The organism is Pandoraea morbifera, assembly GCF_902459575.1.
GTDB lineage: Bacteria > Pseudomonadota > Gammaproteobacteria > Burkholderiales > Burkholderiaceae > Pandoraea > Pandoraea morbifera.
This window is the reverse complement of the sequence record NZ_CABPSD010000008.1, coordinates 171,150-228,326: the sequence shown is the minus strand read 5'-3', so window position 1 is coordinate 228,326 and position 57,177 is coordinate 171,150. Positions and strand designations below refer to the sequence as shown.

General features: G+C 66.6%; 51 protein-coding genes (2 of these 51 running past the window's edge). 36 read left to right on the top strand and 15 right to left on the bottom strand.

Translation table 11 applies throughout. From position 1 onward, the window contains the following. From PMO31116_RS15185 to PMO31116_RS15125, 13 genes are all read left to right on the top strand, one after another. Window positions 1-1,976: the 3' portion of an MCP four helix bundle domain-containing protein gene (locus PMO31116_RS15185; RefSeq protein WP_246185308.1), read on the top strand. 469 nt of this gene lie to the left of the window's left edge; only the last 1,976 of its 2,445 coding nucleotides appear in the window; its start codon lies off the left edge, out of view; it ends in the stop codon at window positions 1,974-1,976. Window positions 1,977-2,073: 97 nt separating this feature from the next. Next, on the top strand, window positions 2,074-2,802 hold the full coding sequence (locus PMO31116_RS15180) for a methyl-accepting chemotaxis protein (protein ID WP_150567477.1): 729 nt from the start codon (window positions 2,074-2,076) through the stop codon (window positions 2,800-2,802). Window positions 2,803-2,828: 26 nt separating this feature from the next. Then, window positions 2,829-3,383 (top strand): hypothetical protein, encoded by a 555-nt coding sequence (locus PMO31116_RS15175; RefSeq protein WP_150567440.1) that lies wholly within the window; start codon window positions 2,829-2,831, stop codon window positions 3,381-3,383. Window positions 3,384-3,423: 40 nt separating this feature from the next. Beyond that, the gene (locus PMO31116_RS15170; protein WP_025249713.1) at window positions 3,424-4,068 is read left to right on the top strand and encodes a chemotaxis protein CheX; all 645 of its coding nucleotides are present in this window, start codon (window positions 3,424-3,426) and stop codon (window positions 4,066-4,068) included. A 46-nt stretch (window positions 4,069-4,114) separates the two neighbouring features. Continuing rightward, a complete protein-coding gene (locus PMO31116_RS15165) occupies window positions 4,115-4,480 on the top strand; it encodes a response regulator (protein ID WP_025249712.1) in 366 nt (121 codons plus the stop codon). A 77-nt stretch (window positions 4,481-4,557) separates the two neighbouring features. Next, complete coding sequence (locus tag PMO31116_RS15160; RefSeq protein ID WP_150567439.1) at window positions 4,558-5,085, top strand: MarR family winged helix-turn-helix transcriptional regulator; 528 nt, start codon at window positions 4,558-4,560, stop codon at window positions 5,083-5,085. Between the two features lie 301 nt (window positions 5,086-5,386). Next, window positions 5,387-6,643, top strand: coding sequence for a 3-(3-hydroxy-phenyl)propionate transporter MhpT (mhpT, locus tag PMO31116_RS15155; protein ID WP_150567438.1), 1,257 nt, complete (start codon window positions 5,387-5,389; stop codon window positions 6,641-6,643). A 237-nt stretch (window positions 6,644-6,880) separates the two neighbouring features. Then, window positions 6,881-7,990 (top strand): porin, encoded by a 1,110-nt coding sequence (locus PMO31116_RS15150; RefSeq protein ID WP_150567476.1) that lies wholly within the window; start codon window positions 6,881-6,883, stop codon window positions 7,988-7,990. A gap of 139 nt (window positions 7,991-8,129) precedes the next feature. Further along, window positions 8,130-8,960 (top strand): p-hydroxycinnamoyl CoA hydratase/lyase, encoded by an 831-nt coding sequence (locus tag PMO31116_RS15145; RefSeq protein WP_150567437.1) that lies wholly within the window; start codon window positions 8,130-8,132, stop codon window positions 8,958-8,960. A gap of 53 nt (window positions 8,961-9,013) precedes the next feature. Continuing rightward, window positions 9,014-10,465 carry an aldehyde dehydrogenase gene (locus PMO31116_RS15140; protein ID WP_023873278.1) on the top strand — a complete coding sequence of 484 codons (1,452 nt, stop codon included), beginning with the start codon at window positions 9,014-9,016 and terminating at the stop codon, window positions 10,463-10,465. A gap of 83 nt (window positions 10,466-10,548) precedes the next feature. Then, window positions 10,549-12,423 carry a feruloyl-CoA synthase gene (locus PMO31116_RS15135; protein ID WP_150567436.1) on the top strand — a complete coding sequence of 625 codons (1,875 nt, stop codon included), beginning with the start codon at window positions 10,549-10,551 and terminating at the stop codon, window positions 12,421-12,423. A 1-nt stretch (window position 12,424) separates the two neighbouring features. Next, window positions 12,425-14,173: an acyl-CoA dehydrogenase family protein gene (locus PMO31116_RS15130; RefSeq protein ID WP_150567435.1), complete on the top strand. Its 1,749-nt coding sequence runs from the start codon at window positions 12,425-12,427 to the stop codon at window positions 14,171-14,173. Beyond that, window positions 14,170-15,078 (top strand): amidohydrolase family protein, encoded by a 909-nt coding sequence (locus tag PMO31116_RS15125; protein WP_150567434.1) that lies wholly within the window; start codon window positions 14,170-14,172, stop codon window positions 15,076-15,078. The genes PMO31116_RS15130 and PMO31116_RS15125 overlap by 4 nt, the downstream gene beginning before the upstream one ends. Window positions 15,079-15,097: 19 nt before the next feature. Here the strand turns inward: PMO31116_RS15125 and pcaQ are convergent, their stop codons facing one another. Further along, window positions 15,098-16,045, bottom strand: coding sequence for a pca operon transcription factor PcaQ (gene pcaQ / locus PMO31116_RS15120; RefSeq protein ID WP_150567433.1), 948 nt, complete (start codon window positions 16,043-16,045; stop codon window positions 15,098-15,100). Between the two features lie 131 nt (window positions 16,046-16,176). Between pcaQ and pcaH the strand changes: the two genes are divergently transcribed. The 5 genes from pcaH to pcaD all read left to right on the top strand — a co-directional run bounded on the left by pcaH (window position 16,177) and on the right by pcaD (window position 20,211). After that, on the top strand, window positions 16,177-16,887 hold the full coding sequence (pcaH, locus tag PMO31116_RS15115; RefSeq protein ID WP_150567432.1) for a protocatechuate 3,4-dioxygenase subunit beta: 711 nt from the start codon (window positions 16,177-16,179) through the stop codon (window positions 16,885-16,887). A gap of 3 nt (window positions 16,888-16,890) precedes the next feature. After that, on the top strand, window positions 16,891-17,481 hold the full coding sequence (gene pcaG / locus PMO31116_RS15110; protein WP_023597310.1) for a protocatechuate 3,4-dioxygenase subunit alpha: 591 nt from the start codon (window positions 16,891-16,893) through the stop codon (window positions 17,479-17,481). A 111-nt stretch (window positions 17,482-17,592) separates the two neighbouring features. Further along, window positions 17,593-18,969 carry a 3-carboxy-cis,cis-muconate cycloisomerase gene (locus tag PMO31116_RS15105; RefSeq protein ID WP_150567431.1) on the top strand — a complete coding sequence of 459 codons (1,377 nt, stop codon included), beginning with the start codon at window positions 17,593-17,595 and terminating at the stop codon, window positions 18,967-18,969. Then, window positions 18,966-19,391 (top strand): 4-carboxymuconolactone decarboxylase, encoded by a 426-nt coding sequence (gene pcaC, locus PMO31116_RS15100; RefSeq protein ID WP_023597308.1) that lies wholly within the window; start codon window positions 18,966-18,968, stop codon window positions 19,389-19,391. Before PMO31116_RS15105 ends, pcaC begins: the two co-directional genes overlap by 4 nt. 13 nt (window positions 19,392-19,404) lie before the next feature. After that, on the top strand, window positions 19,405-20,211 hold the full coding sequence (gene pcaD / locus PMO31116_RS15095; RefSeq protein WP_150567430.1) for a 3-oxoadipate enol-lactonase: 807 nt from the start codon (window positions 19,405-19,407) through the stop codon (window positions 20,209-20,211). Between the two features lie 86 nt (window positions 20,212-20,297). On the opposite strand, the gene PMO31116_RS15090 is transcribed toward pcaD, so the two are convergent. After that, a complete protein-coding gene (locus PMO31116_RS15090) occupies window positions 20,298-21,227 on the bottom strand; it encodes a helix-turn-helix domain-containing protein (RefSeq protein WP_174971365.1) in 930 nt (309 codons plus the stop codon). Window positions 21,228-21,506: 279 nt separating this feature from the next. On the opposite strand from PMO31116_RS15090, the gene pobA reads away from it, so the two are divergent. Further along, window positions 21,507-22,685, top strand: coding sequence for a 4-hydroxybenzoate 3-monooxygenase (gene pobA, locus PMO31116_RS15085; protein ID WP_150567428.1), 1,179 nt, complete (start codon window positions 21,507-21,509; stop codon window positions 22,683-22,685). Between the two features lie 284 nt (window positions 22,686-22,969). After that, window positions 22,970-24,346 carry an MFS transporter gene (locus tag PMO31116_RS15080; protein ID WP_150567427.1) on the top strand — a complete coding sequence of 459 codons (1,377 nt, stop codon included), beginning with the start codon at window positions 22,970-22,972 and terminating at the stop codon, window positions 24,344-24,346. Between the two features lie 84 nt (window positions 24,347-24,430). Here PMO31116_RS15080 and PMO31116_RS15075 read toward each other — a convergent pair whose 3' ends face one another. Both PMO31116_RS15075 and PMO31116_RS15070 read right to left on the bottom strand, forming a co-directional pair. Further along, window positions 24,431-26,185 carry a chloride channel protein gene (locus PMO31116_RS15075; RefSeq protein ID WP_150567475.1) on the bottom strand — a complete coding sequence of 585 codons (1,755 nt, stop codon included), beginning with the start codon at window positions 26,183-26,185 and terminating at the stop codon, window positions 24,431-24,433. A 52-nt stretch (window positions 26,186-26,237) separates the two neighbouring features. After that, the gene (locus PMO31116_RS15070; protein WP_150567426.1) at window positions 26,238-26,666 is read right to left on the bottom strand and encodes a MarR family winged helix-turn-helix transcriptional regulator; all 429 of its coding nucleotides are present in this window, start codon (window positions 26,664-26,666) and stop codon (window positions 26,238-26,240) included. Between the two features lie 225 nt (window positions 26,667-26,891). Here PMO31116_RS15070 and PMO31116_RS15065 point away from each other — a divergent pair, with 225 nt between their 5' ends. The 5 genes from PMO31116_RS15065 to ahpF all read left to right on the top strand — a co-directional run bounded on the left by PMO31116_RS15065 (window position 26,892) and on the right by ahpF (window position 31,648). Further along, window positions 26,892-27,134, top strand: a complete 243-nt coding sequence (locus PMO31116_RS15065) for a hypothetical protein (protein ID WP_150567425.1) — start codon at window positions 26,892-26,894, stop codon at window positions 27,132-27,134. 78 nt (window positions 27,135-27,212) lie between these two features. Beyond that, the gene (locus PMO31116_RS15060) at window positions 27,213-28,433 is read left to right on the top strand and encodes a helix-turn-helix domain-containing protein (protein WP_150567424.1); all 1,221 of its coding nucleotides are present in this window, start codon (window positions 27,213-27,215) and stop codon (window positions 28,431-28,433) included. A 44-nt stretch (window positions 28,434-28,477) separates the two neighbouring features. Further along, window positions 28,478-29,149: an NHL repeat-containing protein gene (locus PMO31116_RS15055; protein ID WP_150567423.1), complete on the top strand. Its 672-nt coding sequence runs from the start codon at window positions 28,478-28,480 to the stop codon at window positions 29,147-29,149. A gap of 146 nt (window positions 29,150-29,295) precedes the next feature. Then, entirely contained in the window at window positions 29,296-29,859 is a 564-nt protein-coding gene (gene ahpC / locus PMO31116_RS15050) for an alkyl hydroperoxide reductase subunit C (protein ID WP_150567422.1), read from the top strand. A 196-nt stretch (window positions 29,860-30,055) separates the two neighbouring features. Next, window positions 30,056-31,648 (top strand): alkyl hydroperoxide reductase subunit F, encoded by a 1,593-nt coding sequence (gene ahpF, locus PMO31116_RS15045; protein WP_150567421.1) that lies wholly within the window; start codon window positions 30,056-30,058, stop codon window positions 31,646-31,648. Between the two features lie 97 nt (window positions 31,649-31,745). On the opposite strand, the gene PMO31116_RS15040 is transcribed toward ahpF, so the two are convergent. Then, window positions 31,746-32,780 carry a LacI family DNA-binding transcriptional regulator gene (locus tag PMO31116_RS15040; RefSeq protein ID WP_246185307.1) on the bottom strand — a complete coding sequence of 345 codons (1,035 nt, stop codon included), beginning with the start codon at window positions 32,778-32,780 and terminating at the stop codon, window positions 31,746-31,748. 211 nt (window positions 32,781-32,991) lie between these two features. On the opposite strand from PMO31116_RS15040, the gene PMO31116_RS15035 reads away from it, so the two are divergent. The 6 genes from PMO31116_RS15035 to PMO31116_RS15010 all read left to right on the top strand — a co-directional run bounded on the left by PMO31116_RS15035 (window position 32,992) and on the right by PMO31116_RS15010 (window position 40,155). Beyond that, window positions 32,992-33,807, top strand: a complete 816-nt coding sequence (locus tag PMO31116_RS15035) for an SDR family NAD(P)-dependent oxidoreductase (RefSeq protein ID WP_150567420.1) — start codon at window positions 32,992-32,994, stop codon at window positions 33,805-33,807. 110 nt (window positions 33,808-33,917) lie between these two features. Further along, the gene (locus PMO31116_RS15030) at window positions 33,918-34,979 is read left to right on the top strand and encodes a TRAP transporter substrate-binding protein (protein WP_150567419.1); all 1,062 of its coding nucleotides are present in this window, start codon (window positions 33,918-33,920) and stop codon (window positions 34,977-34,979) included. 73 nt (window positions 34,980-35,052) lie between these two features. Then, window positions 35,053-36,888 carry a TRAP transporter large permease gene (locus PMO31116_RS15025; protein WP_246185315.1) on the top strand — a complete coding sequence of 612 codons (1,836 nt, stop codon included), beginning with the start codon at window positions 35,053-35,055 and terminating at the stop codon, window positions 36,886-36,888. A gap of 57 nt (window positions 36,889-36,945) precedes the next feature. After that, a complete protein-coding gene (locus tag PMO31116_RS15020; RefSeq protein WP_150567417.1) occupies window positions 36,946-37,500 on the top strand; it encodes a VOC family protein in 555 nt (184 codons plus the stop codon). Next, window positions 37,497-38,789, top strand: coding sequence for a ribulose-bisphosphate carboxylase large subunit family protein (locus tag PMO31116_RS15015; RefSeq protein ID WP_150567416.1), 1,293 nt, complete (start codon window positions 37,497-37,499; stop codon window positions 38,787-38,789). Before PMO31116_RS15020 ends, PMO31116_RS15015 begins: the two co-directional genes overlap by 4 nt. 16 nt (window positions 38,790-38,805) lie before the next feature. Further along, on the top strand, window positions 38,806-40,155 hold the full coding sequence (locus PMO31116_RS15010; protein WP_246185306.1) for a four-carbon acid sugar kinase family protein: 1,350 nt from the start codon (window positions 38,806-38,808) through the stop codon (window positions 40,153-40,155). A gap of 54 nt (window positions 40,156-40,209) precedes the next feature. Here PMO31116_RS15010 and PMO31116_RS15005 read toward each other — a convergent pair whose 3' ends face one another. Then, a complete protein-coding gene (locus PMO31116_RS15005; RefSeq protein ID WP_150567415.1) occupies window positions 40,210-40,974 on the bottom strand; it encodes an IclR family transcriptional regulator in 765 nt (254 codons plus the stop codon). Between the two features lie 236 nt (window positions 40,975-41,210). On the opposite strand from PMO31116_RS15005, the gene sauS reads away from it, so the two are divergent. The 3 genes from sauS (at window position 41,211) to PMO31116_RS14990 (ending at window position 45,882) form a co-directional block, all read left to right on the top strand. Beyond that, window positions 41,211-42,683, top strand: a complete 1,473-nt coding sequence (gene sauS, locus PMO31116_RS15000) for an acylating sulfoacetaldehyde dehydrogenase (RefSeq protein ID WP_150567414.1) — start codon at window positions 41,211-41,213, stop codon at window positions 42,681-42,683. Between the two features lie 95 nt (window positions 42,684-42,778). Continuing rightward, a complete protein-coding gene (locus PMO31116_RS14995) occupies window positions 42,779-44,380 on the top strand; it encodes an AMP-binding protein (protein WP_150567472.1) in 1,602 nt (533 codons plus the stop codon). 98 nt (window positions 44,381-44,478) lie between these two features. Further along, window positions 44,479-45,882: an MFS transporter gene (locus PMO31116_RS14990; RefSeq protein ID WP_150567413.1), complete on the top strand. Its 1,404-nt coding sequence runs from the start codon at window positions 44,479-44,481 to the stop codon at window positions 45,880-45,882. Here PMO31116_RS14990 and PMO31116_RS14985 read toward each other — a convergent pair. From PMO31116_RS14985 to PMO31116_RS14960, 6 genes are all read right to left on the bottom strand, one after another. Then, window positions 45,879-47,540: an ABC transporter permease gene (locus PMO31116_RS14985; RefSeq protein ID WP_150567412.1), complete on the bottom strand. Its 1,662-nt coding sequence runs from the start codon at window positions 47,538-47,540 to the stop codon at window positions 45,879-45,881. The two genes, PMO31116_RS14990 and PMO31116_RS14985, sit on opposite strands and share 4 nt — an antisense overlap. Before the next feature lie 2 nt (window positions 47,541-47,542). Continuing rightward, window positions 47,543-48,514, bottom strand: a complete 972-nt coding sequence (locus tag PMO31116_RS14980) for an ABC transporter substrate-binding protein (RefSeq protein ID WP_150567411.1) — start codon at window positions 48,512-48,514, stop codon at window positions 47,543-47,545. A 6-nt stretch (window positions 48,515-48,520) separates the two neighbouring features. Next, a complete protein-coding gene (locus tag PMO31116_RS14975) occupies window positions 48,521-49,222 on the bottom strand; it encodes an ABC transporter ATP-binding protein (RefSeq protein ID WP_150567410.1) in 702 nt (233 codons plus the stop codon). Continuing rightward, window positions 49,222-50,358, bottom strand: coding sequence for a porin (locus tag PMO31116_RS14970; RefSeq protein WP_150567409.1), 1,137 nt, complete (start codon window positions 50,356-50,358; stop codon window positions 49,222-49,224). Before PMO31116_RS14970 ends, PMO31116_RS14975 begins: the two co-directional genes overlap by 1 nt. Before the next feature lie 253 nt (window positions 50,359-50,611). Continuing rightward, window positions 50,612-51,919, bottom strand: coding sequence for an ATP-binding protein (locus tag PMO31116_RS14965; RefSeq protein ID WP_150567408.1), 1,308 nt, complete (start codon window positions 51,917-51,919; stop codon window positions 50,612-50,614). A gap of 3 nt (window positions 51,920-51,922) precedes the next feature. Continuing rightward, entirely contained in the window at window positions 51,923-52,627 is a 705-nt protein-coding gene (locus tag PMO31116_RS14960) for a response regulator (protein ID WP_150567407.1), read from the bottom strand. Window positions 52,628-52,873: 246 nt separating this feature from the next. Here PMO31116_RS14960 and PMO31116_RS14955 point away from each other — a divergent pair, with 246 nt between their 5' ends. Beyond that, window positions 52,874-53,752 (top strand): MipA/OmpV family protein, encoded by an 879-nt coding sequence (locus PMO31116_RS14955; protein ID WP_150567406.1) that lies wholly within the window; start codon window positions 52,874-52,876, stop codon window positions 53,750-53,752. Window positions 53,753-53,798: 46 nt separating this feature from the next. Continuing rightward, window positions 53,799-54,905, top strand: coding sequence for an SDR family oxidoreductase (locus PMO31116_RS14950; RefSeq protein ID WP_150567405.1), 1,107 nt, complete (start codon window positions 53,799-53,801; stop codon window positions 54,903-54,905). An 85-nt stretch (window positions 54,906-54,990) separates the two neighbouring features. Here PMO31116_RS14950 and PMO31116_RS14945 read toward each other — a convergent pair whose 3' ends face one another. From PMO31116_RS14945 to PMO31116_RS14935, 3 genes are all read right to left on the bottom strand, one after another. Next, window positions 54,991-55,899, bottom strand: coding sequence for a LysR family transcriptional regulator (locus PMO31116_RS14945; protein ID WP_150567404.1), 909 nt, complete (start codon window positions 55,897-55,899; stop codon window positions 54,991-54,993). Between the two features lie 79 nt (window positions 55,900-55,978). Continuing rightward, the gene (locus PMO31116_RS14940) at window positions 55,979-56,920 is read right to left on the bottom strand and encodes a carbohydrate kinase family protein (RefSeq protein WP_150567403.1); all 942 of its coding nucleotides are present in this window, start codon (window positions 56,918-56,920) and stop codon (window positions 55,979-55,981) included. A 104-nt stretch (window positions 56,921-57,024) separates the two neighbouring features. After that, window positions 57,025-57,177 carry the 3' end of a sulfite exporter TauE/SafE family protein gene (locus PMO31116_RS14935; RefSeq protein ID WP_246185305.1) on the bottom strand. The gene runs 678 nt beyond the window's last position, so only the last 153 of its 831 coding nucleotides appear in the window; its start codon lies off the right edge, out of view; the stop codon is at window positions 57,025-57,027.

Below are 57,177 nucleotides of genomic sequence, written 5' to 3'. Positions count from 1 at the left end.
TGGTCAATACGCTGCGGGTCGAGAAGAACCGTCAGAAAGACGCCGCCATCGCCACGCTCAACGACACGCTCTCGACGACCACCACCGCGATCGGCATCGTGACCGGGCTGGCCATCCTGCTGCTCACCGCCATCGGCGCGTTGCTGTACCGGCAGATCACGCGTCCGCTCTCGCGCATGCAGGCCATGATGAGCGAGATCGCCAACAGCCAGGACTTCACTCGTCGCGTGCCTGTCGGCCGCATGGACGAAATCGGTCATTCGATCGTCGCCTTCAATGGCATGATCGAGAAGATTCAGGAACGCTCCGCGCAGCTCAAGCAGAAGACGGCTGACATTCAGGCCATGTTGCAGAACATGCAGCAGGGCATTCTGACGGTCGTCGACGGCGCGAGGGTTCATGGTGAGTACTCCGCCTATCTCGAAGCGATCTTCGAGACGCAGGACATCGCGGGTCGCGGCGTGATGGATCTGGTCTTCGGCGACAGCGATCTGGGCGCGGACGCGCTCTCGCAGGTCGAAGCGGCTGTCGACGCCTGCATCGGGCAGGACGCCATGAACTTCGCGTTCAACGAACACCTGCTCGTTGGCGAGATCGGCAAGCGCATGCCCGACGGCCGTGTGAAGCAGCTCGATCTCACATGGTCGGCGATTACCGACGAAAACGACCTGATCCTGCGCCTGATGCTGTGCGTGCGCGACGTGACCGAGCTGCGCGAGCTCGCGGCCGAAGCCAACGAACAGAAGCAGCGTCTGGAGATGATCGGCGAGATTCTCGCCGTGAGCCAGGAGAAGTTCCATCACTTCATCGAGAGTTCGACCGGCTTCATCCGTGAGAACGAACGCATCATCCGCAAGCATTCCCAGCCCGACAGCGCGGCCATCGCGGAACTGTTCCGCAACATGCACACCATCAAGGGCAACGCGCGCACGTACAACCTCCAGTACCTGACTAACGTCGTGCACGAGACCGAACAGCGCTATCACGAGCTGCGCCAGCCCGACGTCGCGCGCCTGTGGGACCAGGACGGCCTGATGCGCGAACTCGAACGCGTGCGCGAGGCGGTCGACACCTACGCGCAGATCAACGAGATGAGCCTCGGCCGCAAAGGCCCGGGCCGTGCCGCCGACGAGCAGTCGATGGTGGTCGACCGCGCGCATATCCGCGCCAGCCTGCGCATGCTGGAGGCGGCCGATCCGAACGATCTGCACCAGCTGGTCGCCATGCGCGACGCGGTGCACCAGACGCTGCGTCTGCTCGGCACCGAGGGCGTGGGCGAGGCGCTGGGCGGGGTGCTCGATTCGCTGCCGTCGCTTGCCGCCGAGCTGGGCAAGCCGGCCCCCGTCGTGCGTATCGACGACAACGGCTATCGTCTGCGCGCGCCCGCCGTGCGCATCCTGCGCGACGTATTCATGCACTTGCTGCGCAATTCGATGGACCACGGGCTGGAGAGCGCCGAGGAGCGGCGCGCAAAAGGCAAGCCGGCGGCGGGCACCATCGACGTCGAAGTGGGCCTCGACCACAACATGCTTCAGGTCACGCTCGCCGACGACGGTCGCGGGCTGGCGCTGCACCGCATTCGCGCCATCGCGGTGCAACGGGGCTGGATCACATCCGAGACATACGTCAGCGACGAGCAGATCGCGCAGTTCATTTTCCGGCCGGGATTCTCGACGGCCGCGCAAGTCACCGAAGTGTCCGGCCGCGGCGTGGGCATGGACGCCGTGCAGGACTTCGTGCGTCGCGAGCACGGGCGCATCGAACTGCGCTTTACCGACGATCGCAAGGGGGCGGAGTTCCGCCAGTTCCAGACGGTGGTATGTCTGCCCGACAACCTGGTCGTCGACGGCTTTGACCTGAACAGTGTCGCGGCCGATGCCGTCGACCTGCCGACGCCGGACGCGCCCGCAATGCCGGTGCGTTCGTCCGCAGAGGCGGCATCGCGAGGCGATCTGCCGCAACCCGGCAAGGTCTGACGCCGGCGCCACGGAACGCATCGACGGGCACTGTGGCGCGGACCTCGCCGGTCCATCGCCGACGGGCCGCAAGGCAGATTTCGGAGACGAAGTGAGTATGCAAGCAGTGCAATGGGTGTTGACGGGAGCCCTCGCGGGAATCGCGGGCGCGGGCATGGTGGCTCTGGTTGTTCACCGTTGGCGCATGGCGCAGGCGACCGCACACTGGCGCGCGCTGGCGAAAACGCACGACGAAGCGCTGGCGCAGGCGCTCGAGCGTGAACGCGTGGCGGTCGTCGACCGGGACGAAAGGATCCAGGCGTACGACGATGCGATGGCGGCGCACCAGTCGTCGCTCGCACAGGCCGAACTGGATTTGCAGGCAGCGCGCAAGTCCGAGGCCGCCGTGCTCGAAGCCAAGGCGATGTGGCAGGGCGAAGCCGAACGTATTGCCGGCGAGGCGGCCCGCCTGCGCGGGCTGGCCGCCACCTTCGAGCGCTGGCACGAGCAGATGATCTCGCTCATGACGCAGAACCAGGATATGCACGCGAAGAACCACGAACTCGCGTCGATCGTGCGGCACGTGCTCATCGTGTCGCTCAACGCGTCCATCGAGGCGGCGCGCGCGGGCGCGGCGGGACGCGGCTTCGGCATCGTCGCGAGCGAAGTGCGCGCACTGGCCACGCGCTCCGAGGAGCTGTCCAAGAGCTACCGCGACAGTCTGCACCGTAACGACGTGACGACCACGGCGACGTTTCAGGACATTCAGGCCGGCGGCAAGATGATCGCGGCGTCGCTGTCGAGCGTCGAGGCGCTGGCGCAGCAGTTGCACGCCCGTCTTCACTAGTCAATCCCAAGCAGGCAGGTTCCGTTGTGATCAGCGCTCACGCACGCGACAGTTTCGAACGCATTCTGCACAGGGCCGTGCACACCCGGCTCGCCCGATCGCCCGACGCCGTGTGCGAGATCGTGCCCTTTACATCCGACACGTCGGTGCACGGCGCCGATCTGGCGGCGCGGCACGCCAATGTGGTCGTGCTCACGATCTCGTCCATCGGCTTTCGCATGCTGCTTGTGCTGCATTTCGACGAGGACGACGCCACGCTCGCCTACTTCGCCCGGAACGAGCAGGACAAGCCATTCCGCGAAGTCTTTCTCGAGATCGGCAACCTGTGCTGCGGTGCGATCAACCAGGCGTTGCTCGAACACTTTCCCGATCTGGGCATGTCCACACCCTACGTACTGAGCGGGAACTGCGTGCCGCACCTCATGCAGCTCAGGCCGAATCATCTGGCCTCGTGGGCGATCACGCTCGATGGCGACGTGCGGCTCGCGGCCACGCTGTGCGTCTGCGCGCACGCGCCGCTGGACTTCCACGCGGACGTGAGCGAGGCGCAGGACAGCAGCGGCGAACTCGAATTGTTTTGAAGCGGCAACGCGCTCCGTCAAGCGCTGGGAAATTACGACCATGAACCGAAGTACCCCCCGAGAGTCGGTGAGCCAGTTCCTGATTCTCGACGACAACGTCGAACACGAATACCCTGAAGCGCTCGTGCGCGGCATGATCGATATCACCGAAGGCGTGTTTCGCGGCCTGTTCGGCGACGACATCGCGCTCACGTGCGAGTCGCCCAGCGTGGTGCGCGATCGCATCATCTTCGGCGAGGTCTTCAGCCTGATTCCGCTCGAGAGCGCCTGGTGCCGCGGCTACATGATGATGCAGGCCGAGCAGGTGCCGTTCATGCAACTGCTCGAGCATACGGGCCGCTGCGAAGGCCAGGCCGGCTTTCGCGAGCTCAACGGCATGCTCGGCGAGATGACCAACCTCATCTGGGGCGCGTTCAAGAATCGCTATCTGGGCGAGGCGTCGGCCGCCGACCGCGCGCAGGTGCAGGTGCCGCTACTCATCAATCACAAACAGAAGTACATCTCGTTCGGTACCGACAACCCCCAGCTGTGTTTCGTCTATCGCATCGCCGACCCGGTCGATGCGCGAATCGTCACGCTGCATCAGCATTTCGTCTTCAGCCTGAACTGGTCGCCCGAAGCGTTCCGCGAAGCGACGCCAGCGACGGCCGCACCCGTCGAGACCGGGGCGCTGGAACTGTTCTGAGATCCCGGCTCGGAAACTTCATCTCTCACACACAAAGGACATCATCATGTCGAAGATTCTCGTGGTCGACGATTCGAGCACCGTGCGCGACGAAGTCGCCGGTTTCCTGCGCAAGAACGGACTGGACGTGGACACGGCCGTCGACGGCAAGGACGGCCTCGCGAAGCTCAAGGGGAGCCCGGGCGTGAAACTGATCATCAGCGACGTGAACATGCCCAACATGGACGGCCTGACGATGGTCGAGAAGATTCGCGGCGAACTGGCGAATCACGCCGTCAATGTCGTGATGCTCACCACCGAGAGCAGCCCGGCGATGAAGGAGCGCGGCAAGGCCGCCGGCGTGAAGGGCTGGATCGTCAAGCCGTTCAAGGGCGACGCGGTGCTCGAGACGTTCCGCAAGCTGGCCGGCTGACCGACCGGGCGGCGACGGCGTTACACTGTGGGCTTTTCCGCACTGCGCGACCTTTCGCGTATTCTCGCCCACCCATCATGAGCGTCGTCCCTCAGAAAAAGAAGCCCGCCCACGACCCCGTCGCCCCGGTATCCGGCAACGAGCCTGTCGATGCGGCGACGGGAACCGCGGAAGCGCGGCCTCGCCGCTCCAAGCTGCGCCTGACGTACGTCATCGCCAGTCTCGACCGCCTGCTGCGCCGCCACATGTCCGAGGCGCTCGCGCCGCTGGGCCTCACACTGGCGCAATTTACCGCGCTGTCGGTGCTCGACGCCCGAGGCAAACTCTCGAACGCACAACTCGCCCAGCGCTCGTTCATCACACCGCAATCGGCCAACGAGGTCGTGAGCGTGATGGCGGCGCGCCAGTGGATCACGCGTGAGCCCGATCCCAACCACGGGCGTATCGTGCTTCTGCAACTGACCGACGAAGGCCGCCGCGTGCTCGCCCAGTGCGAGGCGGTGGCCCGCGACATCGACGCCCGCATGCGCGCCGATGTGAGCCGCGAAGACGCCGCCGCCGTGCAGCGCCACCTCGAACTGTTCGTTCGCAACCTGCGCGACTGACTCCGGGTTTGTCCCGACCTGCCGATTGCTTGTATTGTCAGGTAGCTTGATATTAAATGGAGTCCGTCGCCGCATGCGCGTGCGACCGAATTCCATCGACACGGCAAGACGAAAGCGACGAACCGGGTGTACGGCATCGTCGTGTGCACCGCACTCGCGTCGTTAATATCAGGTTACCTGATTAAATGATCTGTGCCAGTGCATACCTGGGGGCTTTGCTTGCGGCGTGGATGGGCTTCGTATCAGGCGCCGCCTTCTCGGGCGGTGACCGAAGACCATCAAGAAGATCACAGGAGACACCATGGAATCGAATCGGGATGGCGGCGCGCGAGCGTTGCCCATCGGCGCGGACGGCACGGCGAGCGGCACCAGCCCGGTCGTCATGACGCTGGCGTTGTGCTTCGCGGTGGCGTTGCTCGAAGGCCTCGACCTGCAGTCGGTCGGCGTGGCGGCGCGCGGCATGTCGAAGGAGTTCGGCCTGAGCGTTGCGCAAATGGGCATCGCGTTTTCGGCCGGCACGTTCGGGCTGCTGCCGGGCGCCATGGTGGGCGGCCGTCTGGCCGACAGCATCGGCCGCAAACGGGTGTTGATGCTCTCGGCGGCATTGTTCGGCTTGCTGTCGATCGCGACGGCGTTCGTGTCGGATTTCTGGATGCTGGTGATCGTGCGCGTGCTCACGGGCATTGGCCTTGGCGGGGCCATGCCGAACCTGATCGCGCTGTCCTCGGAAGCCGTCGCGCCGCGTAAGCGCGGCACCGCGGTGAGCATCATGTACTGCGGCATTCCGCTTGGCGGCGGCATCGCGGCCACGATCGGCATGCTCGCCGTGAGCGATGCCGACTGGCGTCACATTTTCTACGTCGGCGGCGTCGGCCCGCTGCTGCTGTTGCCCCTGCTGGCCTGGTGCCTGCCCGAGTCGCGTGCCTTCAAGGCGGCGACGGCGCGGGGCGAGCGCGTCACCCCCGCGCCGATGATGTCGGTGCTGTTCTCCGAAGGGCGTGGCCTGTCGACGGTGCAACTCTGGCTGTCCTACTTCTGCACGCTGATCGTGCTGTACTTCCTGCTCAACTGGCTGCCGTCGCTCATGGGGTCGCGCGGTCTGGCGCGCGGCGAGATCGGCTGGGTGCAGATTCTCTTCAACGTCGGCAGCGCCGTGGGCGTGCTCGCGCTGGGCTACCTGATGGATCGGGCGCGCATGTCGCTCGTCATCGGTGGCATGTATCTGGGCATGATTGCGTCGCTCGTCGGACTGGCGGCCGCGCATGGCTTCGGTGTGTTGGCCACGGCTGCATTTTTCGCGGGCATGTTCATCATCGGCGGGCAGTCCGTGCTCTATGCGCTCGCGGCGGCCTACTACCCGACCGCAATGCGCGGCACCGGCGTGGGCGCCGCGGTGGCCATCGGCCGCATCGGTTCGGTCGTGGGCCCGCTGGCCGCCGGCATGCTGCTCGCCGTGGGAAGCAGCGCGGCCGTCGTGATCGGCGCGAGCATCCCGGTGACGATCGTGGCCGCGCTGGCCGCACTCACGCTGATCCGTCGTCCCCGCGCGGCTGACTGAACCGTTTTACCGGTTGGCCTCGCTTGCACGCGACGGACGGCGTTTCGGCTGCCCCGTCGCGTTTTTTCTTGTGTATCTCGCGGGCGCATCCGTATGCGCCGCGGGCTTTCGGCTCAACACGCTTTCCATCGCCTGACTTGCCTCACCTGATTCGCCGCTTTGCCCCGTTTAAACGATAACGACATCAATAATCTGGAGACTCGCATGGCAATTCCCTTCCGCACCCACGCGCTCGCAATGTTGGGCGCCGCCACCGTACTCGCCGCGCCCGGCATCGCCAACGCGCAATCGAACGTCACGCTGTACGGCATCGTCGACACCGGCATCGAATACGTCTCTCACGCAAGCGCCAATGGCGCCGTCTTTCGCATGCCCGGCGTCACGGGCGAGTTGCCCTCGCGTTGGGGCCTGCGCGGCACCGAGGATCTTGGCGGCGGGCTTGCCGCGATCTTCCAGCTGGAGAGCGGTTTCAACCTGCGCGGCGGCGATCAGGGGCAGGGCGGCCGGTTGTTCGGGCGTCAGGCCTTCGTGGGCCTGAAGGGCCCGTACGGCACGCTCGCTTTCGGGCGGCAGTACTCGATGACCTTCTACGCGCTGCTGGGCTCCGACGTGCTCGGTCCGGACATCTACGGCATGGGGTCGTTCGACGCGTACATTCCCAACGCGCGGACCGACAACTCGGTCACGTACCAGGTGGCATGGCAGGGGCTGAGCTTCGGCGCGGGGTATTCCTTCGGACGTGATTCGGGCGGTACGGGCAACTCGCCCGGCCAGGGCACGTGCGCCGGACAGGTGCCGGGGCAGTCCGTGCAGTGCCGCGACTGGTCGGTAATGCTCAAGTACGACGCCAGCAACTTCGGCGTGGCCGCGTCGTACGAGGAGCAACGCGGCGGCACCAACGCGGCGGCCAACTTCTTCGACGGACAGCCGACCGTCGCCTTTGCCAGCAGCGGCGACAAGGACACGCGCACGACCCTTGGCGCGTACTACAAGTACGGCGCCTTCAAGGTTGGCGGCGGCTGGCTGGGCCGCCGTGTCTCGACGTCTGCGGTCAACACGCATTCGAACCTGTTCTACCTGGGCGCGGCATACAACATCACCCCGGCCTGGCTCGTGGACGGCCAGGTCTATCGCATCATCAACAGCGATCACGACACGCGCGGCACGATGACCACGCTGCGCGCCACGTATTCGCTGTCGGTGCGCACCGCCGTCTATGCGCAGGCCGCCTATCTGTTCAACAGCGCGCGCGCGGCCTACTCGGTCAGCGGCGGCGGAGGCGGTACCACCCCGCCCGCGGGTGAAGGGCAGGCCGGGGTAATGCTCGGCATGCGTCACACGTTCTGAAAGTGCGCTAAGGGTTTCCACTGAAAACACAGTGCTTGCAATGTAAGGTTACCTGATATTAAATGTGTGTGTCGGCAACACCGCGCGCCACTCCCGGCGCGCGGCGCAGGTTGCCCCGCACACTTGGGAATTTCGCAAAATGAATGCATACGAAGGACGCTGGAAAACGGTCGACGTGAAAGTCGAGGGCGGTATTGGCTGGGTGATCTTCAACCGTCCGGACAAGCGCAACGCCATGAGCCCGACGCTCAACACCGAGATGAACCAGGTGCTCGACGCCATCGAACTCGACGCCGATGTGAAAGTCGTCGTGCTCACCGGCGCGGGTGCCGCCTGGACGGCGGGCATGGATTTGAAGGAGTACTTCCGCGAGATCGACGGCGGTCCGGAAATCGTGCAGGAGCGTGTGCGTCGCGACGCATCGGACTGGCAGTGGCGCCGTCTTCGCATGTATTCGAAGCCCACGATCGCCATGGTCAACGGGTGGTGCTTCGGCGGCGGTTTCTCGCCGCTGGTGGCGTGCGATCTGGCGATTGCCGCCGACGAAGCCGTGTTCGGTCTGTCCGAGATCAACTGGGGCATTCCGCCGGGCAACCTGGTGAGCAAGGCGATGGCGGATACTGTCGGCCATCGCCGGGCGCTGCACTACATCATGACCGGCGACACGTTTACCGGCGTGCAGGCCGCGGAAATGGGCCTCGTCAACCAGAGCGTGCCGCTCGCCCAATTGCGCGAGGCCACCCTGGCGCTGGCCGCCAAGCTGCTCGAGAAGAATCCGGTGGTGTTGCGCGCGGCGAAGCATGGCTTCAAGCGTGCGCGCGAACTCACATGGGAGCAGAGCGAAGACTACCTGTACGCCAAGCTTGATCAGGCGCAACTGCGCGACCCGGAGCACGGCCGCGAGCAGGGACTCAAGCAGTTCCTCGACGACAAGTCGATCAAGCCGGGCCTGCAGGCTTACAAGCGCTGAGGCGCGACAGACACCGACTCACGCGATGCAACGAACGAGAGAGGATTGACGCGATGCATGACGTACAGATGCTGATTGGCGGCCAGTGGCGCGGCGCGCAGGGGGGCGCGACGTTCGAGCGGATCGATCCGGTGACGGGCGCCGTGGCGTCGCGTGCGCCGGCGGCGACGCTCGCCGACGCCGATGCCGCCGCCGACGCCGCGCAGGCGGCGTTCCCGGCGTGGGCGGCGCTCTCGCCGACCGCACGTCGTCAGCGCCTGCTCGCGGCAGCCGAACGCATGGACGCCCGCGCGGCGGACTTCATCGCCATCGGTGCAGCCGAGACGGGGGCGATGGCCAACTGGTATGGCTTCAATGTCATGCTGGCGGCCAACATGTTGCGAGAAGCCGCCGCGATGACCACGCAGATCGACGGCAGCGTCATTCCGAGCGATGTGCCCGGCAGTCTCGCGATGGCCGTGCGCTCGCCGGTCGGCGTGGTGCTTGGGATCGCGCCCTGGAACGCGCCGGTCATTCTCGCGACGCGTGCGCTGGCCATGCCGCTGGCGTGCGGCAACACGGTCGTGCTCAAGGCGTCGGAGCAATGTCCCGGCGTGCACGCGCTGATCGGCGCCTGCCTGCACGAGGCTGGCCTCGGTGACGGCGTGGTCAATGTCGTGACGAATGCGCCCGAGGATGCCGGCGAGATCGTGGCGCGGCTGATCGCGCACCCGGCCGTGCGACGCGTGAACTTCACCGGCTCCACGCATGTGGGGCGCATCATCGCCCGTGTGGCGGCCGAGCATCTGAAGCCCGCGCTGCTGGAGCTGGGGGGCAAGGCGCCCGTGCTCGTGCTCGACGACGCCGATCTGGACGCCGCGGTCGATGGCATTGCGTTCGGTGCGTTTTTCAACCAGGGGCAGATTTGCATGTCGACGGAGCGCGTGATCGTCGACGCCCGCGTGGCCGACGCCTTCGTCGAGAAGCTCACCGCCAAGGCGGCAACGCTGCACGCGGGCGCGCCGACGTCGCCCGAGAGCGTGCTTGGCGCGATGGTGAGTGCGCAGGCAGCGTCGCGCGTGGCGGCGCTCGTCGAGGATGCCCGTGAGCATGGCGCCCGGCTGCCGCTCGGCTGCCGTGTCGAGGGGGCGATCATGCAGGCGACCATCGTCGACGGCGTGACACCCGCAATGCGCCTGTATCGCGAAGAGTCGTTCGGCCCGGTGGTCACGATCCAGCGCGTTCAGGGCGACGACGAAGCGGTGGCGCTCGCCAACGACAGCGAGTTCGGATTGTCGGCGGCGATCTTCAGCCGCGACGTGTCGCGTGCGCTGCAACTGGCGCGACGCATCGAATCCGGCATCTGTCACATCAACGGCCCGACCGTGCACGACGAAGCCCAGATGCCGTTCGGCGGAGTGAAGGCGAGCGGATACGGTCGCTTCGGCAGCAAGGCGTCCATTGGCGAGTTCACGGAGCTGCGCTGGATCACCGTGCAGACGACCCCGCGCCACTACCCGATCTGAACTTCCCGAAGGGATGAGGATGTGCCCGCCGGCGAACGCGACCGAGAACGCGTCGCGGCGGGTTCGAAGCAGGAGACAGTGTTTTGAACCAAGGCAACAACACGGCGGCCAGCCCGGACATCGCCGCGCACCGCTATCGGCCGGTCAGCATCGGCAATCCCGGTGTCGAGGTGCGTCGCGACGGCGAGTTCTGGTATCTGCGCTCGCGTGAAGCGCTGGGCGACTTTCCCGAGCGATTGACCGATCGGCTCGTGTCGGGCGCGGCCCGGCATCCTGACCGGTGGCTGATCGCACGGCGCGGTCCCGACGGCGCGTGGATCGGCATCACATACGCGCAGATGCTGTTGCGCGCGCGCGCCATCGGTCAGGCGTTGCGCGATCGCGGGTTGTCGGCGCAGCGTCCCATCGCGATCCTGTCCGGCAACGATCTCGAACATTTTCAGTTGGCCCTCGGCGCGATGTATGCGGGCGTGCCGTTCGCGCCGATTTCGCCGGCGTATTCCATCGTGTCGACGGACTTCGGCAAGCTGCGCCACACGCTGGGTGTGCTGCGCCCGGGCCTCGTCTACGCAACCGATGCGAACGCCTACGGCAAGGCGATGGACGCAGTGCTGGGCGAGGATGTGATTCGCGTCACGGCGTGCGGTGACGGCGGCACGCTGGGTTTCGACGCGCTGCTCGAGGCGGTGCCGCGCGATATCGACGCCGCGCATGCCCGGGTCAACGGCGACACCGTGGCCAAGATCCTCTTTACGTCCGGCTCGACGCGTTCGCCGAAGGCGGTGCCGACCACGCAGCGCATGCTGTGCAGCAATCAGCAGATGCTGCTGCAAACCTTCCCGACCTTCGGCGAGGCCCCGCCGGTGCTGGTGGACTGGCTGCCGTGGAATCACACCTATGGCGGCAGTCATAACGTCGGTATCGCGCTGTACAACGGCGGCACGCTCTACATCGACGACGGCAAGCCCGTCGCCGGGAAGTTCGAGGAGACGCTGCGCAACCTGCGCGAGATTTCGCCGACCGTCTACTTCAACGTGCCGAAGGGATGGGAAGACCTTGCCATCGCCCTCGAGCGCGACGCCGCGTTGCGCGAGCGCTTCTTCGCGCGGGTGAACCTGTATTTCTTTGGCGGGGCGGGACTGTCGCAGGCGGCGTGGGACCGGCTGGAGCGCGTGACGGAGCAGCATTGCGGCGAGCGCATTCGCATCATGTCGGGGCTGGGCATGACCGAGACGTCGCCGAGCTGCATGTTCACGACCGGGCCGATCATGCGCGCGGGGTACATCGGCTTGCCGGCGCCGGGCTGCGAGGTCAAGCTCGCCCCCGTGGGCGGCAAGCTCGAAGTGCGGTTTCGCGGGCCGAACGTCATGGCCGGGTACTGGCGACATGAATCCACCGATCCGGTATTCGACGAAGAGGGCTACTACCGCACCGGCGACGCGGCGACGTTCGTCGACCCGGCGCACCCGGAGATCGGCCTGCAATTCGACGGACGCATCACCGAGGACTTCAAGCTCAGTTCCGGCACGTTCGTGAGCGTCGGTCCGTTGCGCGCCCGTGTGATTTCGGAAGGTGCGCCTTACGTCCAGGACGCGGTGGTCACCGGCATCAATCGCGACGACATCGGCCTGATGATCTTTCCCCGCGTGGAGGATTGCCGACGCCTGAGCGGCCTGCCCAACGATGCGCCGCTGGCCGACGTACTCGCCGCGCCGCCCGTGCGGGACGCCTTCACGACACTGCTGGCAACGCTCAACGCGTCGGCGGGCGGCAGCGCCACCTACGTGGCCCGCCTGATGTTGCTCGACACGCCGCCGTCGCTCGATCGCGGCGAAGTGACCGACAAGGGCTCGATCAATCAGCGCGCGGTGCAGGATCATCGCGCGGCCGCGGTCGAGGCATTGCACGCGGCGTGTGAGGGCACGCCCCACATCATCCTCGCGCCCGCGAGACGCTGACATGCACGAACCGAAACTGCAAAGCGCGGCGCACGACATTGCGTTCGTGCTGGACACGCTCGGCGTGGGCGAGGCGCTCACGCGCCTGGCGCCCTACCGGGAGCTCGATACGGCAACGTTGGTGCAGGTCGTCGACGAGGCGGCGCGCTTCGCGCGCGAGGTACTCGCGCCACTGAACGCCGTAGGCGATCGGGAGGGTTGCTCGTGGCGCGACGGTGAGGTGCGAACGCCTGCCGGCTTCACCGACGCCTACCGCCAGTACCGCGATGCCGGCTGGCCGTCGCTGCCGTGCGATCCGTCACTTGGCGGGCAGGGCCTGCCGGTGGTCGCGCAAGTGGCCGTGCAGGAACTCACGGCGGGCGCCAACCTCGCCTGGACGATGTATCCCGGCATCCTTCATGGTGCCTACGAGTGTGTCCACCGTTTCGGTAGCGAGGCATTGCGCGAGACGTGGCTCGGACCGTTGGTGAGCGGAGACTGGCTCGCGACCATGGCCCTCACCGAGCCGGGAGCGGGCAGCGATCTGGGCCAGATCCGCACGCGCGCCGAATGGGTCGACGAAGCGTCGGGCACGGTGCGCGTGACCGGCGAGAAGATATTCATCTCGGGCGGCGAACAGGATCTCACGCCGAACATCGTGCACCTTGTGCTCGCCCGGACGCCGCAAGCCCCGGCCGGAAGCGGCGGTCTGTCGCTGTTCCTCGTGCCCAAGGTGCTGGCCGGCGGCGAGCGCAATGCCGTGCACTGCACCGGCATCGAGCACAAGATGGGCATTCGCGGCAGCGCCACATGCTCGATGGCCTTCGAGGGGGCGATCGGGTATCTGGTCGGCCAGCCGCATCGCGGACTCGAAGCCATGTTCGCGATGATGAATTCGGCGCGGCTGCATGTGGGGGCTTCGGGCGTCGGGCTGGCGCAGCAAGCATGCGAAATGGCCGAGCGTCACGCGAACGAGCGGGTGCAGTCGCGCGTGCCCGGCGCGCCGGCCGGTGCCCCCATTGCCCGGCATCCCGCGGTATGGCGTCTGCTCGAAGGGCAACGTGTAGCCGTCGAAGGCGCACGATTGCTGTTGTATCGCGCCGCGCTGGCCATCGACGAGTCGCATCACGCCGATTCGGCGACAGCGCGGGCGCAGGCGGATGCGCTGGCGGCGCTGCTCACGCCGGTGGTCAAGGCGATGTCGACCGAACAGGCTTTCCACGGGGCGAGCGCTGCGTTGCAGGTATTCGGCGGCTATGGCTATGTCGAGGAGACGGGCATCGCCCAGTACCTGCGCGACGCCCGTATTCCCATGATCTACGAGGGCACCAACGAGATCCAGGCCATCGACCTGATGCTGCGCAAGATCGCGCGCGACGATGGCGCGGTGCTGTGTCAATGGCTCGCCTGGGCGCGCGCGCAGGCTGCCCAGGCGCGCACGCTCCCCGGTCTCGACGGGTTCGGCGCCGCCATGGCCGTGCTCGACGAAGGCGTGACGGTGCTGCCTCAGATCGTCGCTCTCACACATTCCTCGCCGCGCGCGGCGCTGTGTGTGGCCGGCGAGATGATGCGCGTGGTTCACGGGTTGTCGCTGGCGGGCTTGTGGGCGCAGGCAGCGCTCGCGGAGCATCGGGTGGCAGCATCCGGCCAATCGGGGCACGGCGGCAAACGTCGCGCCGCGCGCCATTGGCTGAAGTTCGAACTGCCGGAGACGCGCCGGGCGCTGGCGATCGTCGCGGCGCAGATCCTCGATCCGGAGACGGCCGAATGAATCTCGACAAACTCGTCGCCATCGATACGCACGTGCACGCCGAAGTGTCGTGCTGCCAGCCGCCGGACCTGTTCGGCAAGGCCTTCGACGATGCCGCCGACAAGTATTTCGGCACCGTGCTCAAGCAGAACCGCCGGCCCACCATTCCCGAGACGATCGCGCATTACCGGGAGCGCAACATCGGCTTCGTGATGTTTACCGTCGATTGCGAGGCAAACATCGGGCGCCGCCGCATTCCGAACGAAGAGATCGCGGGCTATGCCCAGGAGAATGCGGACATCATGATCGCGTTCGCGAGCATCGATCCGCACAAGGGTCGCATGGGCGTGCGCGAAGCGCGACGGCTCGTCGAGGAATTCGGCGTGCGCGGCTTCAAGTTCCATCCGACCATGCAGGGGTTTTTCGCCAATGACCGCATGGCGTACCCGATGTACGAGCTGATCGCGGAGTATCGCCTCACGGCCGTGTTCCACAGCGGACATTCGGGCATCGGATCCGGCATGCCGGGCGGGGGCGGTTTACGGCTCAAGTTCTCCGAACCGATCCACCTGGACGATGTGGCGACCGACTTCCCCGAGATGAACATCGTGATCGCGCATCCGTCCTGGCCGTGGCAGTCTCAGGCCCTGTCGATCGCGCTGCACAAGCCGAACGTCTACATCGACCTGTCGGGCTGGTCACCGAAGTATTTCTCGCCGGAACTGATCCAGTACGCCAACTCGTTGCTGCGGGAGAAGATGCTGTTCGGTTCCGACTTTCCGCTCATCGCGCCCGATCGCTGGCTGCGCGACTTCGAGACCGCCGGCTTTCGCGACGAGGTCAGGCCGCTGCTGCTCAAGGACAACGCGGTGCGCATGCTCGGGCTGTCGACGCCAGGACATGCGGCGGCCGGGTCTCATGGATGAGGGCTCGCGCGTGAGCGCTTCAGCGCAGCCCCGGCACGCCGTAGCGCACGCGCGCCGCTTCGCGCATGGCGCTGATGAGCGTCTGCTCGGGCGGGGTCGGCACGGTGTCGTTGCGCCACAGAATGCCGATGGATTCCTCGGTCCCTTTCGTGGCGAAGGGCAGCGCGCACAGCGTGCCTTCGGCGAGATCGTCCTGCACGGTGATCTCGGAGGCGATCCACACCACGTCGTCGCGCAACGTCATGGCACGGGCGAGCGACATCGAAAGCAACTCGGAATAGTCGTCGAGCGTGCCCACGCCATGCGCTCGCAAGAAGCTGTCGGCCGTATGACGCAGGATCGTGCCATGCGGCGGCAGGATCACGTGATGGTCCGCGAGATCGGCCATCGACACACGACGCTGCTGGACGAGCGGATGCGCCGGGCGCACCACCACGCACAACGGCGTGGCGCAAAGGTGCTCGAACGTGAGCCCCGCCATGCCCTCGGGGTCCGACATCCGGCCCAGCGCGAGCGTCATTTCGCCGGACTTGAGCCGGGTGAGCAATTGCTGGTTCGCACCGGTATGCACCTGCACCACGATGCCGGGCCATTCCCGCCGGAACGTCTCGAGCACGGCGGGCATCATGGCGGCGGCCAGCGTGGGCAGCACGGCAAGGGAGATCACGCCGCCGGTCTGGCCGACGGCACGCGAGAGCACGTCGATGCCCTGGCGCAGCGCGCTCACGCTCGCCCCGGCATGCCGCAGGAACAACTCGGCTTGCGCGGTGGGCCGGGCGCCGTTGCGCCCGCGCTCGAACAGGCGCACGCCAAGCAGGCCCTCGAGTTCGGCAATCGTCTTGCTCACGGCGGGTTGCGTGATGGACAGGGCCTCGGCGGCGCGCTGAAGGCTGCCGTGCTGCGCCACGGCCAGCAGGCATTGCAGATGGCGCAGCTTGATGCGCCCATCGAGTAGATGTCTTTCCATGCCGGAAAGTTATGAAAAGCCTAAGAAAATGTCAATAAATATATCCTTTGATTATGGATATAGTGTCGAAAACCGACCGGTGACAGGCCACGGCGCCTGCCCGGACAGACAACACGAAATGGAGTGAGACCATGTCGAACACGACAACCGTCCTGCGCCCGCGCGACTGGGATTCGCATCCCAGGCTCATCGACAGCGGATACAAGTCCACGGCGTTGCGCGGCCCCAAGCAGTTGCTCATCCCCGTCAAGCAGAACCTCGCCGATCTGCGCTCGCCGGTCTACGGAAACGGCATCATCGGCGCGCTCGACGGTGATCTCACGCGTAATGCGGTGCGCAACGGCGAGCCCCTCGGCGAGCGGATGATCGTCACGGGCCGCGTGCTCGACGAGGGCGGCCGCCCGGTGCCCAACACGCTCGTGGAGCTGTGGCAGGCCAACGCGTGCGGCCGCTACGTGCACAAGGTGGACCAGCACGACGCGCCGCTCGACCCGAACTTCCTCGGCGCCGGCCGCGCGCTGACCGATGCGCAAGGCCGCTACAAGTTTCTGACCATCAAGCCGGGCGCCTATCCGTGGAAGAACCACCACAATGCATGGCGTCCGCAGCATCTTCACTTTTCGGTGTTCGGCCACTACTTCGCGACTCGCCTGGTGACGCAGATGTATTTCCCGGGCGACCCGCTGCTGGCCTACGACCCGATCTTCCAGGCCACGCCGGCGCACGCCCGCGACCGTTTGATCGCGCGCTTCTCGATGGATATCACGGAGCCCGAGTACGCGCTGGGTTATGAATTCGACATCGTGCTGCGCGGTGCCGACCAAACGCCGATGGAGTCCTGAGTCATGTCCGATTACCAGCAAACGCCGTCGCAAACCGTCGGCCCGTATTTCGCCTACGGCCTGTCGCCGGAGCAGTACCTGTACGACTTCAAGAGCGCCTTCACGCCCGTGGTGGCCGGCGATCGCGCCGAGGGCGAGCGCATCCGCCTGATCGGCTGCGTATACGATGGCGCGGGCAATCCGATCAACGATGCCCTGATCGAAGTGGTGCAGGCCGACGCGCACGGCAACTACGTGCGCACCGCCGAAGACATCGAGCGCACCGGCTTTGCGGGCGCCGGCCGATGCGGCACCGGCACCGATGCGGAGAATCGCTTCGTCATCGAGACGGTCAAGCCGGGCGCCGCCGCGCCGGGCGAGGCACCGCGCATCGACGTGATCCTGACGATGCGGGGCTTGCTCAATCATCTGTTTACGCGTATCTATTTCGACGACGAGGCATCGGCCAACGCGGCCGACCCCGTGCTGCAGCAAGTGCCGGCCGAGCGGCGCCACACGTTGATCGCCCGCCGCGAGGTGACCGGTGGCCGTGTGTCGTATCGGTTCGACATCCGCATGCAGGGCGACGAGGAGACGGTGTTCCTCGACCTCTGATGTCGGTCATGCAAGGCTGAAACTGGCGCGGCCTCGGGCTGCCGGCACGATGGTGCCGGCGGCCCGAGGTCGTATCTGCATTTTTGCAACGCACCAACCATCGATTCTCCGATGACGGAACTGCTTGACTCCTTGCTGCGCGGCTCCGCCGTGACGGCGCGTTTTTCGCGCGACGCCACGCTTCAGGGCATGCTCGACTTCGAAATGGCGCTTGCCGCCGCCGAAGCCGAAACCGGAGTAATTCCGGGCGCAGCCATCGCTCCGATTGCCGCCGCCGCGCGCGCCGACGACCTCGATTGGCCCGCGCTGCGCGATGCCGCGGCCCGCGCGGGCAACCTTGCCATCCCCCTGGTCAAGCAACTCACCGCCCTCGTTGCCGCGCGCGACGCCGAAGCCGCGCGCTTCGTGCACTGGGGGGCCACCAGCCAGGACGCCATCGACACCGGCCTCGTGCTGCAAGTGCGCGGCGCGCTCGACGATCTCGGCGCCGACCTCGACGGCCTGCTCGCCCAGCTGGCCGAGCAGGTCCGGCAGCACCGCGCCACCGTCATGGTCGGACGCACCTGGCTGCAGCATGCCTTGCCGATCACGTTCGGCCTCAAGCTCGCCGGCACGCTCGACGCGTTGCTGCGCGCGCGGGCAGAATTGGCCGAGGTGCGCGAGCAAGCCCTGTGTGTGCAGTTTGGCGGTGCGGCGGGTACGCTGGCGTCGCTCGGCGAGCATGGGCCCGCGGTGGCCGCGGCGCTTGCCCGGCATCTCGGCCTGCGCAACGCCGCGACGCCCTGGCACGGCCAGCGCGACCGCATTGTGCGCGTGGGCAGCTGGGCCGCGTCGCTCACCGGCTCACTGGGCAAGTTCGCGCGTGACACGGCGATGCTCACGCAGACCGAAGTCGGCGAGATCGCGGAGGCGTCGGGACCGGGACGCGGCGGCTCGTCCACCATGCCGCACAAACGCAACCCGGTCGGCTGCGCGGCGATACTCACCGCCGCGGCGCGCACGCCGCAACTCGCCGCCACGCTGTTCTCCGCCATGCAGCAGGACCATGAGCGTGGTCTTGGCACCTGGCACGCCGAATGGGAAGCATTGCCCGAACTGCTGATGTTGTGCGGTGGGGCCTTGGCGACGGCACGCACGCTCGTGGCGGACTGGACCGTCGACACCGCGCGCATGCGCGAGAACGTGGACATCACGCGCGGGCTGATCATGGCCGAGGCCGTGACCATGGCGCTGGGCGAGTCCATGGGCCGGCTCGAAGCGCACCGCCGCGTGGAGGCCTGCTGCCGCGAAGCCATCGCGCGGCAGCGTCATCTGCTCGACGTGCTGCGCGACGACACCGAGATCGCCCGCACCCTTTCCGGCGAGACGCTCGAACGTCTGGCCGATCCGCAACATTATCTGGGCGCCGCAGACACGTTCGTGAGCCGTGTGCTCGCGCTGGCCGATGCGGCGCTCGCGCTCAACCTTTCCGGCAGGAAATCCCAATGAACGATCAGGAACGCTACGACAACGGCATGCAGGTGCGCCGTGCCGTGCTCGGCGATGCGCACGTGGACCGCTCGCTCAGCCACATCAACGACTTCAACGACGACTTCCAGAATTTCATCACGCGCTTTGCCTGGGGAGACGTATGGACACGTCCCGGCCTCACGCGCCACATGCGCAGCATGGTCACTCTCTCGCTGCTCATCGCGCTCAACCGTGGCGATGAATTTCGCATGCATGTGCGTGCCGCATTCAACAACGGCGTGACGCGAGAGGAGATGAAGGAACTGTTCCTGCATGCCGCGCTGTATTGCGGTCTGCCCGCGGCGAACCAGGCGATCCACGACGCAGAGAAAGTCTTCGCGGAGATGGAAGCCGCCAACCCCGGTTCGACCACGCGCGCGCGCGATGGCGCTCAGGGCTGAGGAGGCGGACCGCATGACGATGGAACGTTTGATCGAAGTCGACGGCGCCACGCTGCGTGTGGCGATCGATGGCGACGAGAGCGCACCCGCGCTGGTGCTGTCGAACTCGCTGGGCACCACACTCGACATGTGGGCACCGCAGGTGCCCGCGCTCGCCCGGGAATTCCGGGTGATTCGTTACGACACGCGCGGCCACGGCGGATCGTCGGTGACGCCGGGTCCGTACACGATTGGCCAGCTCGGCCGCGACGTGCTGGCACTGCTCGATGCGCTGAAGATCGAGCGCGCGAGTCTGGCGGGCGTGTCGATGGGCGGGATGACGGGCATGTGGCTGGGCATTCATGCACCGCACCGCCTGGCGCGTCTGGCGATCGTGTGCTCGTCCGCGCACATCGGCGGCGAGGACGGCTGGAACGCGCGCATTCGTGCTGTGCAATCCGATGGCATGACGGCCGTCGTCGATGCGGTGGTGTCGCGCTGGTTCACGCCGGCGTTCGCAGAGCGCGAACCGGCGCTCGTCGAGCGCATGAAAGCGATGTTCCGCTCGCTCTCGGCGACGGGGTATGCGGCGGCGTGCGCGGCCGTGCGCGACATGAACCAGCTCGACGAGATCGCGGCGATCGAGGCGCCCACGCTGGTCGTCACCGGTGAGGGCGATCTCGCTACGCCGCCGGCCATGTCGACGGCCATCGTGGAGCGCATTCGCGGCGCACGCCAGGTCATCGTGCCCGGCGCGCATCTGTCGAACATCGAATGTGCGAGCGCCGTGACCGAGGCGCTGCTGACTTTCCTGCGGGGGAAGACGCCGGTCGGCGCATGAACGGCGCCGCGCCGATGAGGGCGTGAGAGCGCGGGGCGGGGCGCGCGACGGCGTTGCCCCGCCAACCCGCCAACGCGCCACAGAGGTTATGGTTCGTCGCCCAGATGGGCGTGTTGCGCGTCGCGCCGGAAAGCCGAAGGCGTCACGCCGACATGCCGCTTGAATACGCGGCAGAAGTAGGCCGGGTCCTGAAAACCGAGCTCGTATGCCACGTGCGACACGGGCGCGGGGATATAGATGAGCTTGCGCCGGGCCTCGAGCATCAGGCGATCCTGCACCAGATCGAACGCCGACTTGCCCGCGATGCGGCGGCACAGCCGATTGAGCTTGCTCTCGGTCACGTGCAGTCGTTCGGCATATGTGGGCACCGACCAGGCTTCGGTGTAATGCGATTCCACGAGCGCGCGAAAGCGTGCGAAAAGATCCAGTTCGGTACGCCCCGCGCGGGTGGCCGAATCGTGGTGCGCATGCAGCCGTGCGAGCAGCAGCAGCACGCTGCGGGTGAGCCAACCGACCATTTCCCCGTGCCCCAGTTGCGGTCGCGAGAATTCGTCCATGATCAAGCCGAGCAGGGTGTAGAGACGATCGCGCGTCTGGGGGGCGTCGCCGAGCGTGAAGAGCCAGGGCTTGCGCAGCAGCGCGGCCATGTCGGCGTCCGCGCCGATGGACGTATCGAACGGCACGCTCTGTGCCATGGTCAGCACGAAGCCGTGCGCGCCGCGCGAGAAGCGGAAGTTGTGCACCGCCGAAGGGTGCACCGTAATGACGGCCGGTCCCTCGACGACCCAGGTGGACTCGTCGACGTTGGCTTCGACCGTGCCCTCGAATATCGCGAGTACCTGAAACAGCCCCAGATGGCGGTGCGTGTCGATGTGCCAGTCGTAGAGTCGGCTGCGCGTTTCGATCCATTCGATATGGACGAAATCCGCACTGTCGGTTTCCGCCATCTCGCCATACAGCGAAAATTCGGGGATCGTCTCGCGCGCCGCGCGCAGCCGGGATGACGCGCCTGACATACTGGTTTTCCCTCGGGCGAAGTTGTCGAAAAAGTACAAGAAAGTCGTCGATTCATCCATTCAATGCGACGCGCGTGCTCCATAAGATATGACGCATTCGCTCCTCGTGACAAGGTATGAGAGCCGCTTTCGACATGCTCGTTTACGCGCAGTCCTAAGGGGAGGCAGCGTGCGAAAGGCAGCCAAGAAATGCAATCCGCACGCTTGCCGTATTTCATGCCGCGACCTGCCCGGCAGGCGCTACCCGCACGAGGACGTAGCCATTACAGGAGACAACTCATGCGCACTCATTACCCCGTCGTCATCGTGGGGGCCGGTCCCGCCGGTCTGCTGCTTTCCCATTTGCTTCACCTGCAAGGCATTGCGTCGGTCGTGCTCGAATCGCGCTCGCGCGAGGCGGTCGAATCGACGATTCGCGCCGGTGTGCTGGAGCAAGGCACGATGGACATCCTCAACGAAACGGGCGTCGGCGAGCGCATGCGTCGCGAGGGCGCGGTGCATCATGGCGTGGAGCTCGCCTTCGGCGGCGAGCGTCATCGCATTGCGCTCACCGAACTGACGGGGCGTGCCATCACCGTCTACGCTCAACACGAAGTCATCAAGGACCTGATCGCGGCGCGCGAAGCGGTGCAGGGCGAGATGCTGTTCGACGTCTCCGACGTGTCCGTCCACGACATCGACAGCGCGCAGCCGAGCGTACAGTTCACGGCGAACGGCCAGACGCATCGCCTGACGTGCGACTTCGTTGCCGGTTGCGACGGCTTTCACGGCGTGTGCCGCCCCGCGATGCCCACGTCGGTGCGCAAGGAGTACCAGCGTGTGTATCCGTTCGGGTGGTTCGGCGTGCTGGTGCAGGCGCCGCCGTCGTCGGACGAACTGATCTACGCGGCGCACGAACGCGGCTTCGCGCTCATCAGCACGCGCTCGCCCACGGTACAGCGCATGTACTTCCAATGCGACCCGAGCGAGCGGGCCGAGGATTGGACCGACGAGCGGATCTGGCACGAACTGCAAACGCGCACGCAGACGACCGACGGCTGGCGCCTGACCGAAGGCCCGATCTTTCAGAAGAACGTGGTCGCCATGCGCAGCTTTGTCGCCACGCCCATGCAGCACGGCCGCCTGTTCCTGGCCGGCGACGCCGCACACATCGTGCCGCCGACGGGCGCGAAGGGCATGAACCTCGCCGTGGCCGACGTCTGGCGTCTGGCCCGCGCGCTCGATGACTTCTTCCATCGTGACAGCGAGGCCGGGTTGCGGGGATACTCCGAGGCGGCGCTCAAGCGAATCTGGCGCGCTGAGCACTTCTCCTACTGGATGACGCGCATGCTGCACCGGCTCGACGACGCGACGCCGTTCGAGCAGCAGATGCAACGCGCCGAACTGGAATACGTGGTGAGTTCGCGCGCGGCGTCACTCATGCTGGCCGAGAACTACGTCGGATTGCCGTTGGCCTGATCGCGCCAGGCCGCAAAAGGGCTGGCGTAGTGGGTGGGCGGCTGCCTGGCCACCGTAGCTGCCGCGGCCGGCGCCGCCGTCCATAACCCCCTGTTATGGATGGCCTGACGAAAGATCATTTCGGGGAGCGGTCGAACGTCGTACAGTAGCGTCGGAATTCGAGACGCCGCCGGGCAGGCAACGCGCGCTACCCCCGACCCAAGGCACGCACACGGGCGACGCCGGATTCCAATAACAATAATGGGATGACAAGCGGGGCGGCCACGCCCCCAGGAGACAGTTTCATGACGCAACCGCGCACGGTGGATGTGCCCGCCTATATCAACGCACAACGCTTTTCCGGCTATCAGTGGCTGGTGCTGATCCTGTGTTTCTTCATCGTCGCCATCGACGGCTTCGATACCGCTGCCATCGGCTACATTGCGCCGGCGCTCGTGCAGCAGTGGCACATCGACAAGGGCTCGCTCGGACCGGTGCTCTCGGCGGCGCTGTTCGGCCTGGCGGGCGGGGCGATCTTCGCCGGGCCGCTCGCCGACCGGCTCGGCCGCAAGACGATGCTGGTGCTCTCCGTGGTCTTCTTCGGCGTGGCGAGTCTTGCCACGGCGTTCGCGCAGGATCTCGAAACACTCACGGTACTGCGCTTTCTGACCGGCCTCGGGCTGGGCGCCGCCATGCCCAACGCCGTGACGTTGATTTCCGAATACGCGCCCCAGCCACGCCGCGCGGTGATCGTCAACACGATGTTCTGCGGGTTCCCGCTCGGCGCCTCGGTCGGCGGCTTCGTCGCCTCGTGGCTGATTCCGCATTTTGGCTGGCACAGTGTGCTGGTGCTCGGCGGCGTGCTGCCGCTGGTGCTGTCGGTCCTGTTGGTGCTCTGCCTGCCGGAGTCGGTGAAGTTCCTCGTGGTGCAGGGCAAGCCGATCGATCGCGTACGCCGCATTCTGTCGCGCATTTCGGGGGAGTCGCTCGACGATGTGGGCGTGTTCACGGTGAACGAAGCGGCGCCGAAGCATGCCGGCTCGGCCATCGGTGTCGTGCTCTCGAAGCAATACGGCTTCGGCTCGCTGATGCTGTGGGTCACCTACTTCATGGGCCTCGTGATCTTCTATCTGCTCACGAGCTGGATGCCGATCCTGTTCAAGGACGCAGGCTTCACCATCGAACGCGCGGCGCTGATCACCGCGCTATTCCCGCTGGGCGGCGGCATCGGCACGATTCTGTCCGGTTGGTTCATGGATCGGTTCAACGCGCAGAAGGTGGTGGCGGCCGGATACGCGCTCACGGCAGTGCTGGTGTACGCGGTGGGGCAGGCGATGGGCAATATCGGACTGCTGGTCGCGCTGATCTTCCTGGCCGGTACGGCGATGAACGGCGCACAGTCGTCGATGCCGTCACTGGCAGCCATGTTCTACCCGACGCACGGCCGCGCCACGGGCGTGGCGTGGATGCTGGGCATCGGACGCTTCGGCGGCATCGCCGGCGCGTTGCTCGGCGCCGAACTGATGCGTCGTCATCTGGGCTTCGCCTCGACGTTCTCGCTGCTCGCGATTCCGGCCCTGATCGCCACCGTCGCGCTGCTTGCCAAGAACGCCTGGGAACGTGCCAATGGCCTGAGCGCGGCCGCCGCGGCCGATGCCCGCAATTCCGCCGCGATGCACTGACTGTCGGCGGCGGCCGCCGCCCCATGCGGCAGTACCGAACGCGGCGCCAGGTGCGCCGCTTTTTTTTCGCCGGCGCAACGGCGGTCAGTTGCGCCGGCGTCCGAGATGAATCATGCGCTCGCGGACTTCCTCCTCGGAGCGCCAGTGCTCGGCCGGCTTGACGAGGTCGCTGCGGCTGATGATGCCGATCAGCTTGCGCGACGTGGCGTCGCTTACCACCGGCAGTCGCTCCAGATGATGTGCGGCGAAGCGCGCCGAGACGATGCGCCCGGTTTCCGACGGCAGTGCCACGAGCGGCGGATTCACCCCGTAAAGTTGCCCCAGCGTTTGCAGCCCTTGCGTTTGCGCGCGCGTGAGCGCCTGGCGATCCACCATGCCGAGCACGCTGTGCGCGGCGTCGATGACCGGGTACGCGCGATGACGCTGTCCGGCGCCGAACGCCGTGCGAGCCGCCTCGTCGATCGACATGGCGGCATCGAGCGATTCCGGTTCGCGCGTCATCAACTCGCCCACGTGCAGGCGTTCGAGTGGGTCGACGCCGTACTCGCGGTGAATATGGCGCCCGCGCCGCGCGATCTTCTCGGTCATGATCGAGCGCGGCATGATCCAGATCGTCACACCGTAGGAGATGCCGCAGGTCAGCAGCAGCGGCAGCAGGGCATTGGCGTCGTGCGTGAGGCCCAGTGCGAACACGATCGCCGTGAGGGGCGCGCCAAGCACCCCGGCCAGCGTGGCGGCCATGCACACCAGCGCCCACAGCGAGACGTCGCCGCCGGGCAGTACCGGGGCGAGCAGCGTGCCCAACCCGGCGCCGATCATGAGCAACGGCGCAAGAACACCGCCCGATGTGCACGAGCCGAGTGCAATCGCCCAGATGATGGCTTTCACGAGCAGCAGGGCGAGCGCGGCATGCATCGTGAAGTGACCGTTGAGCAGGTCGGCGATCACGTCGTATCCCACGCCAAGCGCGCGCGGCTGGAAGTAGCCGCCGATGCCGACCGCGAGACCGCCGATGGCCGGCCACCACATCCAGTGCACCGGCAGTTTGTGAAAGGCGTCTTCGATGGCGTAGAGCGCACGCGACATACCGGCGGACAGCATGCCGGCGCAAACGCCGGCGATCACGCACGAGAGCAGCGCGATCGGAGCGACGGCCGGCGTCGTCAGCGGAAAGAGCGGACCGGCGTCGAGCAGCAGCGGTCGGGCGAAGCCCGCGACCGCGCAGGCCGTGATGACCGGCAGCAGGCTGCGCGGTCGCCATTCGAACAGCAGCAGTTCCACGGCGAGCAACACGGCCGCGACCGGCGTGCCGAACACTGCCGTCATGCCGGCGGTCGCACCCGCAACGAGCAGCGTCTTGCGCTCGGCGGCGCTCAGGTGAAAGTGCTGTGCGATGAGCGAACCCAGGGCGCCGCCCGTCATGATGATCGGGCCTTCCGCGCCGAACGGCCCGCCGCTGCCGATCACGATGCCCGACGACAACGGCTTGAGGACGGCCACGCGCGGCGACATCTTGCTCTTGCCGAACAGAATGGCTTCGATGGCTTCCGGAATGCCGTGGCCGCGGATCTTGTCGGTGCCGAAGCGCGCCATGGCGCCCACGATCAAACCGCCGATCACCGGTAGCGCGATCACTGCCGCACCGAGCGTGTGATTGGCCGGGGAGTGCGGCGCGAAGGACAGCGTCTGGTAAAAGAAGAGGTTCGTGAAGCCCTGAATCAGGTTGAGCAACAGCCACGCGGCGGGCACGCCGCAAAAGCCGATGACGGCGGCCAGCGCAATGAGGCGTGGCAGGCCGGGCGAACGCGAAAAGTCGCGGGCATGCTCGGGCGCGGCCATCGGGGCGTGGTGCGAAGACGTGTGAGGAACGGATGCCATGACAAATGCCGGATTACAGATGAACGCCACGAATGTGGAAGATGTCCGCGAACGTGCTCAACTCGTTGCGGTGCTGCGCTGCCAGATTTGCCAGGCACGCCTCGCCCGAGGCGCTGAGATGCACCTCCACCACGCGACGATCGCTCTCGTTCTGGCGACGCGTGACCAGGCCGGCCTTCTCGCAACGCGCCACGAGCGCCACCACACTGTGATGCACCGCTTGCAAGCGCTCGGCCAATTCACTGATGGACGCCCAATCGCGCCCCGGTATACCTTTCACATGCAGTAGCAAAAGGTATTGCTGTGGGGTAATTCCCTCTTCGCGCGCGGCCGTCTCGCTGAAATTCAGAAAGCGTCGCAGACGGTAGCGAAACTCGGAAAGTGCCTCGAAATCGCTCTTTGTCAGGGCATCGGCGGTGATCTGTGGATTCTCAGAAGGCATAAATCGAAGGACGAGAGAAGGGGATGTGTCCGAAAACGCAAAAATATATCATATCGCGATATATTGGGCCGACTTAGGGATACCGGGGATGACAAACGGGGCGGCGTGCGTGCAGAATCGCGAAAAAACGAGACTCAGCAGTGACTGGAACTCGAACCCCGCCGAGACGCTGAACGACCGGATTCGGTGTCCTGAGCGCGGGGCGACCTCTGACAGGGAGGAGACATGGCTTCCACGGTCCGACGCCGCTGGCGTACGGGTACGTTGTTGTTGCTGTCGGTGGCACTCGGCTCGACCGTTGCCGCCTATCACTACGCCACCGGCTTCGAACTGGGCGGCGGCGTTTTCCAGCAGATCGGGTTCGGACGTCAGGGCACGTCGTCCGCGCCGGCATCGCGCGCACGTGGAGCACCGTCTTCCTGTTCGGGAGGCGACTGTCGCGACGAAGCATCGCCTCCGGCCCATTGAGTTTGCGCCGCCCGCGCTCGCGACTTGCGGCGCTTGTCGTGTTCCGTCTTGCCCTCACGCGCAAGGTAAGATCCCGCGATGGACTCCCTCATCGCCGCTTCCGCCCGCGCGTTGGCCGCGGGCGATCCGCTTGGCGCGCTGCGCCGCGTTGCCCTTCGTGACGACCCGCCGGCGCTCGCGCTGCGGGGCATCGCGATGGCGCAACTCGGCGAGTATCCTCGTGCGCGTGAGTTGCTCAAGCGTGCCGCGCGACGCTTCGGCGCGCATGACGCCCTGGCGCGCGCGAGGTGCGTCGTCGCCGATGCCGAAGTCGCGCTCGCGACGCGAGACCTCGACGGCACGACGCGAGCGCTGCAGGCGGCGGCCGTCACACTCGACGCCCACGCCGATGTTCCCAACGCAATGCTCGCGCGACTGCTCGTCGCGCGTCGCCTGTTGTTGTTAGGCAAACTCGACGCAGCAGCGCAAGCACTTCGGGATGCGGCTTCGCCAGACGTACCCGCTCGCCACGCCGCCGTTCATGCGCTGTGCGTCGCGGAGCTTGCGCTGCGAACGCTGCGCATTGACGACGCGCGCCGCGCGCTTGCGAATGCCCAGAGCGCCGCGGTCGCCGCGGACGTGCCCGCGCTCTCGGCCGAGGTCCAAAGCCTTCGCGACATGCTCTCTCGCCCCGCGGCACGGCGATGGACGGCCGGGCGCGAAAGCGCGCTGGATCTCGACGGCGTGGCCGCGCTGCTGCATGGGGATTCACTTGTCGTGGACGCCTGCCGCCGCGGTGTCGGCATTGGCAATCTGTGGCGCCCGCTCGCGCGCCGCCCGGTCCTGTTCGCGCTCGCGTTGCCGCTGGCGCGAGCCTGGCCGGGCGATGTTGCGCGTGAAACCCTGATCGCCGAGGCGTTCCGCCTGCAACGTCCAGACGACACGCACCGCGCGCGCCTGCGCGTGGAGATCGGCCGCCTGCGCGCGCTGCTCAAAGACATTGCCGAGATCGATGCGACGCCGGCCGGCTTTGTGCTGCGCACCCCTGCTGGGAGCGGCGTATCGGTGCTGATGCCGCCTATCGATGGTGAGCGTGCGTCGCTGATCGCGTTGCTCGCCGATGGCGCTGCCTGGTCGACGTCGGCGCTCGCGCTCGCCCTTGGCGCGAGTCAGCGCACGGTGCAGCGCGCGCTCGGCGAGCTACAGGCGCAGGGGCGCGTGCGCTGCGTGGGACGCGCGCGTGCGCGTCGCTGGATGGCGCCGCCCCTCACGGAATTCGCGACGACATTGTTACTCCCTGCCGGATGGTCGTTTGGCTAGAGTGAACCTGCACGCCAAACGTGGCGTACCAACAGGAGCCTGACATGAAGCATCAATCTCAACGAATTCCCCGCCAAGCGGCAGTCAGCGATGCCAGCATCATCTCGGAGTACGGACCGTTTCCGGGCGTCGACCGGATTCATGGCGTGACCTTCGACGGCGTGCAGGTCTGGGCGGCCACCGGCGAGACCCTGCTCGCCTTCGACCCGGCCAGTGGCAAGGTGCGGCGTACGCTCGATGCCCCGAGCGACGCTGGCACCGCGTTCGACGGCAAATATCTCTATCAGATCGCCGAAGCGCGCATCGACAAGATCGATCCGTCGACCGGTCGCGTGGTGCATACGATCGCCCTCACGCACGGCAGTGGCAGCAATTCGGGACTGACGTGGGCCGAGGGCAGCCTCTGGCTGGGCCAGTATCGCGACCGCCGCATCTTGCAGATCGACCCGCAGGACGGACGCGTGCTGCGGACCATCGAGTCCGATCGCTTCGTCACCGGTGTGACCTGGGTGGACGACGAACTCTGGCACGGCACGTGGGAGAACGACGAGAGCGAACTACGTCAGGTCGACCCGGTCGACGGCGAAGTGCTCACGCGCGTGCAGATGCCCGAGGGCATTGGCGTGAGCGGACTCGAATACGACGGTCACGGCCTCTTCTACTGCGGCGGCGGACACAGCGGCAAGGTGCGTGCCGTGCGCTACCCCAAGGCCTGAACGTCGCGCCGACCGCGTGTCGCTCAAGGCAGGCTATCGACCTCGATAGCCTGCACCAATTGAATAGATTTTAATAATCAATTTCAATAAATCGATAGCTATCGGCATACTGGCAACACTTTCCACCCAGTCAGAGAGACACCGATATGCCGATCATCAACACCCAGATCAAGCCGTTCAAAGCCCAGGCCTACCAAAATGGCGACTTCATCACCGTGACCGACGAGACCCTCAAGGGCAAGTGGTCGGTGGTGGTGTTCTACCCGGCGGACTTCACGTTCGTGTGCCCGACCGAGCTGGGCGATCTGGCCGACCATTACGAGGAATTCAAGAAGCTGGGCGTCGAGATCTACAGCGTCTCGACCGACACCCACTTCACGCACAAGGCCTGGCACGACACGTCTGACACGATTGGCAAGATTCAGTACCCGATGCTGGCTGACCCGACGCTCGCCATCTCGCGCAACTTCGACGTGCTGATCGAGGAGGAAGGTCTGGCGCTGCGTGGCACGTTCGTGATCAATCCGGAAGGCGAGATCAAGCTGTGCGAAATTCACGACAACGGCATCGGTCGCGACGCCAAGGAACTGCTGCGCAAGGTGCAGGCCGCGCAATACGTTGCCGCGCACCCGGGCGAAGTCTGCCCCGCGAAATGGACGCCGGGTGCCGAGACGCTGAGCCCGTCGCTCGACCTGATCGGCAAGATCTAAGTACCGCGCAAGGCCGCAGCAAGCGCCGCGCCGGTCACGTCGCGGCGTCTCGCCGGTGCGTCGGTTCCCTAAACCCGTCGCACCGGCACCCGAATTCCGAGTTACCGATGCTTCCTGCGCCAGCCATGTGGCCGACGCGGCGGATCTCGCTCACCCTCGCTCAATCCATTCACGCTATCGAGACGGAAAACACGCCATGTTGGACGCGAACCTCAAAGCCCAATTGCAAACGTACCTTCAGAAAGTCACGCGGCCGATCGAGATCGCCGTGTGGCTCGACGACAGCCCGAAATCGGCCGAGATGAAGGCGCTGGTCGACGAGATCGCACCGCTCAGCGCGCAGATCCGCGTGGTGCGGCGCGACGACGCGCAGGAGCGTCGTCCGTCGTTCGCCATCGGCACGCCGGGCGAGGCGCCCCGTATTCGCTTCGCCGGACTGCCGATGGGGCACGAATTCACCTCGCTCGTGCTGGTGCTGCTGCAAGTCGGCGGGCACCCGGTGAAGCTCGACGATGACACCATCGCCCAGATTCGCGCGCTCGACGGCGACTTCCGCTTCGAGACATATATCTCGCTGTCTTGCCAGAACTGCCCGGAAGTCGTGCAGGCGCTCAATGTCATGGCGCTCATCAATCCGCGCATCCAGCAGATAACGATCGACGGTGCGCTGTTCCAGGGCGAAGTCGAGGCGCGTCAGGTGATGGCAGTGCCGACCGTGTTTCTCAACGGCGAGTCGTTCACGCAGGGCCGCACCAGTGTGAAGGAATTGCTGGCGAAGCTCGACACCGGGGCGACGGCCCGCGCCGCCAAGGCGCTCGAGAACAAGCCGGTCTATGACATGCTGATCGTCGGCGGTGGCCCGGCAGGCGCGGCCGCCGCGATCTACGCGGCCCGCAAGGGCATCGCGACGGGCGTGGTGGCGGAGCGGTTCGGCGGTCAGGTGCTCGACACCATGGCCATCGAGAACTTCGTCTCGGTGACGCACACCGAAGGCCCGAAGTTCGCCGTGGCGCTCGAGCAGCACGTCAAGACGTACGACGTCGACGTCATTGACACGCAACGCGCCGAAGCGCTGATTCCGGGCAGCATCCACGAGGTGCATCTGGCCAGCGGCGCGGTACTCAAGGCGCGCGCGGTGGTGCTGGCTACCGGCGCGCGCTGGCGGGAAATCGGCGTGCCGGGCGAGCGCGAATACCGTAATCGCGGTGTGGCGTACTGCCCGCACTGCGACGGCCCGCTCTTCAAGGGCAAGCGCGTTGCGGTCGTGGGTGGCGGCAACTCGGGCGTGGAGGCGGCCATCGATCTCGCGGGCATCGTCAGGGAAGTCACGCTGATCGAATATGGCGCGCAACTGCGTGCGGATGAAGTGCTCCAGCGCAAGCTGCGCAGTCTGCCCAACGTGCGCGTGCTCACGAACGCTCAGACGACCGAAATCACCGGCGACACGCAAAAGGTCAACGCACTCGTGTATCGCGATCGCGTCTCGGGTGAGACGTCGACGATTGCGCTCGAGGGTGTGTTCGTGCAGATCGGCCTGGTACCGAACACCGAGTGGCTCAAGGGCACCGTGGCGCTGTCGCGCCATGGCGAAATCGAGGTTGATGCGAAGGGGGCGACGTCGGTGCCTGGCGTGTTCGCGGCGGGCGACGTGACGACCGTGCCGTTCAAGCAGATCGTCATCGCCGTGGGCGAGGGCGCCAAGGCATCGCTCGGCGCCTTCGAACACCTGATGCTCAGCTCGGTGGAGGACGACGCCGCACAGGCGCCGCGCGAGGCCGTCGCCGCCTGAGGCCCGACAACGTCTCGCCATGCCTCGTGCGATGGGTTTGCGCAAGACACGACGCCGTGTCGCGGAATCGCGAGAGCGAACCGCGCACGGCGTTTTTCTATGGCAGGTTCTCGCGAAAAATCACCTGGCTGCGATTGGCCTCCACACCCGCCGTGAGTTCGCGCTTTTCGCGAAGATTGGCGAAGATGCGCACGCAATTCATGATGGCGCTTTGCGGACTTTGCGTAATCACGGCATCCATGGAGCCGTCGATGAGCAATGCTCGGGTGTCGGGGGTGAGCCCGTGGCCGATGAAGACGACCTTGTGCTGCTTGCCCGTTGCCTTGAGCGCCTGTCCGATGCCCTGCGCCCCACCCCCGATGTTGTAGATCGCCGCGAGATCCGGATGTTGTTCGAGCAGCGCGCGCGCCTGACGATAGTTGACTGCTTCGTCGTCGTAGCCTTCGCGCAGGCCGACGACCTGCATGTGCGGGTACTGCTCGGCAAACAACTGCAGGAAACCGGCTTCGCGCTCGACGTGCGCCTTGTAGCTCAGTGAGCCGGCGATGAGGGCGACCTTCGCGGCGCGCTCCGGGCCCACGAAGCGGGCAATGAGGTAGGCCGCCGTTCTGCCGGCCGAGCCGTTGTCGAGTCCCACGTAGGCGATGCGTCGCGAATGCGACAGATCGGACACCAGCGTCACGGTGGCGACCCCTTCGTCGGCGAGCACGCCTACCGCCTCGCGAACGCTCGGATGCTCCAGCGGCATGAACGCCACCCCGTGACATCCCCGCCCACGGCGCAGCAGCGTCGAGGCCAGTGCCTGGGGATCGAACCCCTGGATGAACTGCACGCGGCAGTTGACGTTGTACGGCGCCCACTGCGTTTGCGAGCATTGCACCCATTCGCCGAGCATGCGCAGGAACTTGCTGCTGCGCCCGGGAAGCACGAACAACACTTGCGTGGGCGGCGTGGCGCGCACGGCTTCGAGTTCGGGCTCCGGCAAGTATCGGAGTTCGCCTGCCGCAAGGAGCACGCGCTGCACGGTCGTTTGTCGCACACCCGAGCGCCGGTGCAGCACGCGGTCGACCGTCGCCGTGGAAACCCCGGCCAGCCGCGCGATATCCGCCAGATTGGGCATGTTGCGTCGCATCGTCTTCCTGTCTCCCGTGTCGTCCGGCGCCGTGACGCGGCGCGCTCTTCCACAGCATACTTCATCAAAACCCATCAAATCGCATCAGAAAAACGGGTTGGCGAATCGGTGCGGCCGCCCCTATCGTACGACCTCGGATGCGCTGTCCGTCTACCGGGCAAGCGGCAGGAACGAACGCAGAAACCAACACAAAAGCAAAGGAGACAGGGCCATGGCAGCAACGGGAGCGAGCGCGTCGCGACGGCTGGAAGGCCGCGTTGCGCTGGTCTTCGGCGCGGGATCGGCGGGCGACGGTTGGGGCAACGGCAAGGCGGCCGCCGTGGCATACGCGCGGCAGGGCGCCAGGGTGGTGGCCGTGGATCAGGATCGGGCGGCGGCCGAAGTGACTCGCCAGATCATCGCCGACGAGGGCAACGACGCCATTGCGCTGGCGGCCGATGTCACGTGCTGGGACCAGGTCCGTCAGACCGTGGCGGCCACCGTAGAAGCGTATGGCCGGATCGACGTGCTGCACAACAACGTCGGCATCACGTCGCAGGGCGGGCCGGTGGAAACCTCCGAGGCGGTGTGGGACCGGGTCATGGCGGTGAACGTCAAGAGCATGTTCCTGACCTGCAAGGCGGTGCTGCCGGGCATGCAGGCACAGGGCAGCGGCGCCATCGTCAATATCGGCGCGCTGGGCGGCGTGCGCTGGACCGGTTACGCCTACTGCGCTTATGCCGCGTCGAAAGGGGCCGTCAACTCGCTCACGCAAAGCGTGGCGCTGCAATATGCATCGCAGGGCATCCGGGCGAACTGCATTTTGCCCGGTGTGATGGATACGCCACACATCTACCGGCAAATCTCGGGCTTCTACGCGAGCGAGCAGGAGATGGTGGAAGCCCGCCATCGCCTGTCGCCGACCGGACGCATGGGCGACGGGTGGGACGTTGCCCATGCGGCGGTGTTCCTGGCCTCGGACGAGGCGCGCTATATCAACGGTGTGGAGCTGCTCGTCGACGGCGGCATGCACGTTCGCTGCAATTGACACGGCGCACCCGGCCATCGGTGTGCCGGGGTGTCACGGAGGGTCGTGCCGACGCGGTGTTCCGCCGCTCGCACGGTTGCGCCATAACCACAATATCAGGAGACATGCGGATGACCAGCTCAACTTCTCAGGGCCGACGCAACGTATTGCGCGCACTTTCCGCCTTGCCGGCATTGGGTGCCGCGGGCGTGGCAGGCGTGACCGGCGTGACCGGCGTATGGCCGCGATCGGCGCGCGCCGCCGCGCCGGAATTCGTCTTCAAGTACGGCAACAATCTGCCCGTCAGCCATCCGTTGAACATTCGTGCGCAGGAAGTGGCCGCGCGTATCGCCGCGGAAAGCCGCGGTCGCATGGAGTTGCGCGTGTTCCCCAACAACCAGCTGGGCGGCGACACCGACATGCTCGCGCAGGTGCGCAACGGCGGTATCGACATCTTCAACGCCGGCACCATGGTGATTGCGACGCTCGCGCCCATCAGCGCGATCACGGCCGTGGGCTTCGCGTTCTCGAACTACGACCAGGTGTGGCATGCGGTCGACGGCCCGCTCGGCAACAGCATTCGCGAGGCCTTCGCCAAGACGGGCCTCTACACGTTCGAGAAGATGTGGGACAACGGCTTCCGTCAGATCACCACCGGCAACAAGCCCATCGCCAAGGCGGCCGACCTCTCCGGCATGAAGATCCGCGTGCCGGTCAGCCCGATGGGCATCTCGCTGTTCAAGTCGCTGCAAGCCTCGCCGACGAGCCTGCAGTTCAGCGAAGTCTATTCGGCCCTGCAGACACGCGTGGTCGACGCGCAGGAGAATCCGCTGGCCATCGTGCAGACGGCGAAACTGTATGAGGTGCAGAAGTACTGCTCGCTCACGAATCACAGCTGGGACGGTTATCACCTCGTGGTCAACGGCCGGTCGTGGCGCGCGCTGCCCGAAGATCTCAAGGTAATCGTGGCGCGCGCGTTCAACGAGGCGGCCATCAAGCAGCGCGAGGACGTCTACAAGCTCAACACGGGGCTGCAGAGCGAACTGGCGAGCAAGGGGCTGGCATTCAACGCGGCGCCGCCGGAGACGTTCCGCGCGCAATTGCAGAAGTCGGGCTACTACGCCGAATGGCAGAAAAAATTCGGCGCTCAGGCCTGGGCGCTGCTCGAAGCCACGGCCGGCAAGGTGGCCTGAGATGACGCCCGGCCCGGTGCATTCGCCGCATGGCGCGTCTTCCGCGCAGACGCCGGTGCTCGACGCGAGTCCCATGGACCGGCGCGGTGTCGTGGCCGCGATCGACCGGGCCATCGGCTGGCTCACGGAGATTCCGGCTGCGCTGCTCGTTCTTGCCGACATTGTCGTCATGCTCGCGGGCGTGGTGGCGCGATATGTCTTTCACGCACCGCTCGTCTGGAGCGACGAGCTCGCCGGCATCCTGTTTCTCTGGATGTCGATGCTCGGCGCGGTGGTCGCACTGCGCCGGGGCGAGCACATGCGCATGACCGCATTCGTGGGCAAGGCGTCGCCGTCCACGCGAGCGTTTCTCGACGTGCTGGCGATCGCCGCCGCGCTGGCGTTTCTGGTGTTCATCGCGCATCCGGCGTACGAGTATGCATCCGAGGAATCGTTCGTGATCACGCCGGCGATGGAGATCAGCAACGCCTGGCGCGCCGCGGCGTTGCCCGTCGGGGTCGCGCTGATGGTGCTCGCGGGCGGGGTGCGTCTGCTTCGCACCGCAACACCGGTGCGCGCGTTGCAGGCCATCGCCGTCGTCGCGGCAGTGTGCGCGGCCTTCTGGCTGCTCGGTCCGGTGCTCGAACCGCTCGGGCGCTGGAATCTCGTCATTTTCTTCGCGGGGGTCGTCGGTGCGTGCGTGTTTGCCGGCGTGCCGATCGCCTTTTCGTTTGCACTGGCGACGTTCGGCTTTCTCGCGCTCACGACGCGCACGCCGCTGGTGGTGCTGGTCGGCCGGATGGACGAGGGCATGTCGCATCTGATCCTGCTTGCGGTGCCACTGTTCGTCTTTCTCGGCCTGCTCATCGAGATGACCGGCATGGCGCGGGCGATGGTGCGCTTTCTCGCGAGTCTGCTCGGTCACGTGCGCGGCGGTCTGAGCTACGTCCTCATCGGCGGCATGTACCTGGTATCAGGCATTTCCGGCTCGAAGGCGGCCGACATGGCGGCCATCGCGCCGGTGTTGTTCCCGGAGATGAAGAAGCGCGGCGCGGACCCGGGCGATCTCGTGGCGCTGCTGTCCACGACGGGGGCGCAGACGGAGACGATTCCGCCCTCGATCGTGCTGATCACCATCGGCTCGGTCACGGGCGTGTCGATCTCGGCACTCTTCACCGGCGGCCTGCTGCCCGGCGTGGTCCTGGGCATCGCCCTGTGCTGCGTGGTGTGGTGGCGCTATCGCCGCGAAGACCTGTCCGGCGTTGCGAAAGCGAACCGCAAGGAAATGCTCCGAGCCTTCACGTACGCCGTGCCGGCGTTGGCGCTGCCGTTCGTGATTCGCGCCGCGGTCGTCGAGGGCATTGCGACGGCCACCGAGGTCTCGACCATCGGTATCGCTTACTCCGTGCTGGCCGGCCTGCTGATCTATCGCCAGTTCGACGCGCGTCGCCTGATGCCCATGCTTGTCGAGACGGCCGCCCTGTCGGGCGCGATCATCTTCATCATCGGCGCGGCCACCGGCATGGCCTGGGGCCTCACGCAATCGGGGTTCGCGCAGGACCTTGCCGCGGCCATGGAGCGGGTGCCGGGGGGCGGCGCGGGATTCATCGCCGTCTCCGTGGTCGCCTTCGTCATTCTTGGCAGCGTGCTCGAAGGCATTCCGGCGATCGTGCTGTTCGGACCGCTGATGTTCCCGATCGCGCGGGCGGTCGGGGTCCATGAAGTTCACTACGCCATGATCGTGGTGCTCTCGATGGGTTTGGGATTGTTCGCGCCGCCGTTCGGCGTGGGGTACTACGCGGCCTGCGCCATTGGGAAGGTCGATCCCGCCAAGGGCATGCGCGCGATCTGGGGCTATCTCGCAGCGCTGATCGTCGGATTGATCGCGGTGGCGGCGTTCCCGTGGATCTCGACAGGTTTTCTTCGGTAACGAAGACGGCGGCGCGCGTCCGGCGTCGCCATACGACATAGAACGACAGGAAGATCCATGAGCAGATTCTTTGGCGAAATTCGCCAGGTGGCATACCTCGTGCCCGACATCGAGGCGGCAATGCGCTATTGGTCCGGCGTGCTAGGCGTTGGGCCGTGGTACTACAACCCGCGGGTGCCGATTCGCAACTATACCTATCGCGGGGCGCACTTCGAGCCGCACAATGCGGTAGCGCTCGCTAATGCGGGCGGCCTTCAAATCGAATTGCTCGAGATTCGCAACGACGTGCCCTCGATGTATCGCGACTTCCTCAATGCCGGTCGCAGCGGCGCCCAGCACGTCGCCTACTGGACGGAGAACTTCGACGCGGACCTCGCGCGTGCGCGTGCAGCCGGCTTCGAGATTTGCATGAGCGGCGAGGTCGGCGATAACGGGCGCTTCGTCTATTTCGAGGACCGTAGCGAGGCGCCGGGATGTCATCCGGGCACCACGATCGAATTGTCCGAGGTCGCGGGGCCGAAGGGCAGGCTCTTCACGATGATTCGCGAGGCGGCCGCCCAGTGGGATGGCACCGACCCGGTGCGTGCGTTTCCCGATCTGTCGAAGCTATGAACCGGACGCTGAGTGCGACATACCTGATCGAGACGCCGCTCGATCCGGAGCAGGTCGCCGAAGTCATGGCCGGCGAACAGTCCTGCGGCACCTTCACCCGGGTGGCGGGCGAGACCGATGCGCTGCGCGCCCGTGCCCGCGCCACGGTCGAGTCCGTCGAGCGGGTGGGTGAGGTCTCGCGCGCGTCGTTGCCGAACGCCTTTCTCGATCGTCTGGCTGCTAAGGATGCGCGGGCAGGCAATGGGCCGTGGCATCGCGCACGGGTGCGCATCGCGTTTCCGTGCGACAACGTCGGCGCGAATCTGCCCACGCTGGCCGCCACGCTCGCGGGCAACCTTTACGACCTGGGGGAAGTGACGGGCATGCGCCTGGAGCGCGTTGCGATGCCGTCGGCCTATCGTCGGCAATTCGATTTCCCGCGCTACGGCATCGACGGCACGCGCCGGGCCACGCGCGTGGCACAGGGGGCACTCGTCGGCACGATCCTCAAGCCCAACGTCGGCATGCGCGCCGACGAGACGGCCGCGCTCGTCTCCCGCCTGTGCGACGCGGGGGTCGACTTCATCAAGGACGACGAGGTGTGCGCCAACCCCGTGCATGCACCTTTGGCCGAGCGCGTGCCGGCAGTGATGGCGGCGGTGCGCGCGCATCGTGAGCGCACCGGCAAGCAGGTGATGGTGGCCTTCAACATCACGGACGAGACCGACGAGATGATGCGTCACGCCGACCTCGTGCAGCGCGAGGGCGGCAATTGCGTGATGGTCAGTCTGAACTGGTGCGGCTTTTCCGCCGTGACGACGTTGCGTCGGCATACGCCGCTGGCGATCCACGGCCATCGGAACGGCTACGGCGCCATGTCGCGCGATCCGGTGCTGGGCATCGGCTTCCAGGCGTATCAGGCGCTTTGGCGGCTTGCGGGCGTGGATCACATGCACGTGCACGGTCTGCAAGGCAAGTTCGCGCAGCCCGATGACGAGGTCGTCGAATCGGCGCGCGATTGCTATGCCCCGCTTTGCGCGGATGGGGGCGACAGCCCGGACGATCGCGTCATGCCCGCATTTTCTTCCGGTCAGTGGGCCGGAACGGTGCCTGCGACCTGGCAGGCGTTGGGGCGCGACGACCTGCTCTTCATGGCGGGGGGCGGCATTCTCGCGCACCCCGATGGGGCGGGCGCCGGCGTGCAAAGCCTGCGCGACGCGTGGCAGGCGATGCGCACCGGGCAGTCGCTCGATGAAGCGGCGCGCCACGCGCCCGCGCTGGCCGCCGCCATGCGCTTCTTCGGGCACTGAAGCACGCAACACTTCTATGACTTCAAGGGCTGATACGATGCTTCGCCCGCACCTTCTGTATTACGGCGACGACTTCACCGGGGCCACGGACACGCTGGCGACGGCCGCGCGAGCGGGGCTGCGTAGCCTGTTGTTGCTGGCGGCGCCTGATTCGACCCGGCTCGAGGCCATGGCGGCCGACGATGCCCTGCGCGGTCTCGACTGCCTCGGCATTGCGGGTGTGTCGCGCTCACTCGCGCCTCAGGCCATGCGCGAGGAGCTGGCACCCGTTGCGGCGCTCGCGCGTCGCTTGCAGCCCGCGGTGTTGCACTACAAGACGTGCTCGACTTTCGACAGCGCGCCTGGCGTGGGCAACATCGGCGAGGCGGTGCGAGCGCTGGCACCGTCGATGCCGGGCGAGTGGACGGCCGTGCTGGGTGGGCAACCCAACCTCGGACGGTACTGTCTGTTCGGCAATCTCTTCGCGGCGGCCGGTACCGGCGGCGAGGTATTCCGAATCGACCGCCATCCGACCATGAGCCGGCACCCGGTGACACCGATGCTCGAGGCGGATTTGCGACGGCATCTGGGCGCGCAGGGATTGACCGATATCGGCCTCGTGCCATGGACGACGCCCCCCGCGTTCTTGTCGGGGTGCCTGGACGCACTTCGACGGGACGGGGCGCGCACGGTGCTATGGGACGTGGCCGTGCCCGCCGACCTGCCACGCATCGGCGAGGTGCTCTGGCGCCACGCGCAGCGCGCCGCGCTGCTCGCGGTCGGGCCGAGCAGCGTGATCGAGGCGCTCGCGAGCGCCATGGCGTTGCGCGCCGCGCCCGAGGAGACGCGCGTGGCGCCGGCGCGCGGCCCCGTATTCGTGCTGGCCGGCAGCCTGTCGCCGGTTACGGCGGCCCAAGTGCGCGCGGCCCGCTCGTTCGACGTATGTCGCATCGATGCGGCTCGACTGGTCGAGCCCGACGGACAATACCGCGAAGCGATGGCGGCGGAGCTGTCGCGGCGTCTGCGCGCGGGACGCCACACGCTGGCATGCACGGTGGCGCAGGACTCGCAGGCCTCGACGTCGTCGCATGCCTCGCCGAGCGGCGTGTCGGCGCTGGCGCTCGCGCGCGCCGGCGGGGATCTGCTGCGGCAGGTGTTGGAAGGCGCCGAAGTCTCGCGCATGGCCATCGCGGGCGGCGACACGTCGAGCCATGGCATGCGGGCGCTCGATGCGTGGGGCATCACTTACGCGGGCACGCTGGCGCACGGTGCCCCGCTATGTCGGCTGCACAGCGACATGCCTGCGCTCGATGGCATGGAGGTGCTGCTCAAAGGCGGGCAAATGGGCGACGAAGACCTCTTCGAACGTCTGGTGAGCGGCACCTGAACGACGATCGTTCGCAAGTTCCGCAATTTCCCCCGTTCGCGGTCCGGTGGGCGGTCAGTGCCGGAACGTCCTGGCGGTCTCCTCCGCGGCGATGCGCAGCTCCGGCTCGAAGGCCAGCAAGTCGTCGAGCGTGAGACGGCCGATGGGCGCCTGCACGGCAATGGCGGCGCAGGCGCGATTGCGGCTGAGCATCACCGGCACGGCAATCGCGATCAGGCCTTGCAGGTGCTCCTGGTTGTTGATGCCCATCTTGCGGCGTCGCGTGCGTTCGAGCTCGGTGCGCAGTGCCGTCCGGTCGGTGACGGTGCGCTCCGAGAAGCGGCGCAGCGGCAACGTGTCGATCAGATGGTCGCGCCGCTCTTTCGGCAGGAAGCTGAGCAACAGCTTGCCGCTCGCGGAGCAGTGCAGCGGGACGTGAGAGCCCGGTTGCAGGTGCATGCGCAGCGGCCATTCCGTCTCCACCCGATCCACGTAGATCACGTCGTTGCCCGAGAGCATGGTGAGGTTGCACGTCTCGCCGATGCTCGCGACCAACTGTTGCAGCAGACCGTGGCGCGCCGCGGCCGGGCCGGTCTGCATCAACACGTTGATCGCCAGTGCGCGCACGCGCGGCGAACACTCGTAGCGACGGTCGCTCGCATTGCGGGTGATCAGCCATGCGTCCTTGAGCTGGGTGAGGATGCGATGCACCGTCTGCTTGGGCAGACCCAGCGCGTTCACGAGGTCGGTCATCGAGAGCGGGCCGCCGGCCACGGCGAGCGTCTCGAGAACGCGAAACGCGCGCACCGCGGCCGCGTTCGATTGGTTCGATGCCGTCATGTCGTCTCCTTTGCGCGTCGCCCGCGCCGTGATCCGGGTCGAGGTTGCGCGCGCCGTTTCCCGTGATTCTGCATCGGTTTGATTACTTTTGCGGACTTTATCGGTCCCGAATATCGGGACAGCCTGTACACCTTCATGATGTGTCCCGTTTGTCCGGGAATTTGAGACCTGTGGCGCCGCCGGGTTGGCTAGATTGAGTACGCGAGCTCAATCGATAAAAACCCAGGAGGCATCACATGAATTCACGGGCTTTCGGCGCGACCCTCGCGCAGTCGAACGCCGATGCGTCGTCGCCGGCGGGCACCGCCGCCGACGAGATCGAGACCCAGGTGGGCGCGATCGTCGCTCGCGCCCGCGCCGCGCAGCGCGACTTCGCCCGGGGCGGGCAGCAGGCGCTCGATACGGCCGCAGCGGCCGCCGCGTGGGCAATCATGGCGCCGACGCGCAACCGGCAACTTGCAGAGCTTGCCGTGCACGACACGGGACTCGGCAACGTCGACGACAAAATCCAGAAGAACTTCCGCAAGACGCTCGGCTTGCTGCGCGATCTGCACGAGCGCAAGACGCATGGCGTGATCGCCGAGGACGCCCGGCGCGGGATCGTGGAGATCGCTCGCCCGGTCGGCGTCGTGGCGGCCATCACGCCGTCGACCAATCCCGCCGCAACGCCGGCGAACAAGATCGTCAATTCTCTCAAGTGCGGCAATGCGGTGATCGTCGCCCCTTCGCCCAAGGGGTATGGCGCTTGTGCGTTGTTGCTGCGGTTCATTCACGCGGAGCTCGCAAAGGCGGGCATGTCGCCGGACCTCGTGCAGATGCTGCCCGAGCCGGTGACCAAGGCCGCCACCGCGGCGCTGATGCGGCAGGCCGATCTCGTGGTCGCGACCGGTTCGCAGGCGAACGTGCGCATGGCCTACACGAGCGGCACGCCCGCCTTCGGCGTGGGCGCCGGCAATGTGGCGTCGATCGTTTCGGCGAGCGCCGACCTGCGCGACGCCGCCGAGAAGATCGCGCGGTCGAAGACCTTCGACAATGCCACGAGCTGCTCCTCGGAAAACAGCGTGGTGATCGACACTGTCGTGTACGACGCCATGCTCGACGCGCTACGTGCCGCAGGCGGCGTGCTCCTCGATGCGTCGCAAAAGCGTGCGCTCGAGGCCACGATGTGGCACGACGGCAAGCTCAGCGGCCGCTGCACGGCCAAGACCGCCGACGTGATCGCGCAGCTCGCGGGGCTCGACACCGTGGCCTCGCAACGCCCGTCGTTCCTGATGGTGGAGGAGACCGGCACCGGCCCGGCGTATCCGTTCTCCGGCGAGAAGCTCTCGCCGGTGCTCACCGTGTACCGGGCGCGCGATTTCGCCGACGCCGTGGCGCTCGTCGAGCGCATCTACGCCTACATGGGAGCGGGGCACTCCGTGGGCCTGCACGGCACCGATCCGGCTCAGGCGGTGCATTTGGGACAGGCGTTGCCGGTCGCGCGCGTGATCGTGAATCAGGCGCACTGCTTCGCCACCGGCGGCAATTTCGACAATGGGCTGCCATTCTCCCTGTCGATGGGCTGCGGTACATGGGGGAAAAACAACTTCACCGACAACCTGGGCTTTCGTCAGTACCTGAACGTGACGCGTGTGGCGTACCCGATCGCCGCGCAGGTGCCCGATGCCGACGACCTGCTGGCCGACTACTTCGCGAGGTATGGACGATGAACGCCCCGATGAATCCGGCGCCGGTGGCAGGCACGGTGGCGCGGCAGACCCTGTACAAGGATCCCGACGGCACGGCGCGCGATACGGATACGCTGATGGCACCGGCGGCCACGGTACGCGAGCTGATCGATACACGGGCGGCCGCGCTCGGCGCGCGGCCCTATCTGATTCCGGTGGCGGAGGGCGGCGCCCGCCCGGAGGACGTGGCTGCGGCGCTCACCTTCGCCGAACTGCGTGACGATTGTCGCGAACTCGCGCACCGCTTTGCTCAAGCCGGGCTGCGACCTGGCGATATCGTGTCGGTCTGCATGGGCAACGGTATCCAGTCCGCCCGGTTGATTCTTGCGGCGATGTACAGCGGCCTGATCGTCAATCCGATCAACCTGCTGTGTCAGCCGGCGCAGATGCAATACATCGTCGAGCATTCTGACACGCGTCTCGTCTTCGTGTCCGAGGCAATGCTCCCGGCCGTTCAGGAGGCGCTCGATGCGGCCCGCGCACAGGGCATGACGCGGTCGGTCGCGCTCGTTTGCACGTCGCCGGACGCCAGCGAGTCTCCGGAGATCCCGGCGCCCGACGGGCCTTGCGTGCCGGCATCGCCCGACCTGCGCGACGTGGCGTTGCTTATGTACACCTCGGGCACGACGGGCGTGCCGAAGGGCGTGTTGCTCACGCACGCCAACCTGCTGGCCAACGCAGCGTTCATCAGTGCGGAGCATCGCCTGACGCACGATGACCGCGTGCTGGCCTCGCTGCCGCTCTATCACATCAACGGGCTGGTCGTCACGCTGCTCACGCCGCTGTTCCACGGCGGATCGGTCGTGATGGCGCCACGCTTTTCGGCACGCACCTTCTGGCACGACGTATGCACTTCGCGCTGCTCTTGGATCAACGTGGTGCCGACCATCGTGGCGTATCTGCTCGAAGCACCGGCGCCCGAGCGCGCGGTGCTCGCCGGCCTGCGATTCTGCCGCAGCGCGTCGGCGGCGCTGCCCGCCGAGCACCATCGCGCATTCGAGGCGCGGTTCGGTATCGGCATCATCGAGACGATGGGCATGACCGAGACGGCGGCGCCTGTGTTCAGCAACCCCTACGATGCCTCGCGGCGTCGCATTGGCAGCATCGGTCTGCCCTCGGGCGGAGAGGCGAAGGTCGTGCGGCGCGATGGCTCGCAGACCGAACCCGGCGAGACCGGCGAGCTCGTCCTGCGCGGCGCCCAGGTCATGCGCGGCTATTACAAACGCCCCGACGAAACCGCCGACGCCTTCACGGCTGACGGCTGGTTGCGCACGGGCGACCTCGGGCATCGCGACGACGACGGCTACTTCTACATCTCCGGTCGTGCGAAGGAGCTGATCATCAAGGGCGGCGAGAACATCGCGCCGCGCGAGATTGACGAGGCCCTGCTGCGCCACCCGGGAGTGCTCGAAGCGGCCGCGGTTGGTGTACCCGACGCCGCGTACGGGCAGGAGATCGTCGCTTTCGTGGTGGTGCGCGGCCCGGACGGCTCTGACGCCGCGGATGCCGCGGGTAGCGGGGATGGCGTGGCGTTCACGCCTCCCGACGCGGCGGCGCTGCGCGAGCACTGCCTGAAGACGCTCGGGCGCTACAAGACGCCCAAGGCGTTCCACTTCGTGACGGATCTGCCGCGCGGACCGTCGGGCAAGGTGCAGCGCCTGAAGCTGTTGCAACGTTAGCGCCCCCACGTGCGCCGGCCGCCGGCCGGGCATGGTTTCACTGGCAGGACACGATCGCAGACGCATGACGTGTGCGACGTAAATACATAGGAGACAACATGGACAAGCGTACCGGTCGCGTGAAGACGCGCCACATCATTCTTGCGGTCATGTGCCTGATGTATTTCATCTCGTACATCGATCGTGTCAACATTGCCGTCGCCGGCCCGTTCATCCGCCAGGAGATGGGACTCACGACGGTGCAACTCGGGCTTGTGTTTTCCGCCTTCGCCTATCCGTATGCCGCCATGCAGATCTTCGGCGGGTGGCTCGCCGATCGCTTCGGGCCGAAGCTGGTGCTGACGGTGCTCTCGCTGATCTGGGGCGCGGCCACGCTCGCGACCGGCTTTGCCGGCAGCATCCTCACGCTGGTGGTGCTGCGCTTCGTGCTCGGCATCGGTGAAGGCGGGGCGTTTCCGACGGCCACGCGCGCCTTCACGTACTGGATGCCGGTGGGCGAGCGCGGCTTCGCCCAGGGCATCACGCACAGCTTTGCGCGCCTGGGCGGCGCGATCACGCCGCCGGTGGTGCTCGCCATCGTGGTGGCGTTCGGCTGGCGCGAAGCGTTCATCGTGCTCGGTGTCGTGAGCCTCGCGTGGACGCTGCTCTACATGAAGGTGTTCACCAACACGCCCGACCAGCATCGTCGCATCACGCCCGAGGAAGTGACCGAGATCGGCTATCGCACCGGCGACTGCGAGCGGGCCAAGCGTGCCGCGACGCCTTGGCGCAAGCTCATCCGCCGCATGTGGCTCGTGACGTTCGTCGACTTCTGCTACGGCTGGCTGCTCTGGGTGTACCTGACCTGGATGCCTTCCTATCTGCGAGAGTCGCAGGGGTTCGATCTCAAGCGACTGGCGCTGTTCACGGCATTGCCGCTGCTCGCCGGTGTGATTGGCGATACGCTGGGCGGGGTAGTCTCCGACAAGCTGTACAAGGCGACCGGCCGGTTGCGCTTCGCGCGCGTCTCGGTGCTGGTGGTCGGCATGGGGGGATCGCTCGCCTTCCTGCTGCCCATGACGATGGTGTCCGATCCGCTCGTGGCGGTGCTGCTGCTCTCCGCGTCGTTCTTCTTCCTCGAAATCACCAACCCTGTCCTGTGGACGCTGCCGCTCGACATCGCGGGCAAGTACGCCGGCACGGCGGGCGGGATGATGAACACCGGCTTCGGCCTGGCGGGCATGATTTCGCCGGTGGCGTTCGGTTATCTGATCGAGACGAGCGGCAGCTACAACGTGCCGTTCGCCATCTCGGCGGCCCTGCTGGGCGCGGGCGTGGTGGCTGCGCTGTTCATCGACACGAGCAAGACCGTCGAGAAAGATGAGAAGGCCGAGGCGATGGACCGGGCGGCCGACGACGACTACCGCCCCGAGGCGGCCGGCATGGCGGGAGCCTCGCCGGTGTGGGCGCCGGTCGGGCCGCAGCGGCATCCGCTGCGGCGTCCCCTGCGCTGGCGCCGCTAGGCGTGGCCCTGGCGCCGGCCTCCCAGTCGGGAGGCCAGCATGAGCAAGGTGCCGCTCACGGCCATCGAGACCACGCCCATCGCCATGCCTTGTCCGATGGAACCCTGTTCGAACTGGCGCCATATGAAGATCGAGACCGTCTGCACGCCGCTCGGCGCGAGCAGCAGCGAGGTGACCAGTTCGCGCGAGGCAATGGCGAACACGATCATCAGCGATGCGCCGAGCGCCGGCATGACCAGTGGCAGGGTAATGCGTCGCAGCGTGACGCCCGACGGCGCGCCATGCACACGCGCCGCGGCTTCGAGCGACGCAGCCATCTGGCGCAGCGCCGCGCTGGTGTAGCGCACCGGGTAAGGCAGCAGCAGGCAACTGTAGGACAGCAGCAGAATGCCCCACGTGTTGTAAGGCGTGACCGGCCAGAAGGGCAGGTTCCAGGCGAGTATCAACCCGACGCCGACGACGATGCCTGGCAGGGCATGCGGCAGCAGCGACAGGGCGTCGATCAGCACGCGCGCGCGCATTGTCGACTTCACCACGCACCAGGCGCACAGAAACCCCAGCACGCCGGTCACGAGCGACGTGCCCAGCGCGAGGGACAGGCTCGTGGCCAGCGCTTCGAGGCCCTCCGCGCCCTGGGCAAGCAGTGCGGCGAAATGCGATGTCGTGAGATTGGCGACGGACAATCCGCCCGAGAGCGTGCCCGAGAACGCCGTGGCCAGGATCGAGAAGAGCGGTGCGGCCGTGGCGAGCATGGCCACGCACCCGAAGCCAAGCAGCACCGGCCATCGCCAGCGGCCGAGCGTGCGCGCGGGCGAGGCGACCGGTTTGCCGGTCTGTGTCTCGAAATCCTTGCCTGCCGCGAGCCGGTGTTGCAAGACGAATGCGAGCAACGCCATGGCGGCCAGCACGACCGAGAGGACCGAGGCGCCGGGCAGATCGATCGGCCAGTCGGCGAAGCGGGCCTCGATGGACGTCACCAGCACGGAAAAGCCGGCACGCGCGCCAAGCGCGGCGGGCGCGCCAAACTCCTCGATCGCCATGGTGAATGCAAGTAGCAGGCTAGCGGCAAAGGCGGGCAGTGCAAGCGGCAGCGTGACCCTGGCGAACGCACGCCAGGCGCTCGCGCCGTGCACGCGCGCCACGTCGGCCAGACGCGACCCCGTGGTCGCAAACGCGCGCGACACGGCGAAGTACACCACCGGGAAGATGTTCAACGTCATGACGAAGACGAGGCCGGGCAGCGAGAACAGGAACCGGCCCGCGTCGATCCCGCTGAGTTGCTGGGCGTATCCCCCGGTTTGCAGCAGCAACATCCAGCCGAGTGCGGCGAGATACGGCGGCACGAGAAACGGCAGCAGGAAGCACACATCCCAGACACGCGCGCCCGGCACGTGGAACAGGCCGCGAAGCGCCCCCAGCGCGCCGCCCAGAAGCGCCGTGCCGAGCGCCACGGACGCGCCAAGGCGCAGCGTGTTGGTCACGAGCGGCCATGTGGCGTCGTCCGACAGCGTCGGCCACACGGCCGCGAACGGCGCGTCGAAGACACCCGTCGCCAGATGCGGGAAGATCGCCTGCAACAGCACGAACGCGACCGGCAACGCCACGACCACGGCGAGCGCGGCCACCGTCACCGTGGGCAGTCGTCGAAACGGGATCATCGTCAGTGCTGGCCGTTGAGTTTGGCGAAACGTGCCAGGACTTCGGTGCGCGAGGCGCTCGACGATTGCGCTCCCCCCTGGGGCAGCAGGCGCAGATCCTTGAACGAGGCGCGCTTGATGGCGATGTCCTCGCGCGCGGGAATCAGCCACGCTTCGGCCACCAGTTGCTGGCCCTCTTCCGAGAGCACGTAATCGATGAACTGGCGTGCCTCGGCCTGCCGCTTCGACGTGTTCAGGATCATCATGGGCCGCGGCGCGATCACGGTGCCGCTGGTCGGGAAGATCACCTTGATCGCCTCGCCGTTGGCCGCCGCCGCGTACGCGACGTAATCGACCGCGCCGAACACTGCCGCCTTCGCGCCCTGCAGCACCGGGTTGAGCGCCTGCGCGTTCGGGCCGGAGACGACCATGCCGTTCTGCTTGAGTTCGTCGAAGAGCTTCCACGCCTCGCTGCCCAGACGCGCCTGCAATCCGAGCAGCAGATCGGCCGACGCGCCCGAGAGGGCCGGGTCGGGCATGGTCACGCGGTCACGATAGGCGGGTCGGGTCAGGTCGCGCCAGTCGTGTGGCTCCGGGGTGCCGGACTTCGCATTCCAAACGATGCCAAGCGCCGAGAGCCCTTGCGCGACATAGTGCGACGTCTTGAACGGGGCGGACACGTGTGCGGCGTTGACGCTCTGGAACGGTGCGAGCCAGCCGCGCTTTTCGAGGTCCTGCGCGGTGTCCCACGACGCCGAGATCAGCACGTCGGCTCGCGGATTGGCCTGCTCGGCTTCGATGCGGGCCATGACCTTGCCGGTGGTGGCCTGAAACACATCGACCTTGATGCCGGTCTTTTTCTCGAAACCCGCGGCGAGCTTCTTGCTGAGATTGCCGGGGCCGGCGGTATAGACGGTCAATGCATGCGCATGTTGCACGCCGACGCTTGCAGCAAAGGCCATGGTGAGTGTCGCGATGATTTTGCGGTGGAGCATTATGGGCTACCTCGTAATACGTTTGTCAACGCGCCCGTGGGCGAGGATCACGATCTGATCGGCCAGCGCCTCGGCTTCGTCGCGGTCGTGCGTCACGTACACGGCCGTGGTGCCCAGGCGGGAGAGTAACGCGCCGATGTCCGCGCAAAGGCGCGCGCGCAGATCGCGGTCGAGGTTGGAAAGCGGTTCGTCGAAAAGCAGCAACCGCGGGGCCGAGACGATGGCGCGGGCCAGTGCCACACGCTGCTGCTGACCGCCCGAGAGCGCCTGGGGCCGACGCGCGCCCAAGCCCGCGAGCCCGACGAGCGAGAGCGCTTCCTCGACACGATGGTTCCGTTCGACGCGCCTCACGCCACGCATCTCGAGGGGGAACGCGACGTTGGCGGACACGCTCATGTGCGGCCACAGGGCGTAGTCCTGGAAGACCATGCCGAGCGAGCGCCGCTCGGGCGCATGGCACACATGCTCGCTCGCGACGACACGGTCGTCGAAGCGAATCTCGCCGCCGGTGGGCGCGAGCAGTCCGGCAAGCAGCCTGAGCAGCGTGCTCTTGCCGCAGCCCGAAGGCCCGAGCAGCGCGGTCGTGGTGCCGGCCGGGACCTCGAGATCGACGCCGTCGAGTACGCGCGTTGTACCGAAGCGCTGGTGCAGCGCGCGTATCGACACCGACACGCCGTGCGCCGACGGGGCGCGAGTGTCGCCTGTCATCAGAAGGTGTGCTTGATGCCGGCCATAGTGCCGAACTGATGCTTGCCGGCGACCACATTGCTGCCGAAACCGTTCAGGCCGAGATCGGAGCCGTTGCGGTTGACCACATAGCCGAGGTTCACGTAGGCGTCGGTGCGTTTCGAGAAGCGGTAGTCGGCGCTGACCTGGAACGACAGCGGGTCGCGGTTCGTGCCGTAGAAGTCCTGGTACATGGCCGTTGCGGACAGGTCGAGCGCGGGCATGGCATGCCACGTCGAACCCAGCCAGTAGTAGCTCGACGCTTCGACGGGACTCTTGTTCAGGGCCGACAGATGGATGGCCTTGGCGTTCAGGTAGCGGTAGCCCGCGAAGAGGTCGACACGTTGCAGCGCGTATTTCGCGGCGACGGCAATGCGACGGTCGACGTTGCCTTCGTAACCACCGACCTTCGCGGTCATGGCGGCGGTGGGTAACGTGGAGCCGCCGTTCTTCTGATCGTAAGCGATCACGAAGGACAGCGCGCCGCTGGCGTAGCGCACCCCGGCGTCGACGACCTGCGCGCGGCGGTTGTCGCCCGGCGTCGTGCTCGCGGCACCGAAGCTCACGTCGTCGTAGCCTTTCGAGTACTGGACCATGGCCTCCACGCCGCCGAACTTGCCGGTGTAGCGCAGGCTGTTGTCCAGCCGGTCGGAGAACGCCGTGTCCTGCATCTTGATCGCGTACACGGCGTTGTTGAGCGGGTTGAACTTGCTGACCCAGTCGAGGAACACGCCGCCCTGACGGCCGATGGTGAAAGCGCCCAACGACCGGTTCGACAAGCCGACATAGGCCAGACGGCCGAACTCGCGACCGCCTTGCAGCGATTGACCGTTGCCGAGGTTGAAGCCGTTCTCGAGCAGGAAAAACGCCTTGCTGCCGCCGCCGAGGTCTTCGGAGCCCTTGATGCCCCAGCGCGAACCGGCGAGGTTGCCCGAGGTGATGCGGGTGAGGTTGACGGTGCTGCCGGCGGGGTTCTTGTCGGCGTTGGTGAGGAATTCGACGCCCGAGTCGATCAGCCCGTAGAGCTGAACGTGAGACTGGGCCAGAGCGGGCAGGGGCAGGCCGCCGGCGAACGCCAGGCAGCACCCCACCGCCGCGATGCGGAAGTTGGGTTTCATGATGAGGGTCCTCTTTGGGATTAAATTGAGCCGCCAATGTAAGCGGCCAACATGTCGCTGACGTGACAATGTGTCGTCGTCCGAAGTGCGACGTGCTCTCCCTGCGCGAGGTGCGCGGCGTGCATGACGCGGCCGGCGTCGCCGGCCACCCCGGCCACCGCGACCAAAGCGGACCGTGTAACGAAAGCGGCCGGCGATGCGATCGCCGGCCGCGGGTGTTGCGTTCGCGGGGAAGGCCCGGGCAGGCGCCGTATCAGAGCGGCGCCGGTCCGGGTAGCGTGATGGTGAAGCGCGCACCGCCGAGCGGCGAGGTCTCGACACCGACCTTGCCCCCGTGCAACAAGGCGATGCGTCGCACGATCGCCAGCCCGAGGCCAAAGCCGCCGGTGGCGCGATTGCGGCTGCTGTCCAGGCGGTGGAACGGTTCGAAGATGCGCGCACGCTCAGGCTCGGGCACGCCTTCGCCATCATCGTCCACGTAAATCATGACGTCGCCGCCGTCGCAGGACTTCGCGCCGCAAACGATGCGCCGCGTGGTGTGTCGCATGGCGTTGTTGAGCAGGTTCTGCACGGCACGCGCGAGCAACTTGGGTTCGACTTCGACACAGTCCGCGCCGGGCTCGGCCGCGATATCGAGCGCAATCGAGCGGGCGGCGAGCACCTCGGTGCTATTTGCGGCCAGGCTGTCGAACATCAGGCGAAGCGACACGGCGTGACGCGCCGGAGGCGCCGTGATCTGGTCCAGGCGGGCGAGAGAGAGCAGTTCCGTGACGAGTTCGTCTAGCTCGCGAATATCGCCCTTGAGCGCGTTGATGCGCTCGTCGGCGTCGGGCTCGTGGCGGCGCTGTTGCAGGATCTCGAGTCCGAAGTCCAGTCGGGCGATGGGCGTGCGCAATTCGTGCGACACCGCATTGATCATGTCCTTTTGCGTCTTGATCGAACGTTCGATGCGATCGGCCATGGTGTTGAACACCCGCACGAGTGCCGTCAGGTTGGAAAAGCGCGAGACGCGGGCGCGCGCGGTGAAGTCGCCTTCGCCAAACAGGCTCGCCGCCCGGTTCAGGGCCTGCATGTCGTTCCAGTACCACCGCACCCACGTCAGCACGGCCGTGAGCGTGAGCAATGCGAGCACGGCGTAGGCCAGATAGTTGATGGTCCGCAGATTCCAGTCCGTGCTCGTGCCGCTTGCCGAGGTCAGCGCCCAGCCGGAAGTGCCCAGGCGCATGGCAAAGTGATCGCCGTCCGTTGCGGTCGCAACGACTTTGCCGGCCTCGAGATCCTGGCGGGCGTACTTGCGCGGCAGGTCGACGTCGGTGAGCGGCTTGAGCTCGAATTTGTCGTTGCCGTGGCTTTCCAGCTGCGCGATGAAGGCCGGCCATTGCGATTCCGGCAGGGCCTTGATCCGCTCATTGACGAGCCACGCGTACGCGCCCAACTGCTTTTGCGACGCCTGGTTGAGCACGTCATAGAAGATGTAGCCGAACGCATGGTTGATGATGAGGATGGTGGCGACCAGCGATATCGCGACGAGCGCATAGAGCTTCAATAGAATGCGAAACATGGCTCAGCTCTCCCACGCCGACGGACTGAACAGATAGCCGCGCCCCCAGACGGTCTTGATGCGCTGCGGCTCGCCATCGGTGTCCTCGAAGCGCTTGCGCAACCGGTAGATGCCGACGTCGACCGTACGGTCGATGCCGTCGAACTCGATGCCGCGCAATTGCTGGAGGATCTCGTCGCGGGTCACGACACGTCCGGCGCCGCGCGCCAGAATCAGCAACAGGCTGAACTCGTTTGACTTGAGCTCCACCGGAGCGCCGCGCCAGAACACCATGCGGTCGCGCGGCACGATGCGCAGCTGGCCGAAGGCGATGCCGTCGTCGGACCCGATCTCGGGTTCGGACGGTGGCACGACCCGGCGCAGCAGCGCACGCAGCCGGGCGAGCAGCAGGCGCGGCTCGACCGGCTTCACGACGTAGTCGTCGGCGCCCACTTCAAGCCCGGCGACCTGGTCGTACGTGTCTTCGCGGGCCGTGAGGATCAGGATCGGCGTGCTGCTCACGGCACGCAATTGCCGACAGATTTCCATGCCGTCCAAGCCCGGCAGCATCAGATCGAGCACCACGATGTCGGGTGAGAACGCACGGAAACGCTCGAGCGCGCGCGCGCCGTTGGACACGACCATCACCTCGAAGCGGTAGGCGTGCAGATATTCAGTGACGAGCGCGGCCAGGCGCGCATCGTCCTCGACCAGCAAGACACGGTACATGGCCGTATTCCTTTTCCTGTTTGTGCTGTGCCGCGAAGGGTCGGCGGCACTCCCGCGAGGCGCATTCTACTGCCCCGCCGCCCCGCCGGGCGGGCGTTTCAAACCTGCGAACAATTGAAAACACTTGTTCACAACTCTCCTAAATCGGGTAACAGCCACGGCAATGCATCGCGCCTAAGATGCGTGGCATTCGTTGGTCCCCCCACCGAAGACGAACGAAATCCCCCGAATTTTTGTAGGAGTCCCATGAAAAGCTGTAACGTTTGCCCGAACCGCCTCGCACGCGCCTCCCGACATCTGCCGCGCCTGACGGGCGCCGGCCTGTTGCTTTGCGTTATCGCGCCGCTCGCGGGTGCGGTCGAGCCAGCGCGCTACAGTGGCATTCAGCCCGATCCGAGTCTTCCCTCGCAAGCACCCGAGCGCGGTTACGAGTTCACGATCGGCGGCGGCGTCGGTGTGTCGCCTCGCTACATGGGTAGCGACGAATATCGTGCGACCCCGGCGCTGAATCTCGCGCTGCAAACGCCGTACGGCGTTTTCGTCGGCCTGCGCGGCGTGGGGTATCGGCTCTCCCTAGCGAAGGGCGTCTTCCTGTCGGCCGCGATGGCGTATGACGGCGGCCGCAAGGATCGCACCAGGGGGCTGGACTCGGGCTCGAACAAGCTGCGTGGCATGGGCGACATCAAAGGCTCGGTGTTCACCACGCTTCAAGCCGGCTATGCCATTGGTGACATTGCGGTCGTCAGTGTGGCGGCCGATATCCCGCTGTCCAATCGCGATCGCGGCAACGTCTATCGCTTCTCCGTGGACGGCGATGTGTACCGGTCGGCGGCAGACTCGATCGCCGTGGGCGCCGCCGCACACTTCGCGAGTGGCAAGTACGCGCAGACCTATTTCGGCGTGACGCCGACGCAGAGCCTGAATTCCGGCTATCGGCAGTACTCGGCCGGTGGCGGGCTGTACGGCATGAGTCTCACGGCGAGCTGGACGCACAAGTTCACCAGGCACTGGAGCACAACCGTGGCCGGCGGCGTGATGCGCTACACCGGCAATGCGTCGAAGAGCCCCATCGTATTCAACAAGACCAATTACCAGGCCGCCGCAACGCTGAACTACACGTTCTGAGCACGCGCCGCGTTCCTGACCCTCCAGTCTTTGTGAGGCCACAGCCATGCGAATTCTCGTTACCGGAAGCACCGGTTTCGTGGGCGGCGCCGTCGTCGCCCAGCTTCTGAAGGACGGGTTCGGCCCGTCATTGCTGCTGCTCGTGCGCGCGCGCACCGGCAGCGACGGACTCTCCAGGGTCCGTGCCGCGATGGATCGCTTCCGTGTGGCGCCGGTGCATCGGCTTGCCCTGACCGAAGCGAACATCGTGTGCGGCGACCTGGCGAATCCGGTGTCGTTCGATGACGACCCACGGATGCGCCGCGTCACTCACGTGATCCACGCAGGCGCGATCGCCAGCTTTTCGCCACACCCTAAGCTCGACGTCGTCAATGTGAACGGCACGCTGGCGCTGGCGCGTGCCGTCGCCGCGTCGCCGGTGCTCGAACGCTTCGTGCACGTGGGAACCGCCATGGCCTGCGGCGACGCACTTTCGGGGCTCGTGCGTGAATCGCACGATCTGCCGTGTGCCGACCGGCAGGTCGTGCCCTACACGGCCTCCAAGGCCGAAGCCGAGCGTCGCCTGCGACGCGAATGGCCGGGGCTGCCGCTGGTCGTGGCGCGTCCGTCGATCGTGGTGGGGCACACACGGCTGGGGTGCGAACCGTCGGGCAGCATCTTCTGGATGTTCCGGATGGTGCAGTTGCTGGGCGCGTTTACTTGCGATCTCGACGACCGGCTCGACGTGGTGCCGGTCGATTTCTGCGCCAACGCGCTGATCGACCTCGCGTTTCTGCCGCATCTGCGTCACGACCTTTATCACGTGTCGGCGGGCGAGCGCGGCGCGCGCACGATCCGTGAGATCGAGGCGGCGCTGGCCACGGCGCGAGGCGTCGCGCCGTTGGGCGAACGCTTCCGTCATGTCGGTGCGCACGAGATCGATCGCCTCGCGCCGCGGCTCGCGAGCGAGTTGGGGCAGGGCAACGGCCGCCTGATGGCCAAGGCGCTGCGCCGCTACGGATCGTTCGCCGCGCTCGACTATGTCTTCGACAATCGCCGCCTGCTCGCCGAGGGCACACCGGCGCCGCCGTCGGTCACGGACTACCTGGAGGTGTGCGTGCGCTCGTCGGAGGCGACCCCGGTTGCCGAGCAGATGGCGTGGGATTTCAAATGAGGCCGTAGGCGTCCGGCCTGACGCGCCGGTCCGGTGGGCGTTGCGACGAGTGGCGCGGGGCGTACGATGGGGTCGCTCCCGCGTGTCACCGCGAGGCCGCCGGATCGGTGCCGTCTCCCGCGAAGCATTGGGCGAGGAAGCGCTCGGTGGGGCGCGACAACGCGTCGGCGTGCGGCACGAGCGCGGTGAGCAGGCGCTTGAGCCCGTGCGGCGGGTCGATGCGCACCGACGCGAGCGCCGCGTCTTCGTGGCGCATCGACATCGCGGATACGAATCCCACGCCCATGCCCGCGCGTACGGCTTCCTTGATACTCTCCACGCCGGCCAGCTCGAGCGCGACGCGCGGCGTGAGCGCGGCCACGGAAAATGCCCTGGCCACCAGCGCCCGCACCCCGGACCCCGGTTCGCGCAGAATCAGCGGGTACTCGGCGATGCTTTGCAGCGACGCGCCCTCGGGATGCCGCGCCAGCGGATGATCGGCCCGTGCGATGGCGACGATCTCGTCGTCGCGCCATGGCCGTACCGCGATCTCCGCCGACAGGCCCGGCGGCACCGCGCCCTCGATGAACGCCACGTCAAGCCGGTCGAGCTGCGCCACGATCTCGCTCGTGTTGCCGTCGACGATGTGGAGTGCGACGGCCGGATAGCGTTGGTGAAATGCCGCAATGACGTACGGCAGCAGGTAGCTCGCGGGCGTGGTGCTCGCGCCGATGCGCAGCGCGCCGGTTTCCATGCCACGCAGGCTATCGCGCAGCGTGAGCGCCTGGCGGTAGTCCTGGCGAAGTTTGTTGGCGTACACCGCGACCTGCTCGCCCACGGCAGTGAGCCGGATTCCCCGTCCGTCACGCCGGTAAAGCGGCTCGCCGAACGACTCCTGCAACAGCCGCAACTGGCCCGACACCGCCGGTTGAGAGAGATGGAGCGCCTGAGCCGCATGGCTGATGTTGCCCAGTTCGGCCACGGTCGCAAAGGTCAGCAATTGGTCCGGCGTCATGGTAAATCCATCGAGAATGGTGATGATTGAGTGTCATCATAGCCACAATTTGGATGGATGATCAGGGGCGGCGTGCGGATCACGCCAGGGGAGCGGCGTGAATCAGTGCTTCGACCGCCTGCCAGTCTGGGGCGTGCGCACCCGTGCGCGTGCAGGCGAGCGCGGCGGCGGCCGCGGCACGGCGCAAATGGTGGGACAGCGCGGCGTCCGGTGCGCGGGCCAGGCTCGCGAGCCATGCACCGATGGCGGCGTCGCCCGCGCCTACGGTATCGGCCACGTCCACCCGGTAAGCGGGTTGGGCGATCGCCTCGCCCCCGGGCAGCAACAGGCGCATGCCGCGCTCACCGTCCGTGAGCAGTATTCGCGCTTGCGGGGCGATGTGCCTGACGTCGGCAAGGGCGTCCTCGTCGGTTCGACCGGGATAGAGTCCTCGCAGGTCTTCGACCGAAAGCTTGAGCCATGTGGCGAGCGCGGCCATTCGCGCAAACGTCGCACGATAGCCCGGCCCCATCAGGTTGCGAAGATTCGGATCGAAGCTGATCGTCACGCCGCGCGTGTGCAATGACGACGCGAGCGCCAGCAACGTGCCTGCCAGCGGCTCGCGCACGAGACTGATGCAGCCGAAGTGCGCCGTGCGTGCGGCGTCTTTCCAACCCGACGGCAGGCCCGCCGGATCGAAGGCCAGATCGGCCGCACCGTTGCCGAGAAAGAAGTAGTCGGGAGGATCGTGCCGATGCACCACGGCGACCAGCGGTGGGGCGTCGACCGGCTGGACGTAACGTGGGTCGAGCCCGGCGGCGCGCGTCAGTGCGAGCAGCTCGGTGCCGAACGGCGCGTGCGTGCTGATCGCGCCACCGTACCCCGTCGGCACCCCCATGGCGGCGCACACGCGCGCCACGTTCCAGCAGGCGCCGCCGGCGCGACTGACCCAGTGACGGGCGTCGCCATGCGGCTGACGAATGAGATCGGTGAGCGCTTCACCGAAGACGAGCAAAGCCGGGAGCGCGGCGGCAGAGGGCATGACGGGCACACGTCGGATGGGGAAGTCGCCAGCATATCCGTTTGCGACGCTCGGCACGCACTCACCAGCGAACGGGGGCGCCGATGTACCGGGCCGCTCGTCCGTCAGGTGCGCAGCAGGAGCGCGACGCCGGCGACAAACACGACGACGTTGACGACCCTCACGAACTGCTGGCGCGAGAGCCGCAGTGTAATGCGCTTGCCGAGCCACATTCCCGCGATCATGGCAGGCACGAGGGAAGCGGCCGTCGCGAGCAT

Coding starts and splice junctions, on each gene's coding strand:
- PMO31116_RS15180 (WP_150567477.1), top strand. CDS start 2,074: ATGCAAGCAGTGCAATGGGTGTTGACGGGAGCCCTCGCGGGAATCGCG.
- PMO31116_RS15170 (WP_025249713.1), top strand. CDS start 3,424: ATGAACCGAAGTACCCCCCGAGAGTCGGTGAGCCAGTTCCTGATTCTC.
- PMO31116_RS15165 (WP_025249712.1), top strand. CDS start 4,115: ATGTCGAAGATTCTCGTGGTCGACGATTCGAGCACCGTGCGCGACGAA.
- PMO31116_RS15160 (WP_150567439.1), top strand. CDS start 4,558: ATGAGCGTCGTCCCTCAGAAAAAGAAGCCCGCCCACGACCCCGTCGCC.
- mhpT (WP_150567438.1), top strand. CDS start 5,387: ATGGAATCGAATCGGGATGGCGGCGCGCGAGCGTTGCCCATCGGCGCG.
- PMO31116_RS15150 (WP_150567476.1), top strand. CDS start 6,881: ATGTTGGGCGCCGCCACCGTACTCGCCGCGCCCGGCATCGCCAACGCG.
- PMO31116_RS15145 (WP_150567437.1), top strand. CDS start 8,130: ATGAATGCATACGAAGGACGCTGGAAAACGGTCGACGTGAAAGTCGAG.
- PMO31116_RS15140 (WP_023873278.1), top strand. CDS start 9,014: ATGCATGACGTACAGATGCTGATTGGCGGCCAGTGGCGCGGCGCGCAG.
- PMO31116_RS15130 (WP_150567435.1), top strand. CDS start 12,425: ATGCACGAACCGAAACTGCAAAGCGCGGCGCACGACATTGCGTTCGTG.
- PMO31116_RS15125 (WP_150567434.1), top strand. CDS start 14,170: ATGAATCTCGACAAACTCGTCGCCATCGATACGCACGTGCACGCCGAA.
- pcaQ (WP_150567433.1), bottom strand. CDS start 16,045: ATGGAAAGACATCTACTCGATGGGCGCATCAAGCTGCGCCATCTGCAA.
- pcaH (WP_150567432.1), top strand. CDS start 16,177: ATGTCGAACACGACAACCGTCCTGCGCCCGCGCGACTGGGATTCGCAT.
- pcaG (WP_023597310.1), top strand. CDS start 16,891: ATGTCCGATTACCAGCAAACGCCGTCGCAAACCGTCGGCCCGTATTTC.
- PMO31116_RS15105 (WP_150567431.1), top strand. CDS start 17,593: ATGACGGAACTGCTTGACTCCTTGCTGCGCGGCTCCGCCGTGACGGCG.
- pcaC (WP_023597308.1), top strand. CDS start 18,966: ATGAACGATCAGGAACGCTACGACAACGGCATGCAGGTGCGCCGTGCC.
- pcaD (WP_150567430.1), top strand. CDS start 19,405: ATGACGATGGAACGTTTGATCGAAGTCGACGGCGCCACGCTGCGTGTG.
- PMO31116_RS15090 (WP_174971365.1), bottom strand. CDS start 21,227: ATGTCAGGCGCGTCATCCCGGCTGCGCGCGGCGCGCGAGACGATCCCC.
- pobA (WP_150567428.1), top strand. CDS start 21,507: ATGCGCACTCATTACCCCGTCGTCATCGTGGGGGCCGGTCCCGCCGGT.
- PMO31116_RS15080 (WP_150567427.1), top strand. CDS start 22,970: ATGACGCAACCGCGCACGGTGGATGTGCCCGCCTATATCAACGCACAA.
- PMO31116_RS15075 (WP_150567475.1), bottom strand. CDS start 26,185: ATGGCCGCGCCCGAGCATGCCCGCGACTTTTCGCGTTCGCCCGGCCTG.
- PMO31116_RS15070 (WP_150567426.1), bottom strand. CDS start 26,666: ATGCCTTCTGAGAATCCACAGATCACCGCCGATGCCCTGACAAAGAGC.
- PMO31116_RS15065 (WP_150567425.1), top strand. CDS start 26,892: ATGGCTTCCACGGTCCGACGCCGCTGGCGTACGGGTACGTTGTTGTTG.
- PMO31116_RS15060 (WP_150567424.1), top strand. CDS start 27,213: ATGGACTCCCTCATCGCCGCTTCCGCCCGCGCGTTGGCCGCGGGCGAT.
- PMO31116_RS15055 (WP_150567423.1), top strand. CDS start 28,478: ATGAAGCATCAATCTCAACGAATTCCCCGCCAAGCGGCAGTCAGCGAT.
- ahpC (WP_150567422.1), top strand. CDS start 29,296: ATGCCGATCATCAACACCCAGATCAAGCCGTTCAAAGCCCAGGCCTAC.
- ahpF (WP_150567421.1), top strand. CDS start 30,056: ATGTTGGACGCGAACCTCAAAGCCCAATTGCAAACGTACCTTCAGAAA.
- PMO31116_RS15040 (WP_246185307.1), bottom strand. CDS start 32,780: ATGCGACGCAACATGCCCAATCTGGCGGATATCGCGCGGCTGGCCGGG.
- PMO31116_RS15035 (WP_150567420.1), top strand. CDS start 32,992: ATGGCAGCAACGGGAGCGAGCGCGTCGCGACGGCTGGAAGGCCGCGTT.
- PMO31116_RS15030 (WP_150567419.1), top strand. CDS start 33,918: ATGACCAGCTCAACTTCTCAGGGCCGACGCAACGTATTGCGCGCACTT.
- PMO31116_RS15025 (WP_246185315.1), top strand. CDS start 35,053: ATGGACCGGCGCGGTGTCGTGGCCGCGATCGACCGGGCCATCGGCTGG.
- PMO31116_RS15020 (WP_150567417.1), top strand. CDS start 36,946: ATGAGCAGATTCTTTGGCGAAATTCGCCAGGTGGCATACCTCGTGCCC.
- PMO31116_RS15015 (WP_150567416.1), top strand. CDS start 37,497: ATGAACCGGACGCTGAGTGCGACATACCTGATCGAGACGCCGCTCGAT.
- PMO31116_RS15010 (WP_246185306.1), top strand. CDS start 38,806: ATGACTTCAAGGGCTGATACGATGCTTCGCCCGCACCTTCTGTATTAC.
- PMO31116_RS15005 (WP_150567415.1), bottom strand. CDS start 40,974: ATGACGGCATCGAACCAATCGAACGCGGCCGCGGTGCGCGCGTTTCGC.
- sauS (WP_150567414.1), top strand. CDS start 41,211: ATGAATTCACGGGCTTTCGGCGCGACCCTCGCGCAGTCGAACGCCGAT.
- PMO31116_RS14995 (WP_150567472.1), top strand. CDS start 42,779: ATGGCACCGGCGGCCACGGTACGCGAGCTGATCGATACACGGGCGGCC.
- PMO31116_RS14990 (WP_150567413.1), top strand. CDS start 44,479: ATGGACAAGCGTACCGGTCGCGTGAAGACGCGCCACATCATTCTTGCG.
- PMO31116_RS14985 (WP_150567412.1), bottom strand. CDS start 47,540: ATGATCCCGTTTCGACGACTGCCCACGGTGACGGTGGCCGCGCTCGCC.
- PMO31116_RS14980 (WP_150567411.1), bottom strand. CDS start 48,514: ATGCTCCACCGCAAAATCATCGCGACACTCACCATGGCCTTTGCTGCA.
- PMO31116_RS14975 (WP_150567410.1), bottom strand. CDS start 49,222: ATGACAGGCGACACTCGCGCCCCGTCGGCGCACGGCGTGTCGGTGTCG.
- PMO31116_RS14970 (WP_150567409.1), bottom strand. CDS start 50,358: ATGAAACCCAACTTCCGCATCGCGGCGGTGGGGTGCTGCCTGGCGTTC.
- PMO31116_RS14965 (WP_150567408.1), bottom strand. CDS start 51,919: ATGTTTCGCATTCTATTGAAGCTCTATGCGCTCGTCGCGATATCGCTG.
- PMO31116_RS14960 (WP_150567407.1), bottom strand. CDS start 52,627: ATGTACCGTGTCTTGCTGGTCGAGGACGATGCGCGCCTGGCCGCGCTC.
- PMO31116_RS14955 (WP_150567406.1), top strand. CDS start 52,874: ATGAAAAGCTGTAACGTTTGCCCGAACCGCCTCGCACGCGCCTCCCGA.
- PMO31116_RS14950 (WP_150567405.1), top strand. CDS start 53,799: ATGCGAATTCTCGTTACCGGAAGCACCGGTTTCGTGGGCGGCGCCGTC.
- PMO31116_RS14945 (WP_150567404.1), bottom strand. CDS start 55,899: ATGACGCCGGACCAATTGCTGACCTTTGCGACCGTGGCCGAACTGGGC.
- PMO31116_RS14940 (WP_150567403.1), bottom strand. CDS start 56,920: ATGCCCTCTGCCGCCGCGCTCCCGGCTTTGCTCGTCTTCGGTGAAGCG.